The 57,671-nt window shown below is 62.7% G+C and carries 43 protein-coding genes and 3 pseudogenes; 29 read left to right on the forward strand and 17 right to left on the reverse strand.

Annotated features, from left to right (window positions below):
- Both D3M70_RS31980 and D3M70_RS32320 read right to left on the reverse strand, forming a co-directional pair.
- The coding region (locus D3M70_RS31980) for a GAF domain-containing protein (RefSeq protein ID WP_177418423.1) at positions 1-844 on the reverse strand (844 nt) is incomplete at its 3' end.
- A 262-nt stretch (positions 845-1,106) separates the two neighbouring features.
- Positions 1,107-1,637, reverse strand: a complete 531-nt coding sequence (locus D3M70_RS32320) for a hypothetical protein (protein WP_218568421.1) — start codon at positions 1,635-1,637, stop codon at positions 1,107-1,109.
- Positions 1,638-1,976: 339 nt separating this feature from the next.
- Here D3M70_RS32320 and D3M70_RS14530 point away from each other — a divergent pair, with 339 nt between their 5' ends.
- A complete protein-coding gene (locus D3M70_RS14530) occupies positions 1,977-2,360 on the forward strand; it encodes a DUF3302 domain-containing protein (RefSeq protein ID WP_256659852.1) in 384 nt (127 codons plus the stop codon).
- 3 nt (positions 2,361-2,363) lie between these two features.
- Entirely contained in the window at positions 2,364-3,323 is a 960-nt protein-coding gene (locus D3M70_RS14535) for an HlyD family secretion protein (RefSeq protein ID WP_120126443.1), read from the forward strand.
- A 315-nt stretch (positions 3,324-3,638) separates the two neighbouring features.
- Here D3M70_RS14535 and D3M70_RS14540 read toward each other — a convergent pair whose 3' ends face one another.
- Positions 3,639-4,547 (reverse strand): LysR substrate-binding domain-containing protein, encoded by a 909-nt coding sequence (locus tag D3M70_RS14540; RefSeq protein ID WP_120126444.1) that lies wholly within the window; start codon positions 4,545-4,547, stop codon positions 3,639-3,641.
- A 220-nt stretch (positions 4,548-4,767) separates the two neighbouring features.
- On the opposite strand from D3M70_RS14540, the gene D3M70_RS14545 reads away from it, so the two are divergent.
- From D3M70_RS14545 to D3M70_RS14590, 10 genes are all read left to right on the forward strand, one after another.
- A complete protein-coding gene (locus tag D3M70_RS14545) occupies positions 4,768-5,844 on the forward strand; it encodes an ABC transporter substrate-binding protein (protein ID WP_256659853.1) in 1,077 nt (358 codons plus the stop codon).
- 84 nt (positions 5,845-5,928) lie between these two features.
- Positions 5,929-7,002 (forward strand): ABC transporter ATP-binding protein, encoded by a 1,074-nt coding sequence (locus tag D3M70_RS14550; RefSeq protein WP_120126446.1) that lies wholly within the window; start codon positions 5,929-5,931, stop codon positions 7,000-7,002.
- Complete coding sequence (locus D3M70_RS14555) at positions 6,989-7,861, forward strand: ABC transporter permease (protein ID WP_120126447.1); 873 nt, start codon at positions 6,989-6,991, stop codon at positions 7,859-7,861. Before D3M70_RS14550 ends, D3M70_RS14555 begins: the two co-directional genes overlap by 14 nt.
- A gap of 6 nt (positions 7,862-7,867) precedes the next feature.
- Positions 7,868-8,665, forward strand: coding sequence for an ABC transporter permease (locus tag D3M70_RS14560; protein WP_120126448.1), 798 nt, complete (start codon positions 7,868-7,870; stop codon positions 8,663-8,665).
- Positions 8,662-9,804 carry an FAD-binding oxidoreductase gene (locus D3M70_RS14565; RefSeq protein ID WP_120126449.1) on the forward strand — a complete coding sequence of 381 codons (1,143 nt, stop codon included), beginning with the start codon at positions 8,662-8,664 and terminating at the stop codon, positions 9,802-9,804. The genes D3M70_RS14560 and D3M70_RS14565 overlap by 4 nt, the downstream gene beginning before the upstream one ends.
- Positions 9,794-10,147, forward strand: coding sequence for a (2Fe-2S)-binding protein (locus D3M70_RS14570; protein WP_120126450.1), 354 nt, complete (start codon positions 9,794-9,796; stop codon positions 10,145-10,147). Before D3M70_RS14565 ends, D3M70_RS14570 begins: the two co-directional genes overlap by 11 nt.
- Complete coding sequence (locus tag D3M70_RS14575; RefSeq protein WP_120126451.1) at positions 10,144-11,520, forward strand: NAD(P)/FAD-dependent oxidoreductase; 1,377 nt, start codon at positions 10,144-10,146, stop codon at positions 11,518-11,520. The genes D3M70_RS14570 and D3M70_RS14575 overlap by 4 nt, the downstream gene beginning before the upstream one ends.
- Positions 11,513-12,694 carry an FAD-binding oxidoreductase gene (locus D3M70_RS14580; protein WP_120126452.1) on the forward strand — a complete coding sequence of 394 codons (1,182 nt, stop codon included), beginning with the start codon at positions 11,513-11,515 and terminating at the stop codon, positions 12,692-12,694. The genes D3M70_RS14575 and D3M70_RS14580 overlap by 8 nt, the downstream gene beginning before the upstream one ends.
- An 11-nt stretch (positions 12,695-12,705) precedes the next feature.
- Positions 12,706-13,056, forward strand: a complete 351-nt coding sequence (locus tag D3M70_RS14585; RefSeq protein WP_375232974.1) for a RidA family protein — start codon at positions 12,706-12,708, stop codon at positions 13,054-13,056.
- Between the two features lie 412 nt (positions 13,057-13,468).
- Positions 13,469-13,693 carry a DUF6555 family protein gene (locus D3M70_RS14590; protein WP_120126453.1) on the forward strand — a complete coding sequence of 75 codons (225 nt, stop codon included), beginning with the start codon at positions 13,469-13,471 and terminating at the stop codon, positions 13,691-13,693.
- A gap of 185 nt (positions 13,694-13,878) precedes the next feature.
- On the opposite strand, the gene D3M70_RS14595 is transcribed toward D3M70_RS14590, so the two are convergent.
- From D3M70_RS14595 to D3M70_RS14615, 5 genes are all read right to left on the reverse strand, one after another.
- Entirely contained in the window at positions 13,879-14,670 is a 792-nt protein-coding gene (locus D3M70_RS14595; RefSeq protein WP_120126454.1) for an amino acid ABC transporter ATP-binding protein, read from the reverse strand.
- Positions 14,663-15,313: an ectoine/hydroxyectoine ABC transporter permease subunit EhuD gene (ehuD, locus tag D3M70_RS14600; RefSeq protein WP_120126455.1), complete on the reverse strand. Its 651-nt coding sequence runs from the start codon at positions 15,311-15,313 to the stop codon at positions 14,663-14,665. The genes D3M70_RS14595 and ehuD overlap by 8 nt, the downstream gene beginning before the upstream one ends.
- Positions 15,310-15,990, reverse strand: coding sequence for an ectoine/hydroxyectoine ABC transporter permease subunit EhuC (gene ehuC, locus D3M70_RS14605; RefSeq protein ID WP_120126456.1), 681 nt, complete (start codon positions 15,988-15,990; stop codon positions 15,310-15,312). The genes ehuD and ehuC overlap by 4 nt, the downstream gene beginning before the upstream one ends.
- A gap of 84 nt (positions 15,991-16,074) precedes the next feature.
- On the reverse strand, positions 16,075-16,947 hold the full coding sequence (ehuB, locus tag D3M70_RS14610; protein ID WP_120126457.1) for an ectoine/hydroxyectoine ABC transporter substrate-binding protein EhuB: 873 nt from the start codon (positions 16,945-16,947) through the stop codon (positions 16,075-16,077).
- 54 nt (positions 16,948-17,001) lie between these two features.
- A complete protein-coding gene (locus D3M70_RS14615) occupies positions 17,002-17,976 on the reverse strand; it encodes an aliphatic sulfonate ABC transporter substrate-binding protein (RefSeq protein WP_120126458.1) in 975 nt (324 codons plus the stop codon).
- A 190-nt stretch (positions 17,977-18,166) separates the two neighbouring features.
- Here D3M70_RS14615 and D3M70_RS14620 point away from each other — a divergent pair, with 190 nt between their 5' ends.
- The 3 genes from D3M70_RS14620 (at position 18,167) to D3M70_RS14630 (ending at position 20,604) form a co-directional block, all read left to right on the forward strand.
- Entirely contained in the window at positions 18,167-18,721 is a 555-nt protein-coding gene (locus tag D3M70_RS14620; protein WP_120126459.1) for a GNAT family N-acetyltransferase, read from the forward strand.
- A 276-nt stretch (positions 18,722-18,997) separates the two neighbouring features.
- Positions 18,998-19,549, forward strand: a complete 552-nt coding sequence (locus D3M70_RS14625; RefSeq protein WP_120126460.1) for an AAA family ATPase — start codon at positions 18,998-19,000, stop codon at positions 19,547-19,549.
- 458 nt (positions 19,550-20,007) lie between these two features.
- On the forward strand, positions 20,008-20,604 hold the full coding sequence (locus tag D3M70_RS14630) for a trypsin-like peptidase domain-containing protein (protein WP_120126461.1): 597 nt from the start codon (positions 20,008-20,010) through the stop codon (positions 20,602-20,604).
- Between the two features lie 35 nt (positions 20,605-20,639).
- Here the strand turns inward: D3M70_RS14630 and D3M70_RS14635 are convergent, their stop codons facing one another.
- The 8 genes and pseudogenes from D3M70_RS14635 to D3M70_RS14665 all read right to left on the reverse strand — a co-directional run bounded on the left by D3M70_RS14635 (position 20,640) and on the right by D3M70_RS14665 (position 40,788).
- Entirely contained in the window at positions 20,640-21,848 is a 1,209-nt protein-coding gene (locus D3M70_RS14635) for an HlyD family efflux transporter periplasmic adaptor subunit (protein WP_120126462.1), read from the reverse strand.
- Positions 21,845-24,013 (reverse strand): type I secretion system permease/ATPase, encoded by a 2,169-nt coding sequence (locus D3M70_RS14640; protein ID WP_120126463.1) that lies wholly within the window; start codon positions 24,011-24,013, stop codon positions 21,845-21,847. The genes D3M70_RS14635 and D3M70_RS14640 overlap by 4 nt, the downstream gene beginning before the upstream one ends.
- Positions 24,010-25,431 (reverse strand): TolC family outer membrane protein, encoded by a 1,422-nt coding sequence (locus D3M70_RS14645; protein ID WP_120126464.1) that lies wholly within the window; start codon positions 25,429-25,431, stop codon positions 24,010-24,012. Before D3M70_RS14645 ends, D3M70_RS14640 begins: the two co-directional genes overlap by 4 nt.
- A 69-nt stretch (positions 25,432-25,500) precedes the next feature.
- Positions 25,501-33,552 (reverse strand): annotated as a pseudogene (locus tag D3M70_RS14650) (BapA/Bap/LapF family large adhesin); the annotation flags it as partial.
- Between the two features lie 28 nt (positions 33,553-33,580).
- Positions 33,581-38,240: pseudogene (locus D3M70_RS14655) on the reverse strand (Ig-like domain-containing protein); the annotation flags it as partial.
- A 443-nt stretch (positions 38,241-38,683) separates the two neighbouring features.
- Positions 38,684-38,787: AraC family transcriptional regulator (locus tag D3M70_RS33200; protein ID WP_256659856.1), on the reverse strand; the 104-nt coding region annotated here is incomplete at its 5' end.
- A 1-nt stretch (position 38,788) separates the two neighbouring features.
- Positions 38,789-39,607, reverse strand: a pseudogene (locus tag D3M70_RS14660) (GlxA family transcriptional regulator); the annotation flags it as partial.
- 203 nt (positions 39,608-39,810) lie between these two features.
- Positions 39,811-40,788, reverse strand: a complete 978-nt coding sequence (locus tag D3M70_RS14665; protein WP_120126468.1) for a sensor histidine kinase — start codon at positions 40,786-40,788, stop codon at positions 39,811-39,813.
- A 692-nt stretch (positions 40,789-41,480) separates the two neighbouring features.
- On the opposite strand from D3M70_RS14665, the gene D3M70_RS14670 reads away from it, so the two are divergent.
- From D3M70_RS14670 to D3M70_RS14685, 4 genes are all read left to right on the forward strand, one after another.
- On the forward strand, positions 41,481-42,515 hold the full coding sequence (locus D3M70_RS14670) for an ABC transporter substrate-binding protein (RefSeq protein WP_120126469.1): 1,035 nt from the start codon (positions 41,481-41,483) through the stop codon (positions 42,513-42,515).
- 172 nt (positions 42,516-42,687) lie between these two features.
- Positions 42,688-43,527 carry an ABC transporter ATP-binding protein gene (locus D3M70_RS14675; protein ID WP_120126470.1) on the forward strand — a complete coding sequence of 280 codons (840 nt, stop codon included), beginning with the start codon at positions 42,688-42,690 and terminating at the stop codon, positions 43,525-43,527.
- 2 nt (positions 43,528-43,529) lie between these two features.
- The gene (locus D3M70_RS14680) at positions 43,530-44,309 is read left to right on the forward strand and encodes an ABC transporter permease (RefSeq protein WP_120126471.1); all 780 of its coding nucleotides are present in this window, start codon (positions 43,530-43,532) and stop codon (positions 44,307-44,309) included.
- Positions 44,299-45,165: a transporter substrate-binding domain-containing protein gene (locus D3M70_RS14685; protein ID WP_256659855.1), complete on the forward strand. Its 867-nt coding sequence runs from the start codon at positions 44,299-44,301 to the stop codon at positions 45,163-45,165. The genes D3M70_RS14680 and D3M70_RS14685 overlap by 11 nt, the downstream gene beginning before the upstream one ends.
- Positions 45,166-45,168: 3 nt before the next feature.
- On the opposite strand, the gene msrA is transcribed toward D3M70_RS14685, so the two are convergent.
- Positions 45,169-45,675 (reverse strand): peptide-methionine (S)-S-oxide reductase MsrA, encoded by a 507-nt coding sequence (msrA, locus tag D3M70_RS14690; RefSeq protein WP_120126472.1) that lies wholly within the window; start codon positions 45,673-45,675, stop codon positions 45,169-45,171.
- Positions 45,676-45,966: 291 nt separating this feature from the next.
- On the opposite strand from msrA, the gene uvsE reads away from it, so the two are divergent.
- The 10 genes from uvsE (at position 45,967) to pcaC (ending at position 57,527) form a co-directional block, all read left to right on the forward strand.
- Positions 45,967-46,992 carry a UV DNA damage repair endonuclease UvsE gene (gene uvsE / locus D3M70_RS14695; protein ID WP_120126473.1) on the forward strand — a complete coding sequence of 342 codons (1,026 nt, stop codon included), beginning with the start codon at positions 45,967-45,969 and terminating at the stop codon, positions 46,990-46,992.
- 400 nt (positions 46,993-47,392) lie between these two features.
- Complete coding sequence (locus tag D3M70_RS14700; RefSeq protein WP_120126474.1) at positions 47,393-48,517, forward strand: diguanylate cyclase; 1,125 nt, start codon at positions 47,393-47,395, stop codon at positions 48,515-48,517.
- 108 nt (positions 48,518-48,625) lie between these two features.
- A complete protein-coding gene (locus D3M70_RS14705) occupies positions 48,626-50,251 on the forward strand; it encodes an NADP-dependent glyceraldehyde-3-phosphate dehydrogenase (RefSeq protein ID WP_120126475.1) in 1,626 nt (541 codons plus the stop codon).
- A 182-nt stretch (positions 50,252-50,433) separates the two neighbouring features.
- Positions 50,434-50,994 (forward strand): biliverdin-producing heme oxygenase, encoded by a 561-nt coding sequence (locus tag D3M70_RS14710; RefSeq protein WP_120126495.1) that lies wholly within the window; start codon positions 50,434-50,436, stop codon positions 50,992-50,994.
- Positions 50,991-53,213 (forward strand): ATP-binding protein, encoded by a 2,223-nt coding sequence (locus tag D3M70_RS14715; protein ID WP_120126476.1) that lies wholly within the window; start codon positions 50,991-50,993, stop codon positions 53,211-53,213. Before D3M70_RS14710 ends, D3M70_RS14715 begins: the two co-directional genes overlap by 4 nt.
- A 69-nt stretch (positions 53,214-53,282) precedes the next feature.
- Positions 53,283-54,212, forward strand: coding sequence for a pca operon transcription factor PcaQ (pcaQ, locus tag D3M70_RS14720; protein ID WP_120126477.1), 930 nt, complete (start codon positions 53,283-53,285; stop codon positions 54,210-54,212).
- Between the two features lie 146 nt (positions 54,213-54,358).
- Positions 54,359-55,078, forward strand: coding sequence for a protocatechuate 3,4-dioxygenase subunit beta (gene pcaH / locus D3M70_RS14725; RefSeq protein ID WP_120126478.1), 720 nt, complete (start codon positions 54,359-54,361; stop codon positions 55,076-55,078).
- 12 nt (positions 55,079-55,090) lie between these two features.
- Positions 55,091-55,693, forward strand: a complete 603-nt coding sequence (gene pcaG, locus D3M70_RS14730; protein WP_120126479.1) for a protocatechuate 3,4-dioxygenase subunit alpha — start codon at positions 55,091-55,093, stop codon at positions 55,691-55,693.
- Positions 55,694-55,737: 44 nt separating this feature from the next.
- On the forward strand, positions 55,738-57,102 hold the full coding sequence (locus D3M70_RS14735) for a 3-carboxy-cis,cis-muconate cycloisomerase (RefSeq protein WP_120126480.1): 1,365 nt from the start codon (positions 55,738-55,740) through the stop codon (positions 57,100-57,102).
- A 29-nt stretch (positions 57,103-57,131) separates the two neighbouring features.
- Entirely contained in the window at positions 57,132-57,527 is a 396-nt protein-coding gene (gene pcaC / locus D3M70_RS14740) for a 4-carboxymuconolactone decarboxylase (RefSeq protein ID WP_120126481.1), read from the forward strand.
- Positions 57,528-57,671: the final 144 nt, after the last annotated feature.

Raw genomic sequence — 57,671 nt, forward strand, 5'->3', positions numbered from 1 at the left:
GCCCGTGGGCGGCCTGGGCAAACACCGGGTCGCTGGCCGCCAAGTCATCCGGATGAACGAATGACAGGAGTGTCGTGTGCATTTCTTCAGGCGACCACCCAAGGTTGATGGTCCAGGCGGGATTGGACGCTTCGATCATGCCCTGGGCACTGATCACCGATAACAGGTCGTTGCTCAGCAGCCAGGTGCGGCTGCGTTCGGTGGCGCGTTCGTTGACCTTGCGTTCGAGCTCGGTGTTGAGGTCTCGCAACGCGTCCTGACTGCGACGCAAGCGCTGATCGGATCGATGCCGCTCGATGGCCAGGGCCGCCGTCTGGGCAAGCACCGATATGGCTTCGACATCGCTGGCCATCGGCGCGCGAGGTACGCCGTAATAAACCGCGAAGGTGCCCAGTACTATCCCGTCGGCGGCCTTGATCGGCATCGACCAGCAAGAGCGCAGGCCATGGGACACCGCAAGCTCGGCGAACCCTTCCCACAAGGGACTGGTGGCGATGTCATCGACATACACTGGCGTGCCCCGGGCCGCGGCGGTGCCGCACGAGCCGATTCCCTCGCCGATGGCGATGCCATGAATCGCCTCGTTGTACGCCGCAGGAAGGCTGGGGGCCGCGCCGTGCAGCATGTACTGACCGTCATCGCTGAGGAACAGCACCGAGGCCATCATGTTTTTGCTTTGTGCCTCGACGGCCGTCAGCAGACCACTCAATACCTCGGCCAGCGGTATGCCTGCGGCGATCTGGCCTAAGACTTTTCGCTCCCGCTCGATCAGGGCAGCAGGGGAGTAACGGCCACCCAACAGACTCAGATCAATGGAAGGTTTGGAGCCCGATTCGTCGAACACGGTAGACCACTCGCAGCGTGGGTTGTCTGGGATGAAGGCAACGCGAGCGCATCTTATACAGTCGCAATCGCCCTTCATATCCCCAGGAAGATTCCTGGGTTTGACGCTGCCCGGCGCCAATGGCTTAACCGTTCCGACCGAAGGTGCCTTCGAACGGCTGCGTGTTCGACATGAGGGGGCCGGTCAGAACTCCTCGTACACCACTGGATCCTGATCATGGGTACGGCCGTTGGGGCTGGCCAGACGGGCGATGCTCGCCATGTCATGTTCGGACAGTTCGAAGTCGAAGATCGCAAGGTTCTCCCACTGGCGCGCGGCGGACGTGGCCTTGGGGAGCGGGATCGCACCTGTGCAGGTCGATGCCGACCACCTTCGCCGCGCCGGGCGCGATGCCTTTGTGGCCAGCTTCCTTGCCGTCATCGATGAGCCAGAGTCGCCCTTGACTGTCCAGCGTCATGCCCGGATGATCAATGGCGTGTCGCGGAAAGTCTACGAATGTCCGGCCTTCAGGTGTAACGACGATGCCGGAAGGGCCGGGACCCTGGAATGCGGCGAGCTCCTGAATCGTACCGATGGGGACCATGCTCCTGTCCAGGGTTTCAGCGTGGGCTAGAGGGCCCGAGAGGGCGAGCATCAGTCCGGCAAACGCGGTTGATGCAAAGGATGAGAGCGATTTTTTGAGCGTGGTTCGGTAACGTGGGCGCTTGCCGGGCTCGGCCTGACGCAGAAATCCTGGTGGGAAGCCGCTCCCCATGTCGCCAGCGGCCAACGGGTCACGGTACTGGAGGCTCATGAACCGGAGCCGGTGTCGTTCTTCGCCATCCACCCGATTCGCTCCGCGCAGTCGCGCAAGATCGGGTTGTTCGTCAGTGCAGCCGCTCGGTATTTCGATAACCCGCCATGGAACTGAGTAAGTTGTAACCGTCGTCATCCGTTTGGTGGGGTGAAACTTCACCCGACAGAACAGATGTGAAAGGAAACAAGCTGGAAGTCCGGCGCCCGCGTCAGCCTGCGCTATACCTAATCTCACTCATTGAGTTGACATCGGGTCCAGCTGTTTAGTTGACACCTGAACACAACGACATGAAAGGTTCGCGGGAATGAGTTTGCGTCTGGCGAACAGGGAGGACTCATGCTGGATTATGTCGCGCTGGGACTGCTGATCTTTGTCGGACTTGTTCTTTTCTATGGAATCATCGTACTTCACGATATTCCCTATGAAATAGCGGTACATCGCAATCATCCCCATCAGGACGCCATTCATGCCACCGGATGGGTCAGCCTGTTTACCCTGCACGCGCTCTGGCCGTTCTTGTGGATCTGGGCCATGTCATACCGTGAAGACCGTGGGTGGGGCTTCGGCGACGGCAAGTCGCCGCACAGCCATGTGGTTCACCTGGAAACCCAGGTGTTGGAGTTGCAACGCCGGATCGAGGCGCTGGAAGCGGATAAAGCGCCACGGCCACCCACGCCTGCATCGAGCAAGGAATCCTTCGACAGCGGCGGAGGGATCTGAGCGATGGACCTGCTGCTGATCCTGACCTACGCAGCGTTCTGCGTGGCGCTGTTCAAGCTGTTTCGTATCCCGCTGAACAAATGGACGGTGCCCACGGCCGTGCTGGGCGGCGTGGTTCTGATTGGCGCGCTGATCTTCACCATGAACTACAACCACCCTTACTCGGAAGTCGCACGCTCGTATTTCGTTTCGGTGCCCGTGGTGCCGGTGGTCAGTGGCCTGGTGATCGAGGTGCCGGTGCAGTCCAACCAGCTTCTGGAAAAGGGCGACATCCTGTTTCGCATTGACCCCACGCCGTTCGATAACCGCCGCAAATCGATCAAGGCACAGTTGGTCGCGGCCAAAGGCGATCTGTTTCGGATCAGCGAGCTGATCAAACGCAACTTCGGCACCCAGCGTGAACTGGAAGCGGCCATCGCCCGGACTGACGATCTGCAGGCACAACTGGCCAACGCTCAGTTCGACCTGGACAACACCGTGGTACGGGCGCCGGGCAGGGGCTTCGTGACCCATGTCGCGCTGCGCCCCGGCATGATGGCGACGAAACTGCCGCTGCGGCCCTCGATGATCTTCATTCCCGACGAAGGCCACTATTTCGCGGCCTGGATGCGCCAGAACAGCATTCTGCGGCTGTCGGTCGGCGATGAAGCGGAAGTCGCGTTCGATGGCATTCCCGGCAAAGTGTTCCAGGGCCGGGTCAAAAGCGTGATCGCGGTCATCGCCGAGGGCCAGGTGCAGCCGTCCGGCACGCTGATCGGCTTTACCGGTTCGCCCCCGGCTGGCCGGGTGCCGGTGATCATTGAAATCACCGACCCGGATTTCGCCCTGTACAGCCAGAAAATGCCCGGCGGGGCCTATGGACAGGCGGCGCTTTACAGCAAGCATTTCCATCATATTGCGGCGATGCGCAAGATTCTGCTGCGCATGTCGGCGTGGATGAATTACATCTTTCCTTTCCATTGAAAAAAGCCGCGGAAGTTACAAGCTAACCTGCGAAAAGAAGCGACTTCATGAACTAACCGTTATCGGAATATCGTGAGCACGCTATTCCCTTAAGCGTCACCCTTTACATGAAAGTGTGCGAGCGCAAGAGGATCGTCTGTCGAAATTCTCCGCCTGTAGAGCCTGTCCCTGATAACGAAAAGAAAGTCTCTGTCATGGCAACTCATCCATCGGCCGATGAACTGGTTGATCCGCTTTTTTCACGCGTGGGTTCCCAGTCCTCGCAGGGGGCTGCGGGGGTTGCACGCTACCCGGAGCGTTCTCTGGCGACCAGGATCAACCCTCCGAGCCATCGCTCTGAAAGTTCTCCCGGTAAAACGCCTTCAGTGTCTCGACGAATTCCTCCGCCAGTCGTGTCCGGGCGTGGGCGGGCGGCCAGATCACGTAGGTGGGAAACAGGATGTCCGGTTTGAATGGGCGGATCACGATCTCCCGGTGCCGATAATCCTGCGCCACCTGCGGGTGCGCCAGGGTAATGCCCATGCCCAGCGCGACCATCTCGCAGTTGATCGCGCTGTACTGCGCCTCCACCGCCAGGGTGCGCTCCACTCCCGCCTGCTCGAACAGGCCATCGACCAGCGACCGCGTGCCGTCGCCATGGCAGAGGGAGATGAAGGTTTCCCCCTCCAGATCGGTGAAGGTGATGTGATCCCGGGTCGCCAGCGGATGAGTCGCCGGCAGCACGCAGACTGCTGGCACCTTCGCCAGCAACTCGCTCTGCTGACTGCTGACGTCGCCGGGGTGCACGACGATGCCGATGTCACAGAACTGCGACTTGACCCATTGCTCCACCGTCGGCGACGAGTTCACGTGCAAAGAGACCGTTAGTTCCGGGCGCGACTCGGTGAAGGCCTTCAGCACCTGGGGAATCAGGCTCAAGCCGGTAGAAGGCACGGCGGCGACCCGCAAGCGCCCGGTGCCCAGATTGCGAATGTTCTTCGCCGACAGCTTGAGGCTGTCCATGCCCACGTACGCACGTTCGACTTCCTGAAAGAACGCCTGACCTTCCTGGGTCGGAATCAGGCGCACCCCGGCGCGTTTGAACAGGGTCAATCCGGTGCTCAGTTCCAGTTGCGAGATCAGTCGGCTGACGTTGGGCTGTGAGGTGTACAGCGCCTCGGCGGCAGCGGTCATCGACCCCAGCCGCATGACACTTCGAAAGGCTTCGATCTGCTTGAGATTCATGCGTTGCTCCATATCAAATATGAATAACTAACCCGGATATCCGTATTTGACCATATGGAAGGGCTGTCGCAATACTCGGCCTGCAACCCATAGCGCACATGAAGATGCGCCACCGCGCGATGGATTCGCCGGGAGCATGCGCCGTGCATGCATGGCTTCGGTTCACGCCGCAGCGACTGACGCATTGTTCGATCTGCCCCATGCACTTCGGAGATAGTCTGTGAATAGCCTTTACTCATCCCTCGCAACACCGTCGTTCCGTCCTTTGAACCGCATCGCCGTGGCCGTCACCCTGACGCTCTCCGGTATCGCCAGCGCCCCGGCATTCGCCGAGCCCACGCTGTACGTCGCCGGTGTCGGCGGCTCCACCGAGCAGATGTACAAGACCAAAGTCATTCCCGCGTTCGAGAAACAGCACAACGTCAAAGTGGTGTACGTCGCCGGCAACTCCACCGAGACCCTGGCCAAGTTGCAGGCGCAGAAAGGACGCCAGCAGATCAACGTCGCCATGATGGACGACGGTCCGATGTATCAGGCGCTGCAACTGGGCCTGTGCGAAAAACTCAGTGACGCGCCGGTGTACAAGGACCTGTATCCGCTGGCACGGCTGAGCCCCGAGGCGACCGGGATCGGCGTGGTCGCCACCGGTATCGGCTACAACGAAGAAGCCTTCAAGAAACGCGGTTGGGCGGCACCGGACTCCTGGGAAAACCTCACCGACCCTCGGTACAAGCAATTGCTCGGCATGCCGCCGGTGACCAATACCTATGGTCTGCACACGCTGGTGGAGATGGCGCGCTTGCGTGGCGGCGGCGAGAAGAACATCGACCCCGGTTTCAAATCCCTCAAGGATGAAATCGGCCCCAACGTGCTGGCGTGGGTGTCGGCACCGGGAGAGATGGACGGCATGATGCAGAACGGCGACGTGGTGATGGCGGTGTATGGCAGCGGGCGGGCCGTGGCCCTGCAGAGCACCGGCTTCCCGTTGAAGTTCATCTACCCCAAGGAAGGCGGCATCGCGTTGCAGATCGCGGCCTGCAGCGTGACCCCGAACGCTCAGTCCGAGTTGGCGCAGGCGTTCATTCAGTACGTGCTCTCGCCTGAAGTTCAGGAAATCCAGGCCCGGGAAAACGGCTTCGCGCCGGTCAACCAGACGGTCAAGCTGCCGCCGGAAGTCGCCGCCCGCATGCCTTACGGCCCGGAGAAGGTCAATGCGCTGATCAAGGTCGATTGGGACACCATCAACCAGCAGCGCAGTGAGTGGACGACGCGCTGGAACCGCACCGTCGAGCGTTGATCGCCGGTCGCGCCGCCATGGCGCGACATTCCGATCCTTCCGTACCCCTTCCTGGAGACGCAGGTCCGCCTGCGTGGCACGCCAATGGCATTTCTCACACTTGAAGGCATCGTCAAGACCTACGGCAGTTTCAGGGCCATTGACGGTTTGAACCTTGAGGTCCGGCACGGCGAATTCATCGCGCTGCTGGGGCCATCCGGTTGCGGCAAGACCACCACCCTGCAATCGATCGCCGGTTTCGTTCAGCCCACCGAGGGGCGGATCGTGCTGGACGGGCGCGACATCACCCATGTTCGCCCCGAGCAGCGGGGCTTGGGTATCGTGTTTCAGAGTTACGCGCTGTTCCCGCACATGACGGTGGCACAGAACATCAGCTTCGGCCTGGAGATGCGCGGCGTCCCCAGGTCCGAACGCAGCAAGCGGATCGACGAAGCGCTGGATCTGGTCCGGCTGGCCGGTCTGGGCGAGCGCTATCCCAAGGCGTTGTCCGGGGGCCAGCGTCAGCGGGTCGCGATTGCACGGGCGCTGGCGATCCGCCCGAATCTGTTGCTGCTCGACGAGCCGATGTCCAACCTCGACGCCAAACTGCGCGAAGAAATGCACATCGAGCTGCGAGCGATTCAGCGGGAGCTGGGCATCACCACGATTCTGGTCACCCACGATCAGGTCGAGGCGATGACCATGAGCGATAGGATCGCCGTGATGCACAAGGGCCGGATCGTACAGATCGATACGCCGTTCGAGGCCTACGAGCGGCCGCATTCGCCCTTCGCCTCGGCGTTCCTGGGCAAGACCAATGCCTTCGCTGGCGCCGTGCAGCTGCGCAATGAGCGCTGCTGTCATGTGCAGGTGCGCGACACGCTGTTGCACGTGCCCCATGAAGATCGTTCGTTGGGCAACGACGTCAATGTCTACATTCGGCCGGAGAAGATTCGTCTCACCGACGCGAGCAGTGGCCGGTTGAGCGGACGCGTACGCCTGCGGGTATTTCTCGGCAACCTTTGGTTGATCGCGGTGGAAAGCCGTCTGGGTCTGGTGCACATGACGCAGCCCAATCTGGGCACGCCGCCGCCGGAAGAGGGCAGTGATGTCGGCCTGGACTGGTCTGACGACGATTTGCGTCTGCTGGACCGGGAGGTCGCCCATGGCCACGTATGACGCTGAGCGGGTAGGCGCCGCGCCGTGGATTCTCAGCGGCCCGGCGTTACTGGTGTTCGTCGCCCTGTTGCTCGCGCCGTTGCTGCTGACCGCCGTACTGTCACTGAACCTGTTCAGTGACAGCGAAGGGGTGATTGCGGCCTACAGCCTGGGCAACTACCTTGAGGTGTTCAAGGACAGTTACTTCCACGAAATCTTCCTGCGCACCGGGGGCATGGCGCTGGCGGTCACGGTGCTCTGCGTCGTTCTCGGCATCCCGGAAACCATCATCATCGCGCGCATGGCACCGCGCTGGCGCTCGCTGTTCCTGTTGGTGGTGCTCGGGCCGTTGTTGATTTCCGTGGTGGTGCGCACCCTGGGCTGGGCGATCCTGCTGGGCAACAATGGCTTGATCAACGACGCCTTGCAGGCGCTGGGCATTACCGACCAGCCGGTCAAAATGCTGTTCACGCAAGTGGGGGTGATCATCGCGCTGACCCACGTGCTGGTGCCGTTCATGGTCATCGCGGTCTGGGCCACCTTGCAGCGTCTGGATCTGCAGGTCGAATGGGCGGGACTGTCGCTGGGCGCGTCGCGGTTGACGGTGTTCCGCCGGATCATCCTGCCGCAGATCATGCCGGGCGTGCTGTCGGGTTCGATCATCGTCTTCGCCCTCGCGGCATCGGCCTTCGCCACCCCGGCGATCATCGGCGGGCGCCGTCTGAAAGTGGTCGCCACGGCCGCGTACGACGAATTCCTCGGCACCCTCAACTGGCCGTTGGGCGCCGCCATCGCGATGCTTCTGCTGGTGGCGAACCTGATCATCATTCTGGGTTGCAGCAAGCTGGCCGAGCGCCGCTTCAAGCAAGTCTTCGAGTAGACGACCATGCACAAGAACGGGTTTTTCTCGCTGCTTTTTCACGCGTGCTTCGTCACGTTCATCATCGCGCCGCTGGTGGTGGTGATGGCGATGGCCTTCACCAGCAAAGGCTATCTGTCGTTGCCCACCGACGGCCTGTCGCTGCGCTGGTTCAGGGCGTTGCTGGACAACCAGGAAATGATCGATGCCTTCGTCCTGTCGGTAAAACTGGGACTGGCATCGGCCACCCTGGCGGCGCTGCTGGCGATTCCCGCCGCACTGGCGATCAGTCGCTACGAGTTTCCGGGGCGCGGGGCAGTGACGGGCTTTCTGCTGTCGCCGCTGATGATCCCGTCGGTGGTGCTGGGCATCGCATTTCTGCGGTTCTTTTCGGTGGCTCACATCGGCGGCGCGTTCTGGGCGCTGACGCTGACCCACGTGATTGTCGTGCTCCCTTATGCGTTGCGTCTGACGCTGGCGTCGACCATCGGCCTTGAGCGCGACATCGAACACGCCGCGCTGTCCCTCGGTGCCAGTCGCTGGACTGCGTTCTACCGCGTGGTGCTGCCGCGCATCCGCACCGGTGTAGTGGGGGGATGGATGCTGGCGTTCATCCAGAGTTTCGACGAGTTGACCATGACCGTGTTCGTCGCCACGCCCGGCACCACAACGTTGCCGGTGGCCATGTACAACCAGATTTCCCAGACCATCGACCCCTTGATCACCGCCGTCTCGACGGTGCTGATCATCGGCACCTTGCTGTTGATGCTGGTCCTCGACCGACTGGTCGGGCTTGACCGGGTTTTGATTGGAGAAGGCAAATGAGCCAGGACACTCACAGCGTCACGCAATCGGACGTGATCGTGATCGGCGGCGGGCTGGTGGGCACTGCTGTGGCCTATGGCCTGGCGCGCAGTGGCGCCGACACGCGGGTGCTCGACCAGGGAGACAACGCCTTTCGCGCCTCACGGGGTAATTTCGGCCTGGTCTGGGTGCAGGGTAAAGGCCACGACCTGCCGGACTACTCGCGCTGGACCCGTTCCTCGGCCGTGCGTTGGTCTGGGTTCGCCGAAGCATTGATGGCCGACAGCGGCGTCGATGTGCAGCTCAAGCAGCCGGGCGGCTTTCATATGTGCTTCAGCGATGAAGAACTGCGCGAACGCCAGTCCCGTCTGCAGACGCTTCAGGATGCGCTGGGCGACTACCCGTTCCAGATGCTCGATGCCGCTGAGCTGAAGGCCCGCCTGCCATTGATCGGCCCTGCTGTGGTGGGTGCGAGCTATACGCCGCAGGACGGCCACGTCAATCCGCTGAAGCTACTGCGCGCATTGCACACCTCGGCCCAGGGCAGGGGCGCACGGTTTCACAGTGGGGTTCAGGTGGACCGCATCGATTGTGCCCCCGGCGAGTTTCGCGTGCGGGTCGGCCAGCGCCAGTTCGTCGCGCCGCGCGTGGTGCTGGCTGCAGGGCTGGGCAACCCCGGCCTGGCGCAGCAGGTGGGATTGCATGCGCCGGTGGCACCGAATCGCGGCCAGGTGTTGATCAGCGAGCGGGTCAAGCCGTTTCTCGATTACCCGACCATCAACGTGCGTCAGACCGACGAAGGCACCGTGCAACTGGGCGACTCCATGGAAGAAGTGGGGTTCGACGACGGCACGTCCACCCAGGTGCTTGCGGCGATTGCCCGGCGCGGGGTGTCGACCTTTCCTTTGCTGCGCGACGTGCGCCTGATCCGGGCGTGGGGCGCCTTACGGGTGATGAGCCCCGACGGCTTTCCGATCTATCAGCAATCGCCAACTCACCCCGGCGCCTTCGTGGTGACCTGCCACAGCGGCGTGACACTGGCCGCCGCCCACGCATTGCGCATCGCGCCGTGGATCATGGGCGGTGCGATGCCTGACGAGCTGAGCGTGTTCGCCGGCGACCGTTTTCTGACTGACAAGGTGTTTTCCCATGCGCACTGATCCGCTGTTTCAACCGGTCATGAGCGAAGCGAGGTCGACGCGGACCGTCAGCCTGACTTTCAACGAACAACCTCTGCAAGTACCCGCTGGCAGCAGTGTCGCCGCCGCCTTGCTGATGTCGGGCATCCAGCGCTTTCGTGCCACGCCCGTGAGCGAGGCGCCGCGCGCGCCGTATTGCATGATGGGCGTGTGCTTCGAATGCCTGGTGGAGATCGACGGCGTACCCAATCGCCAGAGCTGCCTGATCGAAGTCCGGGAAGGGATGCGGATCCGTTCCCAGGAAGGCGCTCGCGACCTGATGTTTCAACCGGCCACCGTGCAATCCGTTGAGGTGCTGTCATGAGTCATTCAAGCGTCGATGTGGTGGTGGTAGGCGCGGGGGCTGCGGGCATCTCGGGTGCCGTCGCGCTGGCGGAACTGGGCCTGCACGTGGTGGTGCTGGACGAGCAGGGCAGTCCGGGCGGGCAGATTTACCGAGGCATCACCCTTGCCCCGTTGTCCCGTCGTGACATGCTCGGCCCCGATTACGCCCACGGAAACGAACTGGCGCAGGCGCTGGCTTCGTCCAGCGTGCGCTACGAGAAAGGCGCGGCGGTCTGGCAGGTGACCCGCGAGCACGAGGTCAGTTACCTGCGCGAGGGCCGTTTGCACACGTTGCAAGCCAAGGCGGTGCTGCTCGCCACTGGCGCGATGGAGCGGCCGTTCCCGATTCCAGGCTGGACTCTGCCGGGGGTGATGAGCGCCGGCGCTGCGCAGATTTTGCTGAAAAGCTCGGGCCTCGCACCGAGCGAACCGGTGGTGCTGGCCGGCTGCGGACCGTTGTTGTACCTGTTGGGCTGGCAATACCTGCGCGCCGGCGTGCCGATCAAGGCGCTGGTGGACACCACCCGGCCCGATGATTACTGGCGCGCACGACGTCATCTTTTCGCTGCGCTGAGGGCCTGGCCCTATCTGCGCAAGGGCCTGGAGTTGATGCGCAGCCTGCGCAGTGCTCGGATTGCCCACTTCACCGGCGCCGAGCAGTTGGCAGTGGAGGGCGACGAGGCGGCGAGGGCGCTGACTTTTACCGTCGCCGGCAAGGCCGAACGCATTGCCACGCGCTGCGTGCTGCTGCATCAGGGTGTGGTGCCGAACATCCAATTCAGTCAGTCGCTGCGCGCGCGTCATCATTGGGATGTGGATCAACTGTGCTTCAGTCCGGTGGTCGATTCGTGGGGCGAACTGGACGTGGCCGGGGTGTTCGTGGCCGGTGATGGCGCAGGCATCGGCGGCGCGCAGGCGGCGGCTGTTCAGGGCCAGCTTGCGGCCTTGGGCATTGCCGTACGCCTGGAAAAACTCAGCGATGCTCAGCGCGCCTTTCGCGCCGAAGCCTTGCGCGCCCGGCTGGCGTCCAACCTGCGTATCCGGCCGTTTCTCGACGCGCTGTATCAACCCAAGGAGGCCAACCGCATTCCTGCCGACGACGTGATGGTGTGTCGCTGCGAGGAGGTGACGGCGGGCGAGTTGCGCGGCTTTGTCGCCTTGGGCTGCACCGGGCCGAACCAGGCCAAATCGTTCGGTCGTTGCGGCATGGGGCCGTGTCAGGGCCGCATGTGCGGCCTGACGGTGACCGAAGTGATCGCCAAGGCGCGTGGGGTATCGGCGTCGGAAGTAGGCTATTACCGGATTCGTCCGCCGATCAAACCCATCACCCTGGGAGAGCTGGCCGGTGACTGAGTCGAGTCAGCGTCAGAGCGATGTGCTGGTGATCGGCGGCGGCATTCATGGCCTGAGCACGGCCTTTCATCTCGCTCAACGCGGGGTCAGCGTCACCGTGCTGGAGGCCGAGTATTGCGGCCGCCACGCCTCCGGCGTCAATGCCGGTGGGGTGCGAACCCTGGGCCGTCATGCCGAAGAAATTCCGCTGGCGCTGGCCTCGCGCAAGCTATGGCACGGCCTGCGAGAGACGTTGGGGGACGACGGCGGTTTTGTCGCCAGCGGTCAGTTGAAGCTCGCCGAAACCCCGGCCGAACTGGAAGAGTGCCGCTTACGCGTGCAGTCCCTCAAGGCGCTTGGCTTCGATCATGAAGTGCTGATCGATCAGGCGCAGGTGTTCGACATCATTCCCACCGTCGCCCGGCATGTGGTGGGCGGCATCTGGGTCAAGGACGACGGCTACGCGGTGCCGTACAAGGTGGTGACCGCGTTTCGGCTCGCCGCTGAAAGGCTCGGCGTGAAGGTGCACGAAAAAACGCCGGCGCACCGCATCGAGCAGCGCGGCCAGCAGTGGACGGTGAGCACGCCCGGCGGTGTGTATTCGGCCGAGCATCTGGTCATCACTGCCGGTGCCTGGGCCCGGGAGTTGGCCGCGCAGGTTGGCGAACCGGTGGCGGCGCACCCTGAAGGGCTGATGCTGATGGTGACCCATCGCGTCGCGCCGTTCTGTGCCCCCGTGCTGGGGGCGACGGGTCGCTCGCTGTCGTTCAAGCAATTCGCCAATGGCACGGTGGTGATCGGCGGCAAGTTGATTGGCTCGCTGGATTTCGCCGCCCGCCACGGCGAAGTCGACATGACCCGACTGGGCACCAGCGCACGGACCGTCACCGATCTCTTCCCGCACTTGAAGCACTTGGGGGTCAATCGCGTCTGGGCCGGGGTCGAGGCGTTCACCGCTGACGACCTGCCGGTGATTGGTGCCAGTCGCAAGGCCAGCAACCTCAGTTACTCGTTCGGTTTCTGCGGCAGCGGTTTCCAGATGGGGCCCGGCACCGGTCAGCGTCTGGCCCAGCAGATACTCGGAGAACACTCGGATATTTCACTGGATGCGTTCGATGTCGGCCGGTTCGACAGCGTCGCATCCGCTTCACCCATCAACCCGGTTCAACCGGTTATCAGCGTCCCACACCACTAGGAGTTCACATGCTGGAAATCACCCGTATCGAAACCAATCAGCGCATGAGCCGCGTCGTGCAGTGCAACGGCTTCACCTTCCTGGGCGGCCAGACCGCCACCGACCGCACGCTGGACATCAAGGGGCAGACGGCACAGGTGCTGGAAAAGATCGATAACTTCCTCGCCAAAGCTGGTCTGGACAAGACCCGCATCCTCAGCGCGCAAGTCTGGCTTTCGGACATTGAGGCCAACTTTGCCGGAATGAACGAAGTCTGGGACGCTTGGGCCCCAGAAGGCCACGCCCCGGCACGCGCCACCGTCGAATCGCGCCTGGCAGCCCCGGATCTGCTGGTGGAAATAACCGTCGTCGCGGCAGGCTGACGCCGCCACGCTGTCCAGTGCGCAAACTTCACCGCCGGCAAGCCGTGCTGCTACAGAGGTTGGCGGAGTGTCAGTCAACCTGACACAACCGATCGTTCCCACGCTCCAGCGTGGGAATGCCTCCCAGGACGCTCTGTGTCCACATTGGCGCGCAGCGTCAATCACTGCGTTACCACGCGCAGCGCCGGAACGACTTGCGCCAGCCGGATTGCCACGCGGGATTCGCCAGCACCCTGTGTCCGCCAACTGAACAGTGCGCGAGCCACCGCAAAACTCCACGCATTTGAAATGAACCTGAACCTGCGCATCATCCATCCGAAGGCCATCGCTAATCTTCTGTTTTAAAAAGGGAATTTTTTCTTTGTCAGACAATCACTGGCTTATGACCCACTATCCCGCCAAGGAGAAAAACATGGCCCAGGAAAAACACTACCGGATCGACTACCTGCTCAACGGCAGCTACAAGACCTTCTACGTTCGCACGGCACGCATGGACAACGCAGAAGCCTGGCATTGGGCGACCGTGGATGCCGGGATCGGCCAATTGCCGAAATACCGCACCGACCCGGTGTCCAAACTCAGCAAACCCCAGGCAGAAAAGCACGGCATTACCGATGTGGAGTGGCATCTGGCGTAATGCGCAGAGCCTGAGGCTGGATCGAGTATCGGAGCGAGCCGGTGCGGGTAGACCGGCGACGGGTCGATGCAATCTGGATGCTGGATCGTCAGGTTCGCTGGCGCCTTTCACAAAGTCGACTTGATTCTGGCAAACATGACCGTGACCCTGGAGCGCGCACAGGTAGCAGCCTGCGCGCTGTTCCGTCAGCGATGCTCCACAAGGTTCAAAAAGCGCCGGGTGCGTTCATTGGCCGGATTGATCAGGATCTGTTCCGGCGTGCCGTCGGCCACCACCTTGCCTGCCTCCATGAACAGCACACGGTCGGCAATGTCTTGTGCGAACTTCATTTCGTGGGTGACCAGCAGCATGGTCATTTGCTGTTCATGGGCGATGGCACGAATGACGGCGAGCACTTCGCCGACCAGCTCGGGGTCCAACGCCGACGTCACCTCGTCGAACAACATCACTTGCGGGCGCATGGCAAGGGCGCGGGCGATCGCCACGCGTTGCTGTTGTCCACCGGACAGTTGGGCAGGGTAGGCGTCTGCCTTGTGACCCATGCCGACCAGCGCGAGATATTGTCTGGCGCGCTCGATGGCCTCTTCACGGCTCAGCTTCAGAACCCGCATAGGTGCTTCGGTGATGTTTTCCTGCACGGTGAGGTGCGGGAACAGATTGAACTGCTGGAACACCATGCCCACCCGGTGCACCACAGGCGCTTTGCCCGACCACGGCAAGCGCCAGCCAGCGGAGCGCGCGGGTACCGGTGACCCTGCCACTTCGATGTGGCCTTGCTGATAGTTTTCCAGGCCCTTGATCAGACGCAGAACAGTGGATTTGCCCGACCCGCTGGGACCGATCAGGGCGACTTTCTGGCCCCGGGGGATGCTCAGATCCAGATGATCGATGACCCGGTTGGCGCCAAACTGCTTCACCACGTTATTGAGCACAATCTGTGGTGATGCGAGGGAGAGGCCGTGTGTGAGATCAGACATGACTGCGCCTTTCGAAATACTTGAACAGCAGGGAAGTGGGCACGCTGATCGCCAGGAACATCAGCGCCATCACTGTGTAGGGCTCGTTGTAGCGGTAGGTCATGCCAGCAATCTGCTTGGCCGCCTGAAACAGCTCGGGGATGGTAATCACCGCCAACAGGGGCGTCTCCTTGAACATGCCGATCAGGTAGTTGCCGAGCACCGGCAGCATCGGTTTCAACGCCTGGGGCAGCACGATGCGTTGCCACGTGGTGCTGGTGTCAAAGTCCAGTGCCCTGGCGGCCTCCCATTGGCCGGCGGGCACGTCTTCTATCGCACCGCGAAAGGCTTCGGCGATGTAGGCGCCGTAATAAAGCCCAAGGCCGATGACCCCGGTGGAGATCGCCGGCAGGGTAATTCCCGCCAACGGAAAGGCAAAAAACAGCACGTACAGCTGGACCATCAGCGGCGTGTTGCGGAAGAAACTCAGATAGCCGCTGCTCAGGCGCCGGATCGGGGTGAGCGATGAGCGTTGCGCCACCGCCAGCAGCAGGCCTGTTACTACCGCCAGCAGAAAGCCCAGCACCACCACTTGCACCGTGACCAACAGCCCTTGAAACAACTCGGGAACGATTGACCAGGCGAAGGCGTAATCGAAATTCATGAGGCCACCCCCTGACGCCAGGCCGTGACGCGTTTTTCGTAGCATCTGACCAGCCAGCTCAGTGGCCAGGCCATGGCGAAATAGCACACCAGCACGATGCTCCAGATCAGCGTCTGCTGGCCGAGGGTGGTAATGAGCTGGCCACCGGAAAAGGTCAGGTCGCTCAAGGTGATCAACGACACCAACGAGGTAGTCTTCAGCAGCTCGACCAACTGATTACCCATGGGCGGCAGCATGAAGGGCAGCGCCTGAGGCAATACGATGCGGCGAAAGGCAGTGATCGAACCGAAGTCCAGCGCACGTAATGCATCGCGCTGACCGCGACTGACATTATTCAGCGCCGAGCGGACAATTTCCGAACCGTACGCGGAAAACGTCAGGCCAAGGCCCAGTACTCCGGTGGTCATTGGCGACAGACTGATGCCGAACAACGGCAGGATGAAGAACAGGTAAAACAGCAGGACCAGCGCCGAAATCCCGCGCAGGATTTCAACGTAGACCGTGGCCATCCAGCGCAGCAGGCGCCAGGGCGATAGACGCATGAGGGCGATGATGAAAGACATCACCACCACGATCAGTTGAGCAAAAAACGTGATCTGTAAGGTGACCAGTGCGCCGTGGGCCAGTTGGCGTGCGATAAAACGTGCCGTTTCCACGACAGAGGGATCGATGAACATGGCCGTACTCGTATGGGCTGAGGCCTTGATGGGGCAAGACTGTAGGCTCGCAGCGCTCGTGATAGCGCTGCGAGCTGACCGGGTTTAGCGGTTGCAGCGCTGCTCGGCAGTGATATCCGCCGGTGGCAATTCGTTCTCGGTGTAGCCGTACTTCTGCAGGATCTTCAATAGCTCGCCGGAAGCCCGCAGTTTGGCCAGCTCCTGGTTGAAGGCCTGAGTGAATTCAGGGTCGTTTTTCGGCAGGCCATAGGCGTGGTAGTTCCAGGTCGGTTTGCCTTCGGCGTCCGGGATCTGGTCGAACGGCAGGGCGCGTTCGATGGTCGGGCCATTGGCCTTCTTCACCAGGCTGATGATCTCTGCGTCCGGGAAATACACCACGTCGACACGATCAGCCTCAAGGGCGGCCAGCGCTTCGGTGTCCTTGTCGAAAAGCACGACGTTGCCGGTGGCGATACCGCTGTCCTTGGCTTCCTGCACCTGGTTGCTGCCCGGCTGAGTCGCCAGGCGCGCCTTGCCGTTGGCCGCGACGTCTTTGAGGCTGTGCAGCTTCAGCGGGTTGCCGGCCTTGACGATGAACGCGCCGCCGGAGCGGGTGACCGGGTTGGAATAACCGATCACCTTGCAACGCGCCGGATTGATGAACAGCCCGGCCCCGATCAGATCGAAACGCCCGGCCGCCAGTCCCGGCACCAGCGAGCCGAATTCGGTGATGGGCGTTTCGATTTTGTTGATGCCCAGGTTTTTCAGAATCGCCTGAAGGATCTCGACGTTGGCGCCGACCGTTTTGCCTTGGGTGTCGATGTAGGCGTAAGGCTGTTCGTTGGCAATCCCGGCGGTCAGGCCCTGGGTACGGCCCTTTTCCAGCAGTCCGGCTATCGCGGACGACGCAAACAGCGCGTTCAACAGCACGGCGGATCCGAGTAAAGCTGACAGCGATAGAGGTTTAAGGCCTTTCATGAACGATGCTCAACGTAGTGGCGGGATAATTTTTGGGGGGATGGATACCGACATTCAGGGCTTCCAGATCCCGACATCCTTGGCATCGACCGCTTTGGGCAGCAGGCCCGCGGCGAAGAAGGCATCGGCGATTTTCTGCTGTTCGCCTAACTGATCCGCCTTGACTGCTTCGACCTGATAGCTGCGATGGGCGTTGGCCGACTCGACGGTTTCCACATCGAGATTGCCCCACAGTGGGCCGAGTACTGCGGCAGCATCCCGCGGGTTTTTCTTGATCCAGCTGCCCGCTTGCTGCAATTGCTGATAGACCAGTTTCAGCACTTGCGGGTGGGCGCTGGCGTAGGCTGTGCTGGTCAGGTAATAGCGTTTGTAGCTGGCCAGACCCGCGCCATCGGTGAGAGTGCGCGTCGGCAGTTGGCGCTGAACGCTGGTGAGGAAGGGTTCCCAGGTCACCCACGCATCGACCTTGCCGTTCTCGAACGCGGCACGGCCGTCGGCAGGTGTGAGGTAAGCGGGCTGGATGTCTGCGAAGGTCAGACCGGCCTTGTTCAGCGCGGCGATCAGCAGGTAGTGAGTGCCTGCCGCTTTGGTCACGGCGATCTTCTTGCCTTTCAGATCGCTCAGCTGTTGAATCGGTGATTCCTTGGCGACCACGATGGCCTGCGCGCTGGGAGAGGGAGACTCTTCGGCGAAGTAAGTGAGTTTGGCCTGCGCCGCCTGAGCGAAGATCGGCACGGTGTCGGCCACGTCAGCACTGATGTCGACGTTGCCGATATTCAGCGCTTCCAGCAGCGGCAGCCCGCTTGGAAATTCATGCCAACTGATGTCGATGTTGTCTTTGCCCAAGGCCTGTTCCAGGGTGCCCTGTGCTTTCAGCAAAGTGATGAGTGTCGAGGATTTCTGATAGCCAATGCGCACTGTTTCACGGGCCTGCGCAGGGATGGCGAGGGTGCAGGCGAGGGCGATTGCCAGGCCTGCAAGCAATGAGTGGCGACGGGGCTTTACCGGATTTTTATAGGCGTTGGGCATCTTGGACTCTTCGATCAAAGGTGAACAGGCGCTGGCGCGAAGCCATCGATCATAGAGTTCTAAAAAATATTATTTAAATACCTTATGGTTATTAGCTTATGCAGGGCGTGTGATGCCCAGGCGCTTGCCATCTGCAGACGCCAGATAGATGATCGTAAGGCGTTTGTTCTTACTTCATGGAGGCTGCACCATGGACAGGATTCCGTCCTTTCACACAAAACGTCTTCTTCTTACGCCTCTGGTAGAGGCCGATATCCCTGCCATTCAGCAACTTTTTCCCCACTGGGATGTGGTGCGCTACCTCGATAGCCGGGTGCCTTGGCCATACCCGGATGATGGCGCGGAGCAGTATGTTCACGAGCACGTATTGCCTGCGGTCCGCCTGGGCAAGGAATGGCACTGGATGATTCGGCTCGCGGACAATCCCGATCAACGCATCGGCAGTATCTGCCTGTACGACCAGCCGGGTAATCATCGCGGCTTCTGGCTCTCGCCTGCGTGGCAAGGGCGTGGCTATATGCAGGAGGCCTGCAAGGTCATTAACCGTTATTGGTTCGACACCCTGGACCGGCCTGTCATGCAAGTTCCCAAGGCTGTCGGAAACGCGGCCTCAAGGCGAGTATCGGAGCGAGAAGGTATGCGTTTGGTCGAGGTGACTGAAGGTGAGTTCGTCAGTGGTCGAATGAACAAGGAAATCTGGGAACTGCGGCAGGAAGATTGGGCAAGGCTTGATGTTTGCACGTGAGTACGCGCGCACCTGAATCTATGGAATTCAGCCCATGTCCAATCCGCACATCCGTCCTCTCGCGATCTGCGTCTTACAGCGCGAGCTTTTCGGCGGATTCTCCGTGGGTTCCGGAGAGGCTGGCGGGGTTGATCAGGCCGCTGGGTTTACTGAGGTGAACGTCTTTCAAGTGTTGAAGCGGCAACAGTGCAAAGGCAGTTAACCGTCAATTCTGCACAGATAGTCCTGCCAATTCTCGTCGACGCAGTGCAGCAACAGAAGAAGGAACCTTGTTCCATGACGGAAAGTCGTTTTGATTCATCGCTCGCTTTCACACCTTTCGATCTTGATGGTGATGCTGCTGGCGCCCCAGTGGTCATCAATCCTGATGACTACCTGGAGACGGAATTCGGCCGCGAGTTCACCCCTGAGCGCAGCGGCCAGGCATGGGCGCAGGCCTATGAGCGTCTAAGCGCCGAACTGGCACGGCCCGAGGATGGCGTTCATGTCTATCTGGTGATGGGCGTGCAGGGCGCAGGCAAGTCTCGCTGGGTGTCGGAGAACCTTGGCAGGCTGGGCCCGCGTGCAGTTGTGTTCGATGCAGCGTTGCCTGCGCGGCGCCATCGGGAAAGGTTGCTTGAGATTACCCGCGCCCATGGCGCGCCGGTCATCGCGATTTTCGTCAAGGCTGCCCTTGATGTGGCGTTGTCGCGCAATGCCAGCCGCAGCGCGGACAAAAGGGTGCCTGAGGACGCTGTGAGGAGCGTATTCGGCATGCTTGAAGCCCCGGTCGTAGAGGAAGGGTTTGTCTGGGTGCAGGAAGTCGACCCGCTAGCGAGTTTGCCCTGATGTAGCAATCGTGCGGGGCTGCTGTGGCTTTTGATTCTGACCGAAGGCCGTAGGAGCAAGCTTGCTCGCGATCTGCTGCGCAGCAGTAGCCAACCCGCCAGACGCGGTGTATGTGAAAAAAGCAATCGTGAGCGAGGTCATTCCCCCAGCACGCCGGCCGTACGTGAACGACTCGCCGCAACGATCGATATCGTCGTCGAATGTTAATGCATTAGCTGGCATATGCGTCTTTAATCGGTGATAAGTCGATAAATATTGGAGGGGCAGGCTCTCGGTGGGTTGCCTGTCACCAAAAATCCCAGTGCGTGGTGATCGGACANAAGTGGTAGTTTCAGCCTATTGATGAAGTAATGGCTCAATGACATATTTGCGCCGTCTTCAACTTCCTCTCTGTGTGCAGAATGCGTCCCCTAAAGTCACTTGTTGCGGCCTCAGTGCTGCTCAGCGGGTGCAATGGAATGCCAGTCGCTTTTACCCAGGATCCAGTTTACGACCAAGCGTTCGTCGTCCATTCCGGCGGTCCGCTTCCCTTCATGTTGATGGGGACCGCGGTGCAGTGGAACGAAGATTACGCGGTTACCGTCAAGCACATTCCCTACCTTTCCGGCGCTGTCTATCAGGGCCGGGCGGACGTCCAATTCTTCAAGCACAAGGCTAACGGCGCACCGCTGTGGCGTGCCTATCAGCCCGGCGAAGCCGTGACAGCAGTGGGTTACAACTCGCTCTATATGTCAGTCAAGGGCAGCGGTCACACCTTGCCGGCGATGGTCCGTCTGGACAGCAAAGAAGGCAACGTGCTGTACGGCACCCACGACGGTCCGGTGGCCAAGGGCATGTCCGGCGGGCCGGTGTTCGCCGACGACGGCAAAGTGGTGGGGATCACCGTGGCGTTCCTGACGTCCAGCGATCTGGCCGCGCTCAAGCGTCCGGACCTCGCCAGTCAGCCACGGGTCAGCATTTTTCTGCCCTATGCCGAGATCAGCCGCGAATGGGGTCGCTACCTGGCCCAGTCCAGGCCGGTAACGCCGGCAGAGTCCCATCTCGCCAGCCGCTGATCAGCGCTCTGAGCGCATGCTATGAACATTCCCCATCAACGCTCGCGCAAGGCTTCGCGGGCGCGGTTCAGGGGTTTGATCAGGTAGTCGAGCACAGTCTTCTGCCCGGTGCGGATGTCCACGGTGGCGATCATGCCGGGCACGATGGCGAAGGTCTTGCCGGCCTTGTTGCGCAGCACGTCCGAGTCGGTGCGAATGTACACGCGGTAGTAGAAGATCTCCGGTTTGACTTCATCCTGAATGGTGTCCGGCGAAATGGTCACCACCTTGCCGTCGAGACTGCCGTAGATGGAGTAGTCATAGGCGGTGATCTTGACCTTGGCTTCCTGATCCGGGTGGATGAACGCGATGTCGCGGGGTGAAATGCGCGCTTCGATCAGCAGTTGTTCGTCCAGCGGCACGATCTGCATCAGTTTCCCGTTGGGCGGCACCACACCGCCGATGGTGGTGACCTCGATGTCCTTGACGATGCCGCGCACAGGGGAGTGTAGGGTCAGACGCGACAGCGAGTCGTTGCGACCGCGAATCACCGCCACCAGCATCTGCGCTTCGGCGTTGGCCTTGGCCAGATCCTCCCGCGCCCGGACCATGTAATCGGAACGGGCTTCGGTGGCCTTGAGTTCCAGCTCCGAACGCTGGCGATTCAGGCGCAGCACTTCAACGCGGCTCGAAGCGCCGATCTTTGCCAGGTTTTCGGTGATTTCCAGCTCGCTGCGCACCAGTTTCAACGAGCTTTGAATGCCCTCGAGGGTTTCCTGCAGGCCCTTGCGACGGGTGGTGTACAGCTCGGTTTCGGCGCGCACCAGCTCGGGGTATTTGCTCAGTGATGGGTCGAAGGCCAATGGCTTTTCGCTGACCTCGGCTTGCAGCCGGTTGACGCTCGCCAGCGCCGCCCGGTATTTGGCTTCACTCTCGCCGACGTTGGATTCGGTCTTCACTGCATCGAGTTGCGCCAGCACCTGGCCGCGTTCGACGAGCGAGCCTTCGGTCACGTTCATTTCCTTGATGATGCCGCCCTCCATGGACTGGATCACCTGTTCCCGTGAACTGGGCACGACCTTGCCCGTGCCGGTGGACACTTCCACCACCTCGAACCACGCAGCCCAGGCCAGAAAGCAGGCGATCATCAGCGCGCAGGCCCAGATGACCCGAATGCCGCCGGTGATGCTGCGCTCGTCGCGTCCGTCCAGATAGGTGATCTGATCGGGCAGGCGCGGTGTGTGATCGACCGTCAACGCTTTCATGACCGGGCTCCTTGCGCATGGGGCTGACGCAGCCGCGCCAGGGCGGCTTCCCGGTGGTCATCGATCACGATCCTGCCGTTGTCCAGCACGATGATGCGCTCGACCAGTTGCAGCACACTGACCCGGTGAGTGGCGACGACCAGCGTGCGTCCCTGGCACCAACTGGCGAGTTTTTCCAGGAGCAGGCGCTCGGTGATGTCGTCCAGCGAAGCGGTCGGCTCATCCAGCAACAGCACCTGTGGCTGGCGGATCAACAGGCGCGAGAGCAACAGGCTCTGACGCTGACCGCCCGACAGGCCGAGGCCGCCTTCGAGAATCAGATGATCCATGCCCTTGGGCATCTGCCGCACGAAATCCAGCGCGCCCGTAACCGCCAGCGCGGCAATGATTTCCTGATCGCTGGCCTGGCCCGCGCCCAAGGTGATGTTGTCGCGCAGGGTGCCGTGAAACAGTCGCGCCTGCTGTGACATCAGGCCGACGTCCCGGCGCAGATCGGCAGGATCGATGTGGGCGAGGGCGATGCCGTCCAGTGTGGTCTCACCGGTGCTCAGGTCCATGGCCCCGGCCAGCGCCTGCAACAGCGTGGATTTACCGGCACCGTTGCGACCGAGAATGGCGATGCGTTCGCCCGGTCGTATTTTCAGGTCGATGTTGCTCAACGCAGGCGACGATTCTTCGCTGTAGCGAAACCCCGCCTGATGCAGGCGGTAATCCCCGCGAATCGCTGGCAGATGCACACGCTGACTGCCTTCGGGATGGTCCACCGGCATCTGCATGATCCGGTTCAGCCCCTGCAACGCGACCTTGGCCTGCTGCCAGCGGGTCAGCACGTGGGTCAGTTGCGCCATCGGCCCCATCATCCGCGAAGACAGGATTGACGCTGCGACCAGGCTGCCGGTGGTCAGGTCGCCGGCGATCACCATGGGCGCACCGAACACGATAACGATCGCGAACACACCGCCCTGAACGTTCTGGGTCCAGGTCACCAGGCTGTTGGTCAAGGTTCGCAGACGCAGACTGCTGTCGGCCGAAGCGGCGTTGTAGTGGTTCCACTGCTGCTGAAAGCGCTGTTCGGCCTGCAACGCTTTGATATCGTCCAGGCCCTGAATGCTTTCCACGAGCATGGCGTTGCGCAGCGCCGCTTCGCGCATGGACTCGTTGGCAAGGCGGGCCAGGCGCCGCTGGGCGAGGATGCCGGGCAGGACCATGGCGACCAGGGCCAGCAGGGGAATTAGCACCAATGGCCCGCCGATGAGATAGAAGACCACCAGAAACAGAAAGAAGAACGGCATGTCGGCCAGCGCCGTTGCGGTGCTGGAGGTGATCAGGTCGCGGATCTGCTCCAGTTCCCGCAACTGCGAGATGAACGAGCCCGTGGATTTGGGGCGCACCGAATTGCGCAGGCGCAGGGCATGACCGAACACCAGATCGGACACCCGCAGGTCGGCGCGTTTGCCGAGAATGTCAGTGATGCGCAGGCGCATGATGCGCATCACGAAATCGAACAGCAGCGCCAGCATCACGCCGCCGAACAGCACATACAGGGTGGGCAGCGATTCGGCGGGAATCACCCGGTCGTAGACCTGCATCGAGAACAGCACGCCCGCCATGCCCAGCAGGTTTGCCACCAGCGAGGCGATCATCACTTGGCTGTAGGGACGCAGATCGCTGAGGACGATGCGCCGGAACCAGTGTTCGTCATAGGGCTTGATGTAGTCGTTGGTGCGCACATCGCTGAGCGGCTGGATCGGCCGCAGAATCACGGTGCGCACGGCCTGGGCGGCCAGGGTCGCCGGTTCGATGCGGCTTTGCAGGCCCTGATCGCCACTGTAGGCGATGCCCAGCTCGCCCTGTTCGCCGACGCTTTCGATCACCCCGACCTGACCGTCCTGCATCTGCACCAGCAGCGGGGTGCGCCAGCGGCTCAGACTTTTGTGGTCGTAATCGGCGAATTTGACGCTCAGACCCGCTTGACGCGCCATGTGCCGGACCACTTCTTCGACCCGGCCCTGGCTGTGCACCGAGGCCAGACGCACGCTTTCCGGCGATACATCCAGCCGGTAGTGTCGCGCCACTTTCAACACTGCCTCAAGCCAAGGGGAGTAGTCCTGCCGGGCCGCATCGGCGCTGGCAGGTTCATGAGCGATGACGATGGGATCGGTCATGGCAGGATCTCCACATGCTGGATGGTGCTGTGATCGATGCCGAACGCACGGCGCAATGCACCGCTGTTGTAGAGGCAATCGATTTGCAGTCGGTGCAGGTCGGCCTGGGTGTTCGCCAGATCGAAGCGCGACTGGTGAATTTCCTGCTCGGCATTGAGCAGGTCCAGCAACGGACGCGTGCCCAGTTCCAGGTATTGCCGCCCATACAGTTCACGGGCTTCGGTGATGGTGGTTTCGCGGAACTCCAGTGAGTTGAGGCGGCGCGTCAGGCCCGACGTCTGGGCCTGGGATTCGCTCAAGCCTTGCCGGGCTTGCAGGCGAGCGGCGTCTTCAGCGGAGTCGGCGGCGGTCAGCGCATAACTCGCGGCGCGACTGCGGGCACTGATGGCGCCACCCTGATAGATCGGCACCTCGAGGTTGAGGAAAATCCCCACTTGAGTGCGGTCGATGGCCGGGTTCTGACTGTCGTAATTGTCGTCCAGGTACTGATTGAACGAGGGCTCCAGCGACAGGGTCGGGTAAGCCTCGGCCTTGGCTTGCGCCAGTTCGGCCTGAGCCTGGGTGCGTTGCGCGGCGGCTTGCAACACGGCGGGCAGTGCATCGGTGATTACCGGAGCGTTGCAGGACTGATTCAATGCATCGGGAAAGCCTTCGCTCACTTGCGGCGAAGTCTGCCGGCCGAGCAGGTTGCCCAGCGTCGCTTGCCAGCGTGCATATTGCGCTTTGTACTCCTGAAGGGTCGCCATGCCACCCTCGGCGCGGGACTGGGCCTGAACCACATCGGAGCGCGTGCTTGCGCCCATGTCGCTGCGTTGTCTGGCCAGATCGACAATGCCGCCAATGCCTTGAATCTGCTGCCGGGCGATCTCGATCAGGCGCTGATACCGCTGCACTTCGATATAGGCAAAGGCCGTGTCGCGACTGACCTGATCGATGGCCAGCAAGATACTTGCCTGACTGCGCGCCGCCTTGGCTCTGGCGGCTTCGACCGAATTCGACACCTTGCCGAAGTCGTACAGCATCTGCTTCAGGGAAATGCTCACCGACTGGCTGCTCGCATCGCTGCCGTTACCGCTGTTGTAGCCCCCCTTGATGCCCCCCGCGATTTGCGGGTAGTAACCGGCCTCGGCAACGTTGATGCCTTCGGCCTGTTGGTACAGGGTGCCGATGGCTTCGCTGATGCTCGGGTGCCAGTCCACCGCGAGCCGGACGGCCTGTTCCAGCCCCAGGGTTTGCGCATCCTCCTTGCCCGGCACGGGGGCAACGGGAGTGCGGTCGCTGCGGGGCTTGCGCTTCGAGTCGCCCGGCGGGTGCTGCAGTTTTGTAGGGCTGATGCTGCGCAGCCCCGGGTCAATGTATTCGTCTGCCGACACGGGCAGGTTGATCGCTTGGTGCAAGCCGATGGTCAACAGGACCATCGGCCATGGGTGACGGCGTACACACTTCACATGGTTTCCTTACTGACCGAAGTCAGACTTCCCTGTCTGTCAAACAACCTGAATGCCGTTCTGTACCCACAAATGGTGACTCGGATCCTCCTGCGGTGTGTATTGGGTATAGTCGATTCCGCCCGCCTGGTGGGTGCCATCTGCGGCCCAGGCATCGGTCATGTGGACGCTGTCTTTGCTGTCGCCCTTGATCAGCAGCGTGCTGTTGTCAGGTGAGGTAATGGCGACCAGATCCGCCAGGCTGACGGTCAACGAAACCGCGCTGGTGTGGTTCAGGTCCAGCACCTCGATGTTGTGAATCCGGCTTTGCAGGTCGCCCAGATTGATCGCCGCATCGCCCCCGGCCCAGAGCAGCGTGTCGGTGCCGGTGCCACCATCCACCGCGGCGAAATGCTGATCGCTGATGATCAACGTGTCGTTGCCTGCGCCGCCTTGCAGCGACACCGCACCGCCATGGGACCCGTCCAGCGTGTCGTTGCCGGCGGTGCCCTGGATCAGCTCGGTGGTGCCAGCGGCCACGCTCGTTAATGACGCGGCGCTGTGATCCTCGACGCTGGAAAGCGCGGCGAAGGACGTGGTGGCGACCGCACCGGCCTGATCCAGACTGACCGTCAGGGTCGCGGTGTCGGTGGTGCCATTGGGATGGGTCAATTGATAGGTGAACTGCTCCTGATGACCGATGACCGCGTTGGTCTGGCCCGGATTGAGGGTGTAGGTGTAGCTGCCATCGGCATGCACCAGCAGCGAGCCGTAGGTGCCGGCGACGGTGGTGCCGTTGTAGCCCGGCGTCACGAAGGTGCCGGCCTGTTGCACGCTGAGCACCGTGTAGGCCGAGCCCAGCACGTCGGCGCCCGCGCCTGCGGTGTCGGTCAGCAGATTGCCGACCACCGGGGTGTAACTGCCGACCACGAACTGGTTGGTGTAGGTCGCCGCGTTGATCAGGCTGGTGTTGACCGTACCCAGCAGCCCGAGCCCGCCCACAGCGACTTTCACCTGATAGCTGCCGGAGGTCTGGTCGTCGAAGTTGATGCCGTAATTGCCGCCCCCCAGGTTCAGCAACGAGCCGCCCCCGTAGCTTTTCACCAATACGTATTGACCGGTGGTGGTGTTGAGCTTGTACAGGCTGACGGTCATCCCGCCCAGCAGGCTCAGAAGGTTGGCGGAGTTGACGACCACGGTCAGGTCGCTGACCGTACCGGCCGCCACACTGGTGGTGTAGGTCCCGCTGCCGTTACCGAGCACCAGGCCGAAGCTGCCGAGCGTTGAGTTGGTGGTGACCTCCTGGTTGACCAGTGTGATGCCCGTGTGGGCGATGTCGTTGGTGGCGTCCACCAGCAACGCAGGACTGGCCAGATTGCTGTTGCTCCAGATCTCCGTGGCCTGCGGACTGTCGATGCGCACGTACAACGTTGCGGTGTCGCTCATGCCGTTGCCGTGCACCAGCTGATAACTGAAGACATCCACCTTGCCGACGCTGCTCACGCTGCCGTTGGGCTTGTAGCTGTAGTTGCCGCTCGCGTCGATGGTCAGTGTGCCGTACAGGCCCTGCACGGTGGTGCCGCTGCCGGCCGCCACATAGCTGCCGTTTTTCTGGATCTGCAGCAGGGCGCCGTGATCGGGCCCGGTCTGATCGACTTGGCCGTCGGTGCCGACATCGTTGATCAAGTTGCCGGTTACCGCAGCGCCGGCGGTCCCGGTGAACTGCGTCAGGCTGGTGATATCCAGCTGCAGGTTGGTGGTGACGGTGGTCAGCAGACCGACGCCGGAACTGGCGACGGTGAGGCGATAGTCACCGCTCAGCAGGTCGCCGATGTTGACCCGCACGCCCTGACCGGCAATCGCCACCAGGTCAAGCAGACCGCCGCTACCATTGACGTCCAGGGTGACCCAGGCACCGCTGGCGCTCTTGACTTGCAGCGTGTAGGACACGCCGTCGAGCAGGGACAGCAGACTCCCGGTGGTGAGCGTGAGCGTCGGATCGACGCTGGTGCCACTGGCGACGGTGAAGGCAAAGGTCTTCGAGAAGCCCGACAGCAGCGTGGTGAACGAGTCGGCGAAGTTCTGCGTGACCTTCACCGGGGCGATGACCACCGTGGCCGTGGCCAGGTTGTCGCTCGCCACCACCGGCGCGTTGGCGTCGATGTCCGGCGCAATGACCGGGGTGGCCACCGAGACGTTGCCATGGATGTCGGTGAGGCTGACCGACAACGTTTCGCCGTTGATCTGCGCCGCGTTGAGGCCGACGCTGAAAACCCCGGTGCCACCGACCACGGTGGTGCCCAGAACCGCTCCGCTGGCGGATTTGATGGTCACGGTGGAGCCGGCTTCGCCAATGCCGCTGACGCTTAGGCCGTCAGCGCTGACCAGCAGCGTATTCGGCGCTACTGGCGCAGTGAGGTCGGGCGCGGTGGCAGTGATCGCGGTCGAGACATTCCCGGCCGGGTCCGCCTGAGTCACGCTCAGGACCTGGTTATCGATCTGCGCGGCGGACAGCGCCACCGAGAAACTGCCGTTGGCCGCGACGGTGGCCGTGCCCAGCACCACGCCTGTTGCACTGCGCACGGTCACGGTCGAGCCTGCGACACCGGTGCCCGTCAAAACCGTGCCGCTGCCGTTGACCGTGGCGGCCGCCGGCGCAATGGGGGGCGTGGTGTCGGGCGCGGTGAGCGTACCGGCCGCGGAGACGTTGCCCGCGCCATCGACCAGACGCACGGTCAATTGCTGGCCGTCGAGCTGTGCGGCAGAGGTCAGGTTGAAGTTGAAGGTGCCGCCACTGCCGACCGTGCCGGTGCCCAGCAATGTGCCGCCAGCGCTGTAGACATTGACCGTCGCGCCAGCTTCGCCACTGCCGCTTACGGTCAGCCCGTTCGCTGCCAATGCTGCGGTCGGGGCTGTCGGCGCCTGAATGTCGGTGGCGGTCACGATCGAGATGGGCGACGGATTGCCCGCCGCATCGGACTGCTGAACGTTGAGCACCTGACCGTTGAGCTGGGCTGCGGACAATTGCACGGTGAAGCTGCCCCCGGTTCCGACCACCGCAGTGCCCAGGACCTGGCCGGCCGCGTTGGTCACGCTGACCGTTGCACCGGGTTCGCCGGTACCGCTCAGTTGCAGGCCACCGGCGTTGAGGGCCAGATTGCTCAGACCGCCAGGGGCGGTGGTGTCGCCTGCGGTGAATGGGCTGCTCGCCGAGACGTTGCGTGCAGCGTCGGTCAGGCTGACGTTCAGTGTCTGGCCGTTGAGCTGAGGCGCGGACAGGGTCACTGTGAACACCCCGTCGTTGCCCACCGCTCCGGTCCCCAGCAGTTGCCCGCTGGCGTTACGCACGTTGACGGTGGCGCCGACCTCACCGCGCCCGGAGAGAACGACCCCCGTCGGGTCCAGCCCCAGCGCAGTCGGTGCGTCGGGGGCGGTGATGTCCGGCGCCAGAACAGGCTGTGGCGCGGCAGCATTGCCAGCAGTGTCCGTTTGTACTGCATTGAGTGTCTGACCATTGACCTGGGCGGTGTTCAGCTGCGCACTGAACGTGCCGTTGGCGCCCACTACCGCGCTGCCCAACGGCGTACCATCGGCCGCCGAAAGAGTGACCGTCGCACCGACTTCGCCACGCCCGGTGACCAGCGTGCCACTGGCGTTGATGGCAAGTTCGGTCAGCGGAACCGGCGCGGTGGTGTCGCCCGCGAGGACCTCGGTCGGCACCGAAGAAACGTCGCCCGCCGTCGCGGTGACATCCAGGGTCTGGCCGTTGGTTTGCGGCGTGGTCAGTGTCAGGTTGAAGACACCGCCTGCGCCAGTCTGGCCGCTGCCCAATATGGCGCCATCCGGACCGTACACTGTGATGGTGGTGCCAACCGCCGCGTTACCGGTCAGCGTCACGCCATCTGCCGCCAGCACCAGATTGCTCGGCGCGTCCGGTGGCGGGCTCGCCGGAACCGTGAGGGTCTCGGGTGCCGATGTGTTGAGGGCCGCATCGGACTGCACCACCGTCAGCTCCTGATTGGCGGTGACCCCGGTGAGCGTGACCAGGAAGGTGCCATTGGCGCCCACGATGGCCGTGCCCACTTGTGTGGTGCCGACGCTGACCGTCACGGTGGCGCCCACTTCGCCGCGACCGGCAAGCTGGGTGTAATCGGCGCTGATGCTGAGGTTGGTGACGGCGTCCGGGTCGGTGGTATCCAGCACGTCATACAGAACGGTCGTCGAAGCGTTGCCGGCAACGTCGGTGGCGACGATCGAGAGGGTCTGGCCGTTGGTCTGCGCCGGGTTCAGGTTGAGGGCGAATGTCCCGTCGTCCAGTGCCGTGGTCGTACCCAGTTGCACGCCGGTCGCTGAGGTCACGGTGACCGTGCTGCCTGCTTCGGCGGTCCCGGTCAGTGCAATGCCGTCGGTGAGGCTGGTGACGGCGGGATCCACCGGTGCAGTGATGTCTGGCGCGTTGACCGTGACCGGAGTCGACTCGTTGGTCCCGGCATCGACTTGCACCACCGACAGCAGCTCGCCATTCAACTGTGCCGTCGACAGCGTGACGCTGAAGCTGCCGTCGGCAGCGACGGTCGCAGTGCCCAGCGAGGCGCCTTGGTAGGACACCGTCACCGTGGCGTTGGCCTCGCCGGTACCGGTCAGTATCAGGCCGTTGAGACTGACGGCAAGGTTGTCCACCTGTGCCGGGTCGATCAGGTCGGCCGCCTGATAGGTCGTGGTCCCGGAAACGTTAGTGGCCACGTCGGTCTGGGTCAGGTTGAGCACTTCGCCGTTCAATTGCGGTGTGGACAGGGTGAGGTTGAAGGTGCCGTCGCCGTTTACGGTGGTCGAGCCCAGTTCGGCACCGGCGGCACTGAACACGCGTACCGTTGCTCCGGCTTCCCCGGTGCCAGTCATGGTCACACCGTCGCCGGCGAGGCTGGTCACGACCGGCAACGCGGGCGCGGTGACGTCCGGCGCTGGAATGGACGCAGGCGTGGACGGATTGCCGCTGGCATCGCGCTGAATGAACGTCAGCACTTCGCCATTGAGCATGGGTTGATCAAGGGCGAAGGAAAAGTTGCCCCCCGCACCGACGACACCCGTGCCGAGCACGTTACCGTCCGCATCGGTGACGACAACCGTAGCGCCTGCCTCACCGGTGCCGCTGACGACACTGCCCGCGTCGTCGATGACGGGATTGGCCACCGCAGCCGGTGGCGTGATATCCGGCCCGAGGGTCACAGCGGCAGCCGATGGATTGCCGGCCAGGTCGGTCAGCACCACGAACACCTGCTGGCCGTTGGCCTGGGCCGCAGTCAGGTTTATCAGGAAGTTGCCATCGGCGCCCACGGCCCCGGTGCCGATCTGGTCGCCATTGGCGAGAGTGACGCGCACTAGCGCGCCAACCTCGCCACTGCCACTCAAGACATCGCCGGCGCCGTTGAACAGCAAATTGGTGGCGACCGGCGGAGGGGTCAAGTCAGGCGCAGTGACCGGCACGGCGACACTGAGGTTGCCGGGCGGATCGGCCTGTTGAACGCTCAGGATTTCGTTGTTGATCTGCGGTGTGCTCAACGTGACGCTGAACGAACCGTCGGCCAGTACCACCGAGCTGCCCAATACCACGCCGGCAGGGTCTTTGACGGTAACCGTCGCCCCTGGCTCGCCGGTGCCGGTCACCACGGCGCCCGCGTCATTGATATCGACGTTGGCCAGTGGATCCGGTGCCGTGAAGTCCGGCGTGGTGAGATTGACGGCAGGCGATACGTTGCCCGCAAGGTCAGTCTGCACCAGCGTCAGCACCTCGGCGTTGGTCAGCGCGGGATTCAATACCAGGGTGAAGGTCCCGGTGGTGCCAACGAGCACGCTGCCCAAGGGGTTGCCGTCGCTGTCGCTGACCGTGACCGTCGCGCCCGCTTCACCTCGACCGGTCAAGGTCGCGCCGTCACTGGAAATGCCCAGTTGGGTGAGCGGCGCGGGCGCAGTGATGTCGACGGAGGGCAGGGTGGTGGCCGTCGAGGTATTTCCTGCGGCGTCAGTCAGGCTCACCGCAAGCGCTTCGCCGTTGGTCTGCGGCGTGGACAGCGTAATCTGGAAGCTGCCATCGAGCAGTACGCTGCCAGTGCCCAGCAGCACACCGGCGGCGTTGTACACATTGACCGTCGCACCTGCTTCACCCGTGCCGGTGACTACGCTGCCGTCGCTGCTGACCGAGGTTACCAGCGGTGCATCCGGCGCGATCAGATCCCTGGCCAGCAAGTTAAGCGTCGTCGACTCGTTGCCCGCTGCGTCCGTCTGACTCAGGGTCAGGGTCTGACCCGCTATCTGGGGTGCGTTCAATGCCAGCGTGAACGTGCCGTTGGCCGAGACCAGAGCGTTGCCGAGAATAATCCCGCCCGCGCCCGTGACTGTGACGGTTGAACCTGCCTCGCCATTGCCCGTGATCGACGTGCCATCCACGGACAGCAGCAGATTACTGAGCGCGGCGGGGGCCGTGACGTCGGCAGCGGTGTAGGCGGTCGGCAGTGAATTGATGCCATCGCTTGACGTCGCGGTTGCCGAAAGCTGTTCGCCATTGAGCTGCGCCGTGCCCAGTATGGCGCTGAACGTGCCGTCGCTGCCGACCAGTGCCGTGCCCAGCAGCGTGCCGGACGGGCTGCGAATACTGACCGTGCTACCCACCGTGGCCGTACCGGTGAGGATCAGACCGTCCGCGCTCAACGCAAGGTTGAGCGGTGCTGGCTCGGCCAGATTGCCCGGTGCGGTGACGGATGCCAGCGGCGAGGCATTACCGGCGCCGTCGGTCTGCACCACGCTGAGCACGGTGCCCGCTGCGGCCCCAGGTGTAAGGGTCAGGCTGAAGTTGCCGTTGGCGCCGACGGTGGCGGTTCCCAACTGGAGGCCATTGGCATCGCGAACCACGACCGTGGCGCCCGCTTCACCATGGCCGGCCAGCGAGGCGCCGTCTGCGGTAACGGCCAGATTACTGACCGCCAGCGGCGCAGTGGTGTCGCCCGCCGTGTACGGCGCCGGGGCCGAGACATTGCCCGCCGCGTCGCTGGCGGTGACCGTCAGTGGCTGACCGTTGACCTGCGCGGTAGTGAGGGTGACCTGGAATGTGCCGTTGGTCGCGGCGGTGGCGGTGCCGAGGACGCCGCCCGAAGCATCGCGCACGGTCACGGTACTGCCCGCTTCAGCATTACCCGACAGTTGCAGGCCGGTGCTGCTGAGCGTCAGTGCCGTCGGGCTGTCAGGGGCGGTCAGATCCGAGGCCACCACGGTTACGGCGGTGGAGACGTTACCCGGTGGGTCCTCTTGAGTGACGGTCAGCACCTGCGCGTTGATCTGCGCAGTATTGAGGGAGAGATTGAACGTGCCATTGGCGCTCACCAGGCCGGTGCCTAGTAACGTGCCATCGACACTGCGCACCGAAACGGTGGCCCCCGGTTCGCCGTGACCGGTCACTGTCAGGCCGTCTGCATTGACGACCACTTGTGTCAAGGCAGCGGGTGGGCTGATGTCCGGCGCCAGTGCCGTCTGCGATGGCGACGTGTTTCCAGCAGCATCGGTCTGGCTGACGTCCAGGGTCTGACCGTTGTTCGGCGCAGGCGCGAGGGTTACCGTGAACGTGCCATTGGCCGCCACGACCCCGGTGCCCAGCAACGTGCCGCTGGTGTCCGTCACACGCACGGTCGCGCCGACTTCGCCGATCCCGGTGAGGGTGTCGCCATTGGCGCTGACGTGCAGATCCTGCACGGCGGCCGGTGGCGTGCTATCCACCGTGTTCAGGCTGCTTTGCGGCGACGTGTTGCCCGCCGCGTCGGTGAGCGTGACTTGCAGCGCGGCGCCACTGGTTTGCGCGTTGGGCAGGGTGACCTGGAACTGACCGCTCAGGTCGACCGTCCCCGTCCCGACGACGTTACCTGCGGCGTCGCGAACGGTCACCGTCGCCCCCGGCTCACCCTGTCCACTGACGACCGTGCCGATGCCGTTGATCGATAGTCCCGTGGCCGCAGCGGGCGCTTGCAGGTCCGGTGCAACAATGCCGGCCGGTTGCGAGACGTTGCCAATCGCGTCGGTTTGGGTCGCGGTCAGTGCCTGCAGATTGAGTTGTGGTGGCGTCAGCACGACGTTGAAGTTGCCGTTACTGGCGACNTGGTCACGGTTGCGCCGATTTCACCCTTGCCCGACACGTTGCTGCCGTTGGCGCTGATGACCAGATCGGTCGGCGCGTCCGGCGCGGTGGCGTCGGCGACGACCACGGTGCCCGGCACCGAATTGTGCCCGTCGGCATCGGTGGCGGTGACGTGCAAGGTCTGCGCGTTCAACTGCGCGAAGCGCATGAAGATGGTGAAACGACCGAAGCTGTTGACCGTCCCCGAGCCAAGGCTGACACCGTCGGCGCCCGCCACGCTCACGGTGCTGCCGGGCGTAGCTGCGCCGGTCAGCGTGAAGCCGTCGCTACTGACCGCAAGGTCGGTGGGGGTTGCCACTTGGGTACCGTCAGGCTCTGGCAGCGGCACGGGTGTGGAGCTGTTGCCACTGCTGTCGATGCTGGTCACGGTGTTGTTGCTGCCGCTGGCCGCCGGAGGGTTGAGGCCGATGACAAACACGCCATCGTTGCCCACCACGCCAGTTCCGATCACGCCTCCGCCGGGCGCATTGATAGTGATCGTGGTTCCAGGTTCGCCAGTGCCGGAAGCCGTGGTGCCGTCAGGACTGATCGCCAGGTCGCCGACTTGCACCGGGTTGGTGGTGTCGGGTGCGTTGGTGGTGGCGGACACGGAATCATGGGTGCCGTCCGACGCGAAGACCTGTAACGGTTCCCCGTTATTGAGGCCTGTCGGGAGCGTAAAAGTAAAGCTTCCGTTGGGACCAGCGATGGCCGTGCCCAACTCGGTGCCGTTGGCATCGAGCACATGGACGGTAGCGCCGGGTTCAGTGGTGCCGGTCATGACGCCATCGCGGTCGACCAGCAGGTTGCTCGGCACGGGCGGAGCCGTGATGTCCGGTGCATTGACCGGAATCGGCAAGGAGGGCAGGAGACTGGCGTCGGTCTGTGTAACGCTCAGCGCTTCGCCGTTCTGTTGCGGGGTGCTCAGGGAGACGGTGAAGCTGCCGTTCGGCGCGACCACGGCGGTGCCAAGCAACGCGCCGTTGACGTCACGCACTTCGATGGTGTCGCCGGCGATGCCGTTGCCTGACACATAGAACCCATCGGCGCTGACGCCAACGCCGGTCGGGGCGGCAGGCGCCGAGGTGTCCAGCGCGAGGACCGGCGCGGGCGCCGACAGATTACCGCTCAGGTCGGTCTGGGTGACCTGGAGGGTCTGCCCATCGTTCTGCGGGGATGTCAGCGTGATCTGGAAGAGGCCGGTGGCAGGGTCGGCGATCGCGGTGCCGATCACGGCGTTGTTCTGATCGCGGACGGTGATCGTTGCGCCAGGTTCCGCTTGCCCGGTCAGAACGCTGCCCGCAGGGTCCAATACCAGGGCGCTCGGCGCGTCGGGTGCCTGAATGTCCGGTGCCGGGGTCTGCGTGGCTGCGGAGGGCGAGGTGGCCCCGTCCGCTTGGGTCACGCTCAAGAGCTGGCCGTTTATTTGCGGCGGGGAAAGGGTGACTTCAAAGCGCCCGTTGTCGCCGACCACGGCGGTGCCCAACGGCGTGCCGTTGGGGTCGGTCACGGTGACTGTCGCGCCGACCTGACCATTGCCCGTGACGACTGCGCCATTGGCCGATACCAGGACGTTGGTCACCGGGTCCGGGGTGCTCAGGTCCGGCGCGGTAACAGGCACCGGGGTCGACTGATTGCCTGCGCCATCGGCCTGAGTGACCTGTACCTGTTGGCCGTCGGTCTGTGGAGTCGTCAGGTTCAGGGAGAAGGTGCCATCGAGGCCGACCGTGCCGGTGCCAATGACCGCGCCGAGGGTGTCGCGCACAGTGACCGTCGCGTTAGGCTCGCCAGAACCGGTCAGCACCACGCCAGCAGCATCCAGGCCCAGATTGGTCAGCGGCGCCGGCGCCAGGGTATCGGGAGTGGTGAAGGAAACGGCGGGGGCTGCATTGCCGGCGTTATCGCTGGCATTGATCAGCAGCGTCTGGCCGTTGTTCTGCGGACTGCTCAACGTCACGCTGAACGTGCCGTCCGCGGTCACGCTGGCGCTGCCCAGTACGTTGCCATTGGCATCGGTGACGGTGACTCTGGATCCGGCCTCACCCTGTCCGGTGAGCACGGTGCCGTCGCTGCTGACCGCAAGGTTACCCGGTTGCAGAGGGCCATCCAGATCGAACGCCACCACCGGCGCCGCTGGCGAAGGGTTGCCGGCAGCGTCGGTCTGCAGGACCTGCAACGACTGACCATTGATTTGCGCTGCGTTAAGCGTCACCGAAAACGCGCCGGTGTCCGAGACCACCGCGCTGCCGAGCACATTGCCCTGGGCGTCGGTCACGGTGACCGTCGCGCCGGGCTCTCCACGCCCGGTCACCGACAGGCCATTGTTGGCCACCGCAAGATCCGTCACGGCGGTAGGGCCGGTGATGTCGGGAGCGACCACCGGCACGCTCACCGAGCTCTCGCCGTTGCCGTCCACCGCTATCACGTCGATCACTTCGCCGTTGGCCTGAGGCGGGTTGAGGACCACGGTAAACGTACCGTCGTTGCCGACCACTGCGCTGCCGAGCAGGGTGCCGTTGGCGTCTCGCACTTCGATCAGCGATCCGGCCGTCCCGGTGCCGGTCAACTGAGTACCGCTTCCATCCACCACCACATTGCCTGGGGTCGCAGGGCCCGCTGCGTCAGGCGCAGTCACACCCAGCGCGGGAGAGGGGTTGCCCGCAGCGTCGGTTTGCGTGACCGCCAGTTGTTCGCCGGAGGTCGGGGCGGTGGTCAGGGTAATCAGGAAAGTCCCGTTGGCGCCGACAACTGCAGTGCCGATTACGGCGCCGCTGGCGTTGACGACGGTCACCGTCGCGCCGATTTCGCCTTTACCGGACAACTGCGTGCCATTGGCGCTGATGACTACATCGCTGACCGGCGTCGGTGCGGTGGTGTCGGGCGCGGTGAGCGCGGTCGACGCGCTGTTGTTGCCTGCGTCGGTGGAACTGACGTCAAGGTGTTCACCATTGAGCTGGGCGCTCGCCAGGGTGACGCTGAACGTGCCGTCCAGACCGGCACGCGCTGATCCGATCACGTTCCCGGCTGCGTCGCGCACCAGAATGCGCGAACCGGGTTCGGCGACGCCGGTCAGGGTCAGGCCGTCCGCTGAAACCGCGAGACCGCTGGGTTGCGCAGGCGGCGTGGTGTCAGGTGCCTGAACCTGAACGTTGTCCGACGTGTTGCCGGCCGGGTCGGTAAGCGTGATCTGCAAGGACTGGCCGGCGTTTTGCGGCGGGTTGATCGCCACGCTGAACAGCCCGTCAGCACCGACCACTGCGCTGCCGAGCAGCGTGCCGTTGGCATCGATCACGTTGACCGTACTGCCTGCTTCGCCGCGACCGGTGATCAGCGAGCCACTGCCACTGATTGCCACGGACGTCGGTGCCGAAGGCGGCGTGACATCGCCGCCGGGTTGGCCCACATCGATATCGGGTGCCTGCGCCTGAGCCGGCGCCGATGTGTTGCCCGCCGCGTCGGTGGCGGTGACCGACAGTGCCTGGCCATCGATCTGCGGCGGATTGAGCGTCAGGTTGAAAGTGCCATCTGCGGCCACGACAACGCTGCCCAGTAATGTACCGTCGGCGGCGCGCACCTCGATGGTGGCGCCTGCTTCGCCGTTGCCGGTCAGCGCGGTGCCGTCTGCGTTGACGGCCAGGTTGCCGGGCGTGCCGGGTGCCGTGGTGTCGGCTGCGGTCAGCGAACCCGGTGCCGAGACATTGCCTGCCGCATCGGTCAGCGTGACGCCCAGGGTTTGGCCGTTGGTCTGAGGAACCGACAGAGTGGCCTGGAAGGTCCCGTCGCTGCCGACCACCGCAGTGCCCAGCACATTGCCCGCGGCATCGCGGATGGTCACGGTGCTGCCAGCCTCACCGGTCCCGATCAGGGACTGGCCGTCGGCGGACAGCGCAAGATTGCCCGGCGTGCCGGGCGCCGTGGTGTCGGCTGCGATCAGCGACCCCGGTGCCGAGACATTGCCTGCCGCATCGGTCAGTGTCACGCCGAGGGTTTCGCCATTGGTTTGCGGGCTGTTGAGGACCACTTGAAAGCGCCCGTCGCTGCCCACCGTCGCAGAGCCCAGCACATTGCCCGCCGCGTCGCGCACCGTCACCACGCTGCCCGCTTCACCGAGGCCGCTCAATCCCAGGCCGTCGGCGGACAGCGTCAATCCGGTCGGGGTGTCGGGTGCCGTCGTATCGGCTGAACCGCCGCCGCCACCACCACCGCCGCCACCGCCCGATCCTGACGCTGCAGCAGCGCCGCCTGCACCGAGCAGGCCCAGGCCGGCAATCGCCCAGGCCGGGGTCGCGCTACCGACCACACCCGCGCCGGCGATCAGTTCGTCGATGGACGACACTTCATCGAAGGTGAAACCGTTAAACGATCCGGCGTCGTACTGCGCCTGCCAAAGCGTCCCATCTTCACCCTGGAACACCATGTCGCTGGTCACGCCATCGGGTCCGGTGTTGAAGAAATTGGCGACCTTGATCTGCTCTCCACCTTTGAGGTTGATCACCAGGTCCTGGCCGCTGCGGCTGACCGACGCCACCCGGTCGGGGGCGACGGGCATCTGCACGACGGCAGGCTGATTGAGGGCGAAGTCACCCCAGGTTTTAGCAGTGAGTTGAGAGGTTGCTTTGTCGGCGACGACGATGTTGTCCATCTGGCCAGTCCCTTTTCTTAGCTTCTGCAGACACGCACCGCACCGTCATTCCGAGAAATTCAACTGGTCCAACCGTTGCGGTCTCGCCAGAAAGCAGAAGATTCGTCATTCGTTTGCGGTAATCCGTTTGAGTTAGAAATCTAGATTGGATCCGGTGGCTTTCAATGGAGGTTTTTTTGACAAGCTCTGTTTTTTCAAAACGATGGGCGCGATAACCCCTTGATTCACGAGAGGAGAGAATCGCGTTTTTGAATGTGTACCGATCGTCGGAGTAGGGGGTGTATTAGTCGTAAAGTAGGGTAATCAGAGACGAAATATTCGTATGAATGGGCGCGACAATCGAGGCGCTATCAAGTTCCACGCCGATCGTTCTCTTCGCGCTGACGCGGCAGCCGCCCACGCGCAGAAGGCGCAGCGGCCTTGATCTGCTGCGGGCCGCTGCGTCACTCGCCGCCGAACTGCTGCCGATACTGATTCGGCGACAGTCCGATGCGCTCGCTGAACAGCTTGCGCATATGCCGGGCACTGCCAAACCCGCAACGGGAGGNGATACGGGCGTTCTGCACGTACTGCATCGGTGTCAGGTTGACTTCGCGCTGGAACGCGCGAGCGAAGTTACGTGAGCTCATTGCCGCGATTTCAGCCATGCGTCCGATGGTGAAGGGCTCTTCGATGTGATCGACCACGTAGGCCTGGACCCGGGCAATGGCCGTTCCGTCCCGTGGCACGGCGGCGAGCAGCGGGCTGTACGGCGTCTGCCCGCCCTGGCGCTTCATGACCACCAGCAACACTTTGGCCACTTCCAGCGCGAGTTCCTTGCCGTGGTCCTCGGCCACCACTGCCAGGGCCATGTCGATGCCTGCCGTGATACCGCCGGATGTGATCAGGTTGCGGTCGATCACGTAAATCTGTTCGGTTTCCACCCGGGTCTGCGGGTGACGCTGCGCCAACCGGTCGACGTAGTTCCAGTGGGTGGTGCAACGGTAGCCATCGATCAGCCCGGCTTCAGCCAGCAGAAAAACCCCGGTACAGATCGCGCCGAAGCGCTTGGCACGTTTGGCGGCACTGGGCAGCCAGTCGTTGAGGTTGGGATGAGTGACGCCATACGCGCCGGGGCCTCCGGGGACCAGCAGCAGGTCGACCTGGGCGGGGTAGTCCTCCAGGCGCATGTCCGCCTGCACTTTCAATCCGCAAGAGCTGCGCACCAGTGCCGGCCGGTCGGAAATGGTCAGCAACTGATACTGGCGCTCCCTGGGCAGCAGGCGATTGGAAATCGAAAAGACATCCATGGGGCCGGTCACGTCGAGCATCAGCACGTCGTTGAACAGCACCATCACCACCGTTTTATGTGCACAAGGGTCTTGCATGCCTCTGTCGCCTTCTTCGCGGCCCGCCCCTGATGATCAGGAAGGGCACAACCTCTTCAAGGCGGCAGTTTAGGCCAAATCAAGCACATACCGGTACAGATGACGCGAGCGCACTCAACCCACGGGGCGACCGGAGATCGCTTCTGGCGGAAGGCCGTGGGAGCCGGCTTGCTGGCGAAGCGATGGGACAGGCTTCAGACCAATCAGTGATTCTTGCATCCGGCCGGTAACTGGAAGCGGATCATCGCGCCGCCCATCTCCGAGGTTTCGGCGTAGAGATTACCCTGGTGCGCTTCGATCACCGACCGGCAGATGGTCAGGCCCATCCCCAGGCCGCTGGACTTGGTGGTGTAGAACGCGCCGAAGATCTGCTTGCGCTGCTCGATGGGAATACCGGGACCGTTGTCCTCCACCGACACCTGCACCCCATCGCTCAACGAACGGGTGGACACCCGCAAGACGCATTCCGACGAGCCAGACCCGCTCATGGCTTCAATGGCGTTGGTGAACAGGTTGAACACCAATTGCTGGATCTGCACCGGATCGGCGATGACCGTCTGATCGGCGTCCAGGTGGGTTTCGAGCGTCACGGCGTGCTTCGACAGACTGGCCTGCGTGAGCCGGATCACTTCTCCAATCACGTCGTTGATGTTGACCGGCTGAGGTTTGCAGGGCGTCTGCTTTGCCAGTGCGCGCAGCGCTGAAACGATATCCGCTGCACGCTCGCATTCGGCGCGGATGTCCTGAAGGCCGCTGATGGCCTCTTCCAGATCGGGCGTTTCCCGTTGCAGCCAGCGCATACACGCTGCAGCGTTGGACGCGATGGAGAGCAAGGGCTGACAGATTTCATGGGCAATGGAAACCGTGAGTTCGCCCATGATTTTCAGATGCGGACTGCCGGCAGAATCGGCTTGCGGACAGAAGGGCGCAGGGTATCGGGTGAATACGGCTTGAGAGGTCGGCGTGATCCGGGGTGCCCATACGGCCAGCGTGGCCAGATGCTGACCCCTCTCAGTGGACGGCAGCGGTGCACTGGCAATGCCGCAGTGGGGGTCTGCGAACACGCAATAGGTCAGTGCCTCGTCTCGGCGCATCGGCGACATGTCGTAACCCTCTGCCCAAGGCTGTTCAGCCGCTGCGCCAGCGTCCTGCGAGGGTTCAGCACATTGTTCGTCTGACATCGAGCCTCCTGATCCAAAGCGCCCCGTTTCGTTGCCGACCGAGTATACGCACGGATCCCGGCACGCAACCGCAAGGGGCCCGGTTTGGCAGGATCAGGCACCCTGATGGCTGTTCCATTCCTCTTGGGGCACCTTCCCGGTCGCGCGCAGGTACGAACAGGTAGAGGCCAGGTTGTCAGCGTGTCTTTGATTGGGGCTGTGGGGACGGTTCACGTGATGAAAGAAATAAACGCAGCGTGGCAAATACAACGCGTGTCGACAGTACGCGACACCACTCAATAATCCGGACTTTCGCGGGTTGTAAAACAGGGGCGTTAGTTGAAATGCTTAAACCGTTTCTCCGGGGGGGGAGTGGGTGTTCTGTTCTCACGCATTACCCAGGAAAGTCATACGCAGCGGCTGCGCAGAGATCGTGCGTTCTGCTTGAGCGCTGTTGCTGGATCAACAGCAGCGCGGGCTGCGTGGACCGTCAGGAATAGCGCTAGCTCAAAATGATATAGCGCTGTTCGCACTGCGTGTTGACGGTAACTTGTGTGCCTTATTACTGTTGCGAGCAGTTCGTCAGACGTTATTAGTTTGCGGTTTTCGTGATCAACTGTTTGATCAAGCCTCGACACTCTTTATGTCTCAAGACCCCTAACTGCCCCATGATCAGGCTGCGTAATTGCGTGGCCTTTACAAGGAAACCTGGTATGCAAGAACCCAACAGCCGACGAACTTTTATCAAACAGGTGGCGTTGCTGGGCACCGCCGCTGCGGCGGGGTTGTTGCTGCCGGGGTGCGACAAGCCGGAGAAGACTGCCAATGTCGCGCCTGCGGTGCTGAAAAAGCGCTCCGATCAGGTCGTCAGTTTCAAATACCCGGACAATCCGGCGTTCGACCTGGTCTATCTGGCCGACTCCCTCGGCTATTTCGAGGGCACCCGCACACGGCCCAACTACATCGGCAAGATCGCTGCGCCGCAAATCATTCCGCTGGTGGGCACGGGCGAAATCGACTTCGGCACACGGATGGTGCCACTGGTGATTTCAGCCATTGCCAGTGGCCTGGACCTCAAGGTAGTCGCGGCCGGTGGCAAGACCCTGCAGGAAGCGCCGCACATGAAATACTTCGTGCGCGCCGACTCCGGCATCCTCGCGCCCAAGGACATGGAAGGCAAAACCGTGGGTTTCAACAGCTTTGGTGCCTGCGCCGAGTTCGTCACCAAAAAATTCCTGCGCGAACATCAGGTGGACGTCGACAAGATCAACTGGGTGGTGGTCCCGGATAACCAGAGCGAGCAGACGCTTGCCACCGGCAACATCGACATCGCGATCATTCATCCGCCAGCCTCCGGCGGCGCCGAGCACAACCCTCAATTGCGCAAACTCTGGAGCGATTACGACCTGGACAAAGGGCTGGGCGGAATGGCCCCTTACAGTGGGTACGGCACGTTCATCCGCGAGAACCCGGAAGCGACGCAGGATTTCGTCGCGGCCATCGCCAGAGCCGCCAACTGGGTCAACGCCAACCCTGACGAGGCGCGCAAGATCGTCTCGCAACGCATCGGCACCCCGCTGGAGCTGGTCGAGCGCTACGCCTACGTCGATGACCTGATCGTCACCGAACCGCCGATTCAGTACTACATCGACATTCTGCAGAACGAGAAGAAGATCAAGCCCGGCGCGGTCGCGGTCAAGGATGTGTACACCAATGAATTCAACGCGCGGGCCAAGGCTCGCGCCTGATCGGCATCGACATGCGCGGTTCTGGCCGAAGTCCGTGGCAGCGGCGCTTGCCCAGGGCCTGCGGCCAGCAGCGAGGCGGCACCGGGACAGCACCGAGACAGCAAAGCTGTAGGCGTTTTATCGAATGGCTTGAGAGGCATCAGTGCACAAAATCTCCACATCAGGCTTACACATGGAATACCAGGCTCAGGACGAGTCGGGCAACGACGAACGAGTCGAAGTGTTGAAGGACTTCGACCTGCAAGTGCGTGACGGCGAGTTCCTGTCGATTCTCGGCCCTTCGGGCTGCGGCAAGTCCACCTATCTGAACATCCTCGCGGGGCTGGCGAAAAAGACCGGCGGCACCCTGGACATCGATGGCCGCCCCCTGCAAGGCATCAACCGCCATCAGGGCGTGGTGTTCCAGGGCTACGCCTTGCTGCCGTGGCGCACGGTGCTCGACAACATCGCCGTGGGCCTGGAAATCCGTGGTGTCGGCAAGACCGAACGGCGCGAGAGGGCACGCGATTATCTGGATCTGGTGGGCCTCACCGGTTTTGCCTCGCGCTATCCCCACGAACTGTCGGGGGGCATGCGTCAGCGCGTGGCCATTGCCCGCTCTCTGGTCTACAAACCCGACCTGCTGCTGATGGACGAGCCCTTCGCGGCCCTCGACGCGCAAACCCGCGAGACATTGCAGGACGAATTGCTGCGGATCTGGGACCTGCACAAGACAACCATCGTGTTCATCACCCACAGCCTCGACGAGGCAATCTTCCTGTCCGACCGCGTCGCGGTCATGACCCCGCGCCCTGGCCGGATCAAGGACATCATCGATATCGACCTGCCTCGGCCACGCCTGCCTCAACTGCGCAACAGCCACGCCTTCGTCCACCTTCGCCAGCGGGCCTGGGCGTCACTGCGCGAAGGCATGGGCGCCGCTGTCGCCCACCTGCAAGATGCCGAAGACGCCTCACGCCACGAAAGCTGGCAACAGATCGTCGGGCGCAGTGGCTACCGGGTGGGGGTGTAAACATGGGCTGGAAGAAAACGTTACGCAAGACACTGGACAGCTCGCTGGGCATTCTGCTTTTTCTCGCGTTATGGGAAGCGCTGCCGCGACTGGGTGTGGTTAATCCCGGTTACCTGAGTCCGCCTTCGCAAGTGCTTGCGGCCATCGTCGACATGGCGTCCAGCGGCGCGCTGATCAAGCACCTCCAAGCCAGCCTGATTCGTTCACTGGCGGGTCTTGCGCTGGCCATCGTCACCGGTGTCAGCCTGGGGCTGCTGATGGGCTGGTTCGCCCGGCTTGAGCGTGTGCTCGATCCACTGCTGCAGTTCTTCCGCCAGACCTCGGCGCTGGCGCTGTTCCCGGTGTTCATTCTGTTTCTGGGGATCGGTGAACTCTCCAAGGTGGCGATCATCTTCTGGGCGTCGTTCTGGCCGATCCTGTTGAGCACCATCAGCGGCGTCAAACAGGTCGACAGCCTGCTGATCAACTCGGCCCTGTCGATGGGCGCGAACCGGCGCTTTCTGTTCCTCAAGATCGTGCTGCCCTCGGCGTCGCCGTCGATCTTCACCGGGGTGCGTCTGGCAGGGGCTTATTGCATCACCGCATTGGTGGCGGCCGAAATGATCGGCGCTCACTCCGGGTTGGGATTTCTGACGCTCAATTCTCAGGAGGTGTTTCAGATCCCGAGCATGTACGCGGGGATTCTGCTGCTGGCGGTCGTCGGTCTGCTGTTGAACGTTCTGTTGGCGCTGCTGGAGCGTCGTTTCACCCGCTGGCGCCGGGGGCTCAAACATGCCGGGTAGAACCGGCGCTGCATTTTCCGGGGGCTGGATTCGCTATGGTCTGGCCGCGCTGATCGGCGTTGGGGCGGTGTGCGCGATCTGGCTCCTGCCCATGCTCGATGCCGCAGACCAGATGCCGGGGCCGGTGCTCGTCAAGGCCCGGCAGCAGCAGGTTCTGCGCATCGGCGTACGCAGTTATCCCCGGCCCACCGACAGCACCGAGGCGCTGATCGCGGAACCCGATGAAATGGACAGCGAACTGGCCAGCGCGTTAGGCCGTTATCTGGGCATCAAGGTGCAACTCAAGGCCCTGCCTGCTCATGACCTCTCGGGTTTCTTGAGCAAGGACGAAGTCGATGCGGTGATCACGGGGAGTCTGGATATTCCGGGGCTGGAGCGACAGCGGGCAGCGCTGAGCGAGGTGCCCCAGGGTTACGAAAACGGCGCGTTGCTCAGCCTGCGCAACACGATGCCGTCGTCGCTCAAGGACCAGAGCGTCTGCATCGCCAATGGCAGCCCCTGGACCCGCGATTTGCTGGCCCGAGGCGCACGAACACAGGTTTACGCCTCGAGCATCCGCGCCGCGTCGGCCTTCCTCGCGGGAGACTGCCGCTTGCTCGCCGATGAGCGCACGGTGCTTGCCAGCCTGTTGCAAACCCCTGATTGGCGTTTCTATCGCATGCTGCCGCAAACCCTGGCAGCGAGCAGCGACGCGAGCGTCTATCTGTCAGCGCCGGACCCCAAAAGCCTGCGCCTGCTGCAAGCCGGCCTGCGCGACTGGCAGTCCCGAGGCGGTCAAACCAAAGCCTGGGACCTGCACAGCAACGCGTTTCTGGTGGACAGCATGAAGCTCAGTGACGGGCTGGTGTGTCACTGAGCTTTACGCCCGTTTCGGCAACACCCAGTCTTTACGGATGAAATGGCAGGTGTAGCCGTTGGGAATGCGCTCCAGATAATCCTGATGCTCGGGCTCTGCCTCCCAAAACGCACCGGCCGGGCTGATTTCGGTGACCACTTTGCCTGGCCACAGGTCTGAGGCATCGACGTCCTTGACCGTGTCTTCGGCAATGCGTTTCTGTTCTTCATCGAGGTAGAAAATCGCCGAGCGGTAGCTCAGGCCGATGTCGTTGCCCTGGCGATTGGCGGTGGACGGATCGTGGATCTGGAAGAAGAATTCGAGGATCTGCCGGTAGCTGATGACCTGCGGATCGAACACGATTTCGATGGCTTCAGCATGGGTGCCGTGATTGCGGTAGGTGGCGTTTTCGACGTCGCCGCCGGAGTAGCCGACGCGTGTGGACAAGACGCCTGGATAACGGCGCAGCAAGTCCTGCATGCCCCAGAAGCAGCCGCCGGCGAGCAGGGCGGTTTGGGTTTGTGTGGTCATGGTTCAATCCTTCCTGTGGCGCACAGGGCGCACGGTTTTCGATTCGTCAGCCAGTGTGCTCGCCTGCCGTGGGCGGGTGCAAGCGGCGAGGGCGGTGCTACCCTTCGGCGGCATCTCAAGCAACCCCCGCGTTTGTCGCAGTCCGGCCGGGGGCGCTCCACCTTGCCGACGATCTGCCGGGCACCGGCAGCAAGGGCAAACAACACGGCCACCCGCTCAAATGATTGCGAACTCCTGCCTGCCGCGCGCAGTCTTCATTTCAGACCATTCAATCGCACTCAGGGACCTTTTGTGAATCGCCCCCGTATCGGCTTCGCCTGCATGTACCGCCACCACGAGCGCGAGTTGTCGCTCAAGGAACTCAAGACGCTGGAGGGCGGTTACAACCCCCGGACTACCACGTTGCGCTGGATGGACAGCGTGGCTGTTGAGGTCGCACGGGAAAAGCTGCTGCAGATCGTCGACCATAATCTGGCTGCCCAGGTCCACCTGTTGGGCTACGTGGCGCAGTTGCCGCCGACGCTGCGCATGCTGCGCTTGAGCAGCGATCTGTTGCCGTTCTACAGCCATCCCAAAGTCGTCGAGTTCTATCGCGACCCTGCTGTCATGTCGCGGCTGGAAGCAGGCTTTCAGCGGATCGGCGAGGTGGCGCGCAAGGCCGATATCCGCCTGTCGTTTCACCCCGGTCAGTTCTGCGTATTGGCCTCCGACCGCCCCGATGTGGTCGAAAACAGCCTCGCCGAGTTCGAATACCACGCCGACATGATCCGCATGATGGGCTACGGCAGGCAGTTTCAGGACTTCAAGTGCAATGTCCACATCGCCGGACGACTTGGCGTCGAAGGCGTCCGTGCCATCTGGCCGCGATTGTCGCAAGTGTCGCGTCACTGCATCACCTTCGAAAACGAAGAGAAGACCTATGGGGTCGACGATTGCCTGCAACTGGCGGACCTGGCACCCGTGGTGTTGGACATTCACCATTGCTGGATCAACGAAAACCGCTACATCGACCCGGATGATCCCCGTGTCGCGCAGATCATCGACAGCTGGCGCGGGGTGCGGCCGGTAATGCACTACTCGCAGCCTCCGGAAACGCTGCAGGCTCAGGGGTTCGACCCGCAGCAGAAGCTGGAAATGGACGAATTGCTCAAGGTCGTGAACAAGCGCGATCTGTACCTGCACAGCGACAGGATGTGGAACGACTGGACCAACGCCTATGCCCTGCAGTTTCTCCCGCGTTTCGACATCATGTTCGAGGCCAAGGACAAGAATCTGGCGGTGGAGGCTTTCTACCGACGTTTTTTGCAGCCGGATTGATGATTTGATCGTTCTGACGCTCCGCGAGGCGACGCAGTGATTGACGCTCCGCGTCATCGGGGCCGCGGAGCTTCCTGCAAGGCATTCCCACGCTGCGGCGTGGGAATGATCAGAGGGATCATTACACGGCCTCGATAATTACCGACCGGCAGGTCTAAATCGTCGAGGAAGGTTTCGACCGTTAAGTCCAATCGCCCTCAATCCAGCAATTAATCCTGTGATCGACCGGCGAGAGTCAGATACTTGAAGCCCTCTAGCACGACCTTTTCAGGGAAATCCGACCTTCGGTATGAATACGAACGTGAATTGTGCCCATTTTGCGTATCGGCGAGTTGTGCCGTGTCATGGCCGGGTGCCACAATCGCGGGCATGTCACCGTGGTCAGGACAGGCGGGAACCGATGTACCTCCTTGAGTTTCAGGACGAGCGTGATGCCCTGATCCGCACGCAAGTGCGAACCGATCGGCTGCAGCTGCTTTTTCGTCAGACCTTTTTCTCGGTGCTGGGAAGCTTTCTGGCTGCCCTGATGCTGAGCTGGCTGTGCCGGGAGCGGATAGAGCAACAGATCATCCTTTATTGGCTGGTGCTGCTCGGCGCTTCGACGTTGTTACGCGTGACCTTGCTGATCGCCTATTTTCGAAGCAGGCCCGATACCCGCACTCCGCAGCGCTGGGAACTCAAATACTGGCTGACCCTGATCCTCTCGGCCGCCATCTGGGGCGGCGGGGCGCTGGCGCTGATGCAGACCCACGACCTGCTCACGCAAACCCTGGTCCTGCTGTTCACCGTCGGCATGTCGGTCTGTGGGGTGTCCTGTTATTCCGCCTATCGGTCCATGACCATCGTGTCCATCGGCCTGGTGCTGATGCCGTGTTCGCTGTGGCTGCTGTTTCAGCCTTCGCCCACGCAGATCGGCATGGCCTCCGCCTCTTTGGTGTTCGCCTCCTTCGTGGTCAGCGCGACGCGCAAGCTATCCGAGGCCATGGAAAAAGCCTTCCGCCTGACCCGGGAGATGGAATACGCCCACAGTGTCGCCACCCACGCCGCCCATACGGATGAACTCACGGGATTGAAGAACCGTCGGGCGTTCTTCCAACAGGCCGAGCGGACCTACGAGCATTGCAAGCAGAATCAGTTGCCGCTGTCAGCGCTCATGCTGGACATCGATTACTTCAAGCACATCAACGACTCTTACGGCCATCAGGCCGGCGATCAGGTGCTGCGACAAATCGGCGCGGTGATCTGCGAGTCGATCCGCGAGGGGGATATCTGCGGTCGGCTGGGCGGTGAAGAGTTCGCGCTGTTGCTGACCGATACCTCACTGGACGGTGCCCGAGCGACCGCCGAATCCCTGCGCCAGGCCATCGCGCAACTGCCGTGCAGGCACCTCGAAGGCATCACTGCCAGCCTCGGTGTCGCCACCATGAATGCCGGCGACCAGGACGTGCACATGCTGCTCAACGACGCCGACAAGGCGCTGTTCCGGGCCAAGGCCCAAGGACGCAATCAGACGGCTGTGGCCTAGGCCCAGCGCTGTCACCTCTTCGTGACATTTGTCACAACGCTTTTCATTCGCTCCCGGCTGTGGCGTAGTGTGTTTCGCACGATTGCCGACTGGAAGAGGTAAAGAGAAATGACCCTGCAAAACCGCCTGGAAAACCTGTACCCGAGCGCCGATGAGATCCCTGAGCAGTTTCGTGCGGGTCCTGCCATCGAACAGCGTGAGTATCTGGTCAACGGCGAACTGCGTCAGTGGCAGGGCCCGCTGGCGCCGGTGCTCAGTCCGGTTTCGCTGAAGACCGACGCGGGTCTTGAATCGGTGGTGCTCGGGAGTACGCCATTGATGGACGCCGATACCGCGATGTCCGCGCTGGATGCTGCGGTCAAGGCTTATGATCGGGGGCAGGGCGCCTGGCCGACCCTGCGCGTCGTCGACCGCATTCACCACGTCGAGACCTTCCTCAAACGCATGCGCGAACAGCGCGATGCCGTGGTCACGCTGCTGATGTGGGAAATCGGCAAGAACCTCAAGGACTCGCAGAAAGAGTTCGACCGCACCTGCGATTACATCGTTGACACCATCAACGCCCTCAAGGAACTGGATCGCCGTTCCAGCCGTTTCGAACTGGAGCAGGACACTCTGGGCCAGATTCGCCGCGTGCCGCTGGGCGTAACGCTGTGCATGGGGCCTTACAACTATCCGTTGAACGAGACCTTCACCACGCTGATTCCGGCGCTGATCATGGGCAACACCGTGGTCTTCAAACCGGCCAAGTTCGGCGTGCTGCTGATCCGTCCGCTGCTGGAAGCCTTCCGCGACAGCTTTCCGGCCGGCGTCATCAATGTGATCTACGGCAGTGGTCGCGAGACGGTCAGCGCGCTGATGGCCAGCGGCAAGATCGACGTATTCGCCTTCATCGGCACCAACAAGGCCGCCAGCGCCCTGAAGAAACTGCACCCCAAGCCACATCGCCTGCGCGCCGCGTTGGGTCTGGATGCCAAGAACCCCGGCATCGTGCTGCCCGACGTCAACCTGGACAACGCAGTCAGCGAGGCCATCACCGGTTCGCTGTCGTTCAACGGCCAGCGTTGCACGGCGCTGAAGATCCTGTTCGTACACGAAAACGTGGTCGGCAGTTTCCTTGAGAAGTTCGAGGAAAAACTGGCCCAGCTCAAGCCGGGCATGCCATGGGAGCCGGGCGTTTCCCTGACGCCGCTGCCCGAACCTGGCAAGACCGAGTACCTGCAGGGGCTGGTCGACGATGCCGTGAGCAAAGGCGCCAAAGTGGTCAACGAGGGCGGCGGTACCACCCATCAACAGTTCTTCTACCCGGCCGTGCTCTACCCGGTGACCCCGGACATGCGCGTCTACCACGAAGAGCAGTTCGGCCCGGTGGTGCCGGTCGTGGCCTACCGCGACCTGGACACCGTCATCGAGTACGTGCTGGATTCGGACTTCGGTCAGCAGTTGAGCATCTTCGGCAACGACTCCAAGCAGGTCGGTCGCCTGGTCGACGCGTTCGCCAATCAGGTGGGTCGCATCAACATCAATGCCCAGTGCCAGCGTGGCCCGGACAGCTTCCCGTTCAACGGCCGCAAGAATTCGGCAGAGGGCACGCTGTCGGTACACGATGCCCTGCGCGTGTTCTCGATCCGCACGCTGGTAGCGACCAGGTTCCAGGAGAGCAACAAGGCGCTGATCAGCGACATCATCCACAACCGCGAGTCGAGCTTCCTGACCACCGATTACATCTTCTGATCGACAGGTTTGCACCTGGCTGCCGCGTACATTAGTGTGCGCGGTAGCCATCGCCGTGTACCTGTCGGTGGCGTTGCACTTCAAGACTTCCCTCCACTGACTGGACGCCACCGCCCTTGGTCGAAGCGACTTCCCGGCAACACCCCTCTGATGCAACGGTGCTGCCGCTGCCTGTGCTGCAAATGCTGCGCATGTCGACCGCCGTGCAGCACAAGGCGCTGGAAGCCCGGCTGCCCCTCACGCATCCCGACCTCGATCGAACAACCTACCAACGGATCATCCAGGCGTATTACGGCTTTCATGTGCCGTTACAGCGGTTGATCGCAGGTTTTTCGGGTACTGAAGGCGCAGACCCCGAACGGCAGAAGATCCCGGCTCTGCTCAAGGACCTGCACGCGCTGGGCCTCAGCGATGCCGACATCCAGCGTTTGCCGTTGTGCACCGATCTGCCGGCCCTGTCGTCCCATGCTCAACTGCTGGGCATCATGTACGTCATGGAAGGCGCGACGCTGGGCGGCCAGGTGCTGCGCCGGATCATTGCGCACAGGCTGGGCATCGGTGCTGATAACGGCGGCGAGTTTCTGGATGTCTACGGTCGGGAAACGGGCCGGTTGTGGAAGTCCTTTCTCAAATCATTGGCAGACGCTGACCATCCCGACTACAACCAAGAGACCGTGGACGCCGCCTGCGCCACGTTCACCTGTTTCGAAAGGTGGCTGGAACGCACAGGAGTGCTGCTATGACCTCCGTTACCGAACACCACCTGGACGCGCTGCTGCAGAATTGCGCCATTGAGCCGATCCGCATTCCCGGTGCGATTCAGCCACACGGCGTGTTGCTGACCGTCGACGAATCGGCCTGGACCGTCCAGCAAGCCAGCGCCAATGCGGCGTCGGTTCTTAGCGTGGCCAGCGACATCGCAGCCGGCCAGCCGCTGGCTCACTGGCTGGGTGAGGTGCAGGCGGGTCTGGTGCGTCAGGCGCTGGCCGTCGAGGCGCTGGAAGACATCAATCCACTCGCGCTGCGCATGGGCGATCATGCCTTCGACTGCCTGGTCCATCGTCACGACGGTTTGCTGTTTCTTGAACTCGAAGCCGTCCAGACCAGCCCCTTGCCGCCCGGTCAGACCCTCGATCAACGCTTGAACCGTACGCTGCGCCGCATGCAGGCGGCGAAAACTCTGTCTGATCTCTACGCCATCAGCGTCAATGAAATCCGGGCGCTGACCGGCTTTGACAGGGTGTTGATCTACCGTTTTCAGGAGCAGGGCCACGGCCAGGTCATCGCCGAATCCGCAACCCAAGCCCTCGATGCTTATCAGGGGCTGTTCTTTCCGGCCAGTGACATTCCCGAACAGGCCCGAGAGCTGTATCGCCTGAACTGGTTGCGGATCATCCCGGACGCCGCCTATACGCCGGTTCCTCTGGTGCCTGCGCTTCGCCCCGACAATGGCCAGCCGCTGGACATGACCTACGCGGTGCTGCGCAGCGTCTCGCCGATTCATTGCCAGTACATTCAGAACATGGGCGTGCGCGCCTCCATGAGTATTTCCCTGCTCAAGCATGATCGGCTCTGGGGCCTGATCACATGTGGCAATCGCCAGCCGCTGCAAGTGCCGCACACCTTGCGCGCGGCCTGCCAGACCATCGGCCAGGTGTTGTCGATGCAGATCAGCGCGCTGGAAGAATTGCAGGCGCAGCGCCAGCGTGAGTCCAAATACAGCCTGCTCAAGTCCCTTGCCTGTGCTATGGCTGAGGCCGAGGGCGATGTCTATCAAGGGTTGATCGAGCATCCGCAGGATTTGCTGGCCCTGGCCGATGCCAGTGGCGCAGCGGTCATCATCGAAGACCAGATTCACCTGATCGGTCAGTGCCCGACACCGGAGCAGGTGAGGGCGCTGCAGCAATGGGTGCAGGAGCAGCCGGAGGCGGTGATGCAGACCTCGAGCCTGGGCGAAGCATTTGCGCCGGCCCGGGATTATCCGCGCATCGCCAGCGGTCTTGTCGGCTTCAGCCTGCCCAAGCCGGTGGCCAACGCTGTGTTGTGGTTTCGCCAGGAAGTCAAAAACAGCGTTCAGTGGAGCGGCAACCCGGACACTTTCAAACGCGTTGTCGCCGACCGCTTGCAGCCGCGCGAATCGTTCGAGGCGTGGAAGCAACAGGTCGATGGCACGGCGCGGCTGTGGAGCATCGGCGAAATCTATGCGGTCGCCGATCTGCGTCGCTCGGCGCTGGAGTCGGACCTGTCCCGTCAAGTGGTGCGGGAGAAAGACGCCGTGCGCGCTCGCGATGAGCTGGTGGCGGTGGTGTCCCATGACCTGCGCAGCCCGTTGACGGTGATCGTCATGCAGTGCGGAATGATGCAGCGAGTGATCGCGGCCGATGTGAGCCCCTCGTCCAAGCGCCTCAATTCCGCCATCGACACTTTGCAGCGAGCCACGGCACGCATGACCAACCTGCTGGAGGACCTGCTCGACACCTCGAAAATCGAAGCCGGGCGTTACCTGATCTCGCCGCAGCCGCTGGAAATCAGCCAGTTCTTCGAAGACGCCTGGTCGCTGCTCACGCCTTTGGCGCTGAACAAGTTCATCGATCTGACATTCGCCGGCGAGCCTCAATTGAAAATCATGGCCGATCCCGAGCGTATGTTTCAGGTGCTGTCGAACCTGGTGGGCAACGCGATCAAATTCACGCCCAAGGAAGGCCGGATCAGTGTCACGGCTGCGGTGCAAGGGGATTTCGTTGCGATCAGTGTCGTCGACTCGGGCTCAGGGATCGCCCCGGATCAGTTGCCCCATGTGTTCGAGCGTTACTGGCGCATCCGCGAAGGCAACCCCAGTGGCACGGGGTTGGGGCTGTACATCTCGCAAGGGATCGTCAAGGCCCACGGTGGCGAGCTGACTGCCAGCAGCGAGCAGGGTGTCGGCAGCGTGTTTCGCTTTACCGTGCCATTGGCGCGGTAGCGCGTCGGCACAAAGCCGCGCATTACCACGAAACCTGTTGCTGCAACCCATAAAAAGGCCGCTTTCGCTGTGAACATCGACACCCGCATCAAATTCCGCCATCTGGTCTGCTTCCTTGAAGTTGCGCGACAGGGCAGTCTGGCCAAGGCCTCGGACAAACTCGCGATCAGCCAGCCAGCACTGTCGAAAACCCTCAAGGAACTGGAAACCCTGCTGTCCGCCAGCCTGTTCGTGCGCAGCAAGAGTGGCGCGGCCCTGACCGAGGCCGGTGTCGCGTTCATGCGTTACGCGGGCCCGAGCGTTCAGGCCCTGCGCGAGGGGGTGAACAGCCTGCGTTCGGGCGAGCATGAACCGGTGGCCGTGCGTCTGGGCGTGTTGTCGACCGTGGAAAGCCTGTTGGTGCCGGAAGTGATCTGCCGCCTGCATGCCCGGCACCCGGCATTGGTGGTCAGCGTCGCCACCGGCCCCAGCGCCTACTTGTTGTCGCAGTTGCGATTAGGTGAGCTGGACCTGGTGGTCGGGCGCATGACCGACAGCCCGCAGATTCTCGGCCTGAGTTTCGAACACCTGTACAGCGAATCGATGACCCTGGTGGTGCGCGACGGCCATCCGCTGCTCGGCGCGGACGACACGCGGGCAACGCTGGAAGATTTTCCGCTGGTGCTGCCGCTGGCGGGCACGACCATCCGCAAATTCGCCGACAGCCTGTTCGTGCAGCACGGTATCAACCCGCCACGCCAGCGCCTGGAAACCCTGTCGTTGACCCTGAGCCGACGTTACGTGCAATGCAGTGACGCGGTGTGGATCGCGCCATTCGATGCGGTGCGTCAGGACCTGACGCGGGGCGAACTGGTTGAACTGGAGCTAGGGATTCGCGAACCGGGCGGGTCGGTGGGGCTGTGCAGCAACCCGGCATTGCCGTTGTCCATCGCGGCGCAGTGGTGTGTCGACACCCTGCGCGAGGTCGGGCTGGCCTACCGCGAGGGCAGTTATCCATAACCAGATGGTTATGCATACGGACGATCTTTTCAGTTTTGCCGAGGTTGATTGCGCGGGACACTGCGCCATCGCCTGCTGTGTTCTGCCTGAAGCGTTACCGGGCAGGCAATGAAAAGCACCTCCCATAACGACAAGAGGACACTGGCATGTCTGACGCCCACGACAGCCGCTTCGCCATTCGCGACCGCAACTGGCACCCCAAAGCCCTGACCCCTGATTACAAGACCTCGATCCTGCGCTCGCCGCGTCAGGCGCTGGTCAGCATCCCGCAGTCCGTTTCCGAGACCTCGGGCCCTGATTTCACTCACCTTCAATTCGGCCGTCACGATGCCGATCTGCTGTTGAACTTCAACAACGGCGGCCTGCCCATCGGCGAGCGCATCATCGTTGCCGGACGGGTGGTCGATCAGTACGGCAAGCCCATCCCGCACACACTGGTCGAGATGTGGCAGGCCAACGCCGGTGGCCGTTACCGGCACAAGAAGGACGCCTATCTGGCGCCCCTGGACCCGAACTTCGGCGGCGTCGGTCGCTGCCTCACCGACCGCGACGGCAATTACAGCTTCCGCACCGTCAAGCCCGGTCCGTACCCATGGCGCAACGGCCCCAATGACTGGCGCCCGGCGCACATTCATTTCTCCATCAGTGGCCCCTCGATTGCCACCAAGCTGATCACCCAGCTGTATTTCGAAGGCGACCCGCTGATTGCGATGTGCCCCATCGTCAAGTCCATCGCCAGCCCCGAAGCCGTCCAGAGCCTGATCGCCCGGCTGGACATGAGCATGGCCAATCCCATGGATTGCCTGGCTTACCGCTTTGATATCGTCCTGCGCGGCCAGCGCAAGACTCACTTCGAAAACGTCTGAGGAGCGACGCCCATGCCCGTTCACATCCTGCCGGAAACCCCTTCACAGACGGCCGGCCCGTACGTTCACATTGGCCTGGCGCTGGAGGCTGCGGGTAACCCGGCTCGCGAACAGGAAATCTGGAATGAAATGGCCCGCCCTGACGCGCCTGGCGAGCATATTCTGCTGCTGGGCCACGTTTACGACGGCAACGGCCACCTGATTCGCGACTCGTTTCTGGAACTCTGGCAAGCCGATGCCCAGGGCCATTACGACCGCGAGTACGACCTGAGCAAGGCATTCAACAGCTTCGGTCGCACCGCCACCACCGACGAGGGCGAATGGCTGGTCAAGACCGTAAAACCCGGTGTCGTACTTAACGCTGCAGGCGTGCCGATGGCGCCCCACATCAACGTTTCGCTGTTTGCCCGGGGCATCAATATCCACCTGCACACCCGTCTGTACTTCGACGACGAGGCGCCGAGCAACGCAGTTGACCCGGTACTGAACCTGATCGAGCAACCGCAACGGCGGCAGACCCTGATCGCCAAACGCTGCACCGTTGACGGCCAATTGGCCTATCGTTTTGACATCCGCGTGCAGGGCGTCGATGAAACCGTGTTCTTCGATTTCTGACCCCCACAGGACCACTGTATGGACGAGCCGTCAGGAGCAGTACGTTGAACAGACCCGGCAATCAATTATTCGACCGATATTTCACCCAGGAACCGATGCGCCTGATCTTTTCGGATCAGGGACGGGTTCAGGGCATGCTGGACTTCGAAGCGGCGCTCGCCCGCGCCGAAGCGTCGATTGGCGCCATTCCGGCAGAGGTGGTGAACGACATCGTCGCTGCCTGCGATGCCTCGCTGTATGACTTCGACGAACTGTCGATCGCCATCGGCAATGCCGGCAACTCGGCGATTCCGCTGGTCAAGGCACTGGGCAAGCAGATCGCCACGCGCAGCGAAACCGCCGAGCGCTATGTGCACATGGGCGCCACCAGTCAGGATGTAATGGACACGGGCCTGGTGTTGCAACTGCGCAGCGCGGTCGGTCTGCTGGAGCAAGATCTGGCGAACCTCGCCGACACGCTGGCGCAGCAGGCCCAGCGACATGCGGGGGTGCCGATGTCAGGCCGCACCTGGCTGCAACAGGCGACGCCCATCACCCTGGGCGCGAAAATCGCCGGTTGGCTGGGGTCGATCACTCGCCATCGTCAACGCCTCAAGGAGCTCAAGCCGCGTCTGTTGTGCCTGCAGTTCGGCGGCGCTTCCGGCAGTCTGGCGGCGTTGGGCGAGATGGCGTTTCCGGTCGCCGAAGCGCTGGCCGGGGAGCTGAAACTCGGCTTGCCTGACCAGCCCTGGCACACCCAGCGCGACCGGCTGGCGGAACTCGCCGGTTTTCTCGGGCTGGTCGCCGGGAGTCTGGGCAAGATCGGCCGCGACATCAGCCTGATGATGCAGACGGAAGCGGGCGAGGTGTTCGAGCCTGCGGCAGCGGGCAAGGGCGGTTCCTCGACCATGCCTCACAAGCGCAATCCGGTGGGGGCCGCGGTGATGATCGCCGCGGCGACCCGAGCGCCGGGGCTGGTGGCGACGATGCTCACCGCGATGCCCCAGGAGCACGAACGCAGCCTGGGGCTGTGGCACGCCGAGTGGGAAACACTGCCGGAACTGTGCTGCGTGGTGTCCGGCTCGCTGCAACAGGCACTGGCGGTGATTCCGGGACTTGAAGTCGACGCCGAGCGGATGTTGCAGAACCTGGACCTCACCCACGGGCTGGTGCTCGCCGAAGCCGTGAGCATCGCACTGGCCCAACGCATGGGACGCGATGCCGCGCATCACCTGATCGAGCAATGCTGCCGCCGCGCGGTGGAGCAGGGCAAGCATCTGCGCGAGGTGCTGGGCGCCGAACCTCAGGTCGCTGAGCAGTTGTCGGCGCAGGCGCTGGATAACCTGCTCAACCCCGCGCATTACCTGGGGCAATCGAAGCGCTGGGTCAAGCGCGCAGTTGCCGACCATCAGGCATTCAATCTCCGATAGCGCTTCGAATAACTTGACTGGACCGAAAAATGGACGAGAAACAACGTTACGACGCGGGCATGAAAGTGCGCCGCGAAGTGCTGGGCGATGCCCATGTCGACCGCAGCCTGGAAAAGCTCACGCCATTCAACGGCGAGTTTCAGGAAATGATCACGCGCCACGCCTGGGGTGACATCTGGACCCGCCCAGGACTGCCGCGCCACACTCGTAGCCTGATCACCATCGCCATGCTGATCGGCATGAACCGCGAGGGTGAACTCACGCTGCACTTGCGTGCCGCGAAGAACAACGGCGTGACCCGCGACGAGATCAAGGAAGTGCTGATGCAGAGCGCGATCTATTGCGGCATTCCGGCGGCCAATGCAACGTTTCATCTGGCAGAGCACGTGTGGAACGAGCTGGGGGTGGAGTCACTGGAGGAGTGACTGGCATCGAATTCCTGTAGCCATCGGCCGGGCGGCGTTCCGTTTGCCGGCGGTAGCGATTTCCGGGACGCCACCGCCGGCAAGCCGTACGGCTATAAGAACAGATGGTCGCGTTGGCAAGCACACGGCATCGCTGGGTCGTGG

The organism is Pseudomonas sp. LS-2 (assembly GCF_003605735.1).
Classification (GTDB): domain Bacteria; phylum Pseudomonadota; class Gammaproteobacteria; order Pseudomonadales; family Pseudomonadaceae; genus Aquipseudomonas.

Coding starts and splice junctions, on each gene's coding strand:
- D3M70_RS14590 (WP_120126453.1), top strand. CDS start 13,469: ATGGCCCAGGAAAAACACTACCGGATCGACTACCTGCTCAACGGCAGC.
- D3M70_RS14540 (WP_120126444.1), bottom strand. CDS start 4,547: ATGAATCTCAAGCAGATCGAAGCCTTTCGAAGTGTCATGCGGCTGGGG.
- D3M70_RS14680 (WP_120126471.1), top strand. CDS start 43,530: ATGGGCTGGAAGAAAACGTTACGCAAGACACTGGACAGCTCGCTGGGC.
- D3M70_RS14685 (WP_256659855.1), top strand. CDS start 44,299: ATGCCGGGTAGAACCGGCGCTGCATTTTCCGGGGGCTGGATTCGCTAT.
- D3M70_RS14555 (WP_120126447.1), top strand. CDS start 6,989: ATGGCCACGTATGACGCTGAGCGGGTAGGCGCCGCGCCGTGGATTCTC.
- ehuC (WP_120126456.1), bottom strand. CDS start 15,990: ATGTTCATCGATCCCTCTGTCGTGGAAACGGCACGTTTTATCGCACGC.
- ehuB (WP_120126457.1), bottom strand. CDS start 16,947: ATGAAAGGCCTTAAACCTCTATCGCTGTCAGCTTTACTCGGATCCGCC.
- D3M70_RS14700 (WP_120126474.1), top strand. CDS start 47,393: ATGTACCTCCTTGAGTTTCAGGACGAGCGTGATGCCCTGATCCGCACG.
- D3M70_RS14620 (WP_120126459.1), top strand. CDS start 18,167: ATGGACAGGATTCCGTCCTTTCACACAAAACGTCTTCTTCTTACGCCT.
- D3M70_RS32320 (WP_218568421.1), bottom strand. CDS start 1,637: ATGAGCCTCCAGTACCGTGACCCGTTGGCCGCTGGCGACATGGGGAGC.
- D3M70_RS14535 (WP_120126443.1), top strand. CDS start 2,364: ATGGACCTGCTGCTGATCCTGACCTACGCAGCGTTCTGCGTGGCGCTG.
- D3M70_RS14595 (WP_120126454.1), bottom strand. CDS start 14,670: ATGTCTGATCTCACACACGGCCTCTCCCTCGCATCACCACAGATTGTG.
- D3M70_RS14635 (WP_120126462.1), bottom strand. CDS start 21,848: ATGAAAGCGTTGACGGTCGATCACACACCGCGCCTGCCCGATCAGATC.
- pcaH (WP_120126478.1), top strand. CDS start 54,359: ATGTCTGACGCCCACGACAGCCGCTTCGCCATTCGCGACCGCAACTGG.
- D3M70_RS14715 (WP_120126476.1), top strand. CDS start 50,991: ATGACCTCCGTTACCGAACACCACCTGGACGCGCTGCTGCAGAATTGC.
- D3M70_RS14550 (WP_120126446.1), top strand. CDS start 5,929: ATGGCATTTCTCACACTTGAAGGCATCGTCAAGACCTACGGCAGTTTC.
- D3M70_RS14530 (WP_256659852.1), top strand. CDS start 1,977: ATGCTGGATTATGTCGCGCTGGGACTGCTGATCTTTGTCGGACTTGTT.
- D3M70_RS14565 (WP_120126449.1), top strand. CDS start 8,662: ATGAGCCAGGACACTCACAGCGTCACGCAATCGGACGTGATCGTGATC.
- pcaG (WP_120126479.1), top strand. CDS start 55,091: ATGCCCGTTCACATCCTGCCGGAAACCCCTTCACAGACGGCCGGCCCG.
- D3M70_RS14575 (WP_120126451.1), top strand. CDS start 10,144: ATGAGTCATTCAAGCGTCGATGTGGTGGTGGTAGGCGCGGGGGCTGCG.
- D3M70_RS14570 (WP_120126450.1), top strand. CDS start 9,794: ATGCGCACTGATCCGCTGTTTCAACCGGTCATGAGCGAAGCGAGGTCG.
- msrA (WP_120126472.1), bottom strand. CDS start 45,675: ATGACCACACAAACCCAAACCGCCCTGCTCGCCGGCGGCTGCTTCTGG.
- D3M70_RS14670 (WP_120126469.1), top strand. CDS start 41,481: ATGCAAGAACCCAACAGCCGACGAACTTTTATCAAACAGGTGGCGTTG.
- ehuD (WP_120126455.1), bottom strand. CDS start 15,313: ATGAATTTCGATTACGCCTTCGCCTGGTCAATCGTTCCCGAGTTGTTT.
- D3M70_RS14625 (WP_120126460.1), top strand. CDS start 18,998: ATGACGGAAAGTCGTTTTGATTCATCGCTCGCTTTCACACCTTTCGAT.
- pcaC (WP_120126481.1), top strand. CDS start 57,132: ATGGACGAGAAACAACGTTACGACGCGGGCATGAAAGTGCGCCGCGAA.
- D3M70_RS14645 (WP_120126464.1), bottom strand. CDS start 25,431: ATGGTCCTGTTGACCATCGGCTTGCACCAAGCGATCAACCTGCCCGTG.
- D3M70_RS14675 (WP_120126470.1), top strand. CDS start 42,688: ATGGAATACCAGGCTCAGGACGAGTCGGGCAACGACGAACGAGTCGAA.
- D3M70_RS14705 (WP_120126475.1), top strand. CDS start 48,626: ATGACCCTGCAAAACCGCCTGGAAAACCTGTACCCGAGCGCCGATGAG.
- D3M70_RS14665 (WP_120126468.1), bottom strand. CDS start 40,788: ATGTCAGACGAACAATGTGCTGAACCCTCGCAGGACGCTGGCGCAGCG.
- D3M70_RS14640 (WP_120126463.1), bottom strand. CDS start 24,013: ATGACCGATCCCATCGTCATCGCTCATGAACCTGCCAGCGCCGATGCG.
- D3M70_RS14615 (WP_120126458.1), bottom strand. CDS start 17,976: ATGCCCAACGCCTATAAAAATCCGGTAAAGCCCCGTCGCCACTCATTG.
- D3M70_RS14710 (WP_120126495.1), top strand. CDS start 50,434: ATGCTGCGCATGTCGACCGCCGTGCAGCACAAGGCGCTGGAAGCCCGG.
- D3M70_RS14630 (WP_120126461.1), top strand. CDS start 20,008: ATGCCAGTCGCTTTTACCCAGGATCCAGTTTACGACCAAGCGTTCGTC.
- D3M70_RS14560 (WP_120126448.1), top strand. CDS start 7,868: ATGCACAAGAACGGGTTTTTCTCGCTGCTTTTTCACGCGTGCTTCGTC.